This is a genomic window from Shewanella waksmanii ATCC BAA-643 (assembly GCF_000518805.1).
Taxonomy (GTDB): domain Bacteria; phylum Pseudomonadota; class Gammaproteobacteria; order Enterobacterales; family Shewanellaceae; genus Shewanella; species Shewanella waksmanii.
Genome location: NZ_JAEH01000026.1, coordinates 1 through 57671 on the forward strand (window position 1 = coordinate 1; position 57671 = coordinate 57671).

A 57671-nucleotide genomic window follows, 5' to 3' on the forward strand; every position below is an offset into this window, starting at 1 on the left:
GCGGCACTAGCAGCCTATGGAATGACCCCATCAATGACAGATGGATATGACTGCTACCAAAATGCACAAGCAGAGCGTGTGAATGGTATTTTGAAGCAAGAGTTTTTGCTTAATCGCTGCAGAACGATGAAAGAGCTTGGCGTTTTAATCAAGGAATCGATAGAGATTTATAATCAATTACGGCCGCACCTTAGTTTAGGAATGAAAACCCCAAATGAGGTGCATGAAAAAGCCAGTTGGGAATACCAACTGGCTTAATAAAAACCGTCAACCTATTTTAGGACTAGACATTTTTAACAGTTTAGTCTACAGCAACCATTACGTTGCTTGCTTTGATAATAGCATAAGCGCTACCACCAACTTCTAGTCCTAGTTGCTCACATGATGCTTTGGTTACTACAGAAGTGATTTCTACACCAGGTGCTAGCTCAATAACGACTTCGTTATTTACTGAACCAACTTCAATAGATTTAATTTTGCCAACTAGATTGTTACGTGCACTGATTTTCATTGTGATTCCTATTCATAGTTAATTGATCGCAGTTATTGTAGTTGCTTAGGAGTGAAACACGAGTGATTAGTCAAAAAAAGCGCCACTTTTTGAAGTGGCGCTCAAAATTAAAATATCTTTCAATTACAGCTGGTTAATTAATAACTGTAATGGCTATTTTATAGCTGTTCTACGTCGAAGTTCACTTCCGGATTAACATCTGCTTCATAATCGACGCCATCTACACCAAACCCAAACAGTTTCAAGAACTCTTGTTTGTATTCACGGTAGTCGGTCAGCTCAGCTAAGTTTTCGGTGGTAACCGAAGGCCATAGGTCACGACAGTGCTGCTGGATTTCATCTTTTAGTTCCCAATCATCAAGGCGCAGACGGTTAGCTTCATCAACTGCTGGAGCCTGACCATCGGCACGATAGAGGCGGTCAGTGAACATCCGGTTAATTTGTTCCATACAACCTTCATGGAGACCGGCTTCGCGCATCTTTTTAAATACCATCGCAATGTACAGCGGCATCACTGGGATTGCAGAACTTGCTTGGGTTACAACACTTTTAAGTACTGCAACATTGGCACTACCGCCGTTAGTGGCAAGCTGACTATTTAACGCTTGGGCAGCACGGTCCAAATCCATCTTGGCTTTACCAAGAGCACCATGCCAGTAGATAGGCCAAGTGATTTCTGTGCCAATATAGCTGTAAGCTACAGTTTTGCAGCCATCAGCGAGCACGCCAGCTTCAGCGAGTGCTTGCATCCACAATTCCCAGTCTTGACCGCCCATTACCGTTACGGTGTCTTGAATTTCCTGCTCAGTTGCTGGTTCAACGCTGGTTTCGATTATTAAGTCTTTATTGGTATCTACCGCGGTGGCGGTATAGGTGTCACCGATAGGTTTTAGAGAAGAGCGGATCAGCTCGCCGCTATCGGGTAGCTTACGCACAGGTGAGGCTAATGAGTAGACCACCATATCCACTTGACCCAAATCCTGCTTAATCATCTCAATGACTTTTTGCTTCGTTTCGTGGCTAAAAGCATCACAGTTTAAGCTTTTTGAATATAGGCCTTCTGCTTTAGCAAACTTATCGAATGCCGCTGAGTTATACCAACCTGCAGTACCCGGTTTTTTTTCTGTTCCTGGTTTTTCAAAGAAAACGCCCAAAGTGGCGGCGTTGCTGCCAAATGCTGCGGCGATTCTTGATGACAGTCCGTAACCACTTGAAGAGCCAACAACTAAGACTTTCTTAGGGCCGTTGTGAACTGGGCCATTGGCTTTAGTTATGTTTATTTGTTCAAGTACGTTGGCTTCACAACCAACTGGGTGAGTGGTTGTACAGATAAAGCCGCGTGTTTTAGGTTTGATTATCATGTTTTTCGCTTCTCTTAAAAAAGTGTCATAAGGATAAATAAACAACGCCTAAATGGCACATGTTTTTTAGTATTTGGATCTTATATTCGCAGTGGTTGGAGCAGTTTAGCGCTTGTAAGAGAACATTTCTTGCTCTTGTATTAGCCGCTGGGTGTATTCGTGTTCCGGTGCCGAGAATAGTTTTTTGGTGGTGGCCTTTTCTACCATCTTACCATTGTGTAGCACCATCACTTTATCACTGAACTGACGCACAATATTCATGTTATGCGAGACGAAGATATAAGATAGACCCATCTCTTTTTGCAATTTTAATAGTAAGTTTAATATCTGCGAGCGAACTGACAGGTCTAACGCGGTTAGGGCTTCATCGGCAATAATAATCTTAGGGTTAAGCATCAGCGCGCGTGCTACGGCAACGCGCTGTTTCATCCCTTCTGAAATCATATGCGGATAAAAATCTACGTGTTCAGGCAGTAGACCCACTTTTCTTAAGCGATCAATGACTTGTTTACGTCTTTCAGCTTCATTTAGCTCGGTATTAAACTTCAGCGGCTCATCTAATAGATCGCCGATGGTCAGTTTTGGGTTCAGCGAGGTGTTAGGATCTTGGAAAATCATTCTAATCAACTTACAGCGTTGCTTTAGGTTGCGACTTTCTAATGCTTCACCTTCAAATAGAATTTCACCACTGGTGCGCACCTCAGCGCCAACTAGCACCCTAGCTAAGGTACTTTTACCAGAGCCAGCTTCACCCACAATCGCTAAGGTCTCACCTTTATTGAGCTCAAATGAAATCGGCTCTAGTGCGCGGTTATATTGGCGTTTAAAGCGTTTATATCCGGTAAAGAATGACTTACTCAGCTGATCAACTTTTAGTAGCGGTGTCGTCATAGCAGGGCTCTTCGTGATACGGGAAATGGCAAGCAAACTCACGGTTTTTCTTACGGCAAAGTAGTGGCTGAGCCACGCAGCGTTTTTGTGCCTCTGGACAACGAGGTCCAAGACGACAGCCTATAGGCAGATGTTGCAACGCCGGAGCAGAGCCGGGTAGTGTCTCCATCATCATTTTGTGATATTCAGGATTGCTATGATCTGGAATGTTATCGAGCAAAGCGCGGGTATAGGGGTGATAGGGCGTCTCTATCACTTCGGCGGTAATTCCCGATTCCATAATTTGCCCGCAATACATCACAGATAAGCGGTCGCTCCAGCGTGACAAGGTGTCTAATTCATGACTGATCAGCAAAATAGATACGTTATGCAGTTGATTTAGCTTACTCAGTAGGCGGAAAATCTGCGCTTGAGTGCGCAGCTCCATTGAGTTGGTAGGCTCGTCAGCGATAAGTAATTTCGGTTGGTTTGCGACAGCTATTGCAATCATCACCTTCTGACAAATACCATCGGAGAGTTCCCAAGCAAAGCTTCCCATGACCTTTTTGGGGTTCTTAATCCCCACTTTATGTAGCCACTTCTTTGCATTGAGCTTCTTATCTTGGCCACGACGCCACCATGGGATATCGGGGTTGTCTGGCATAGCTTCAATAATCTGGCTACCGACTGACTTGGCCGGGTCGAGGCTGCTAATAGGATCTTGAAAAATCATCGCGATTTCTGAGCCCATTAAGCTACGACGCTGCTTAGTGCTCATATCCATCAGGTTTTCACCATTCCACATCATGCGGTCCGCGGTGATTTTCCAGTTATGACCGCCAATGCCCAATATGGCTTTAGCTAACAAGCTGCGCCCAGAGCCAGATTCGCCCATTAAGCCGTGAACTTCGCCAGGGTTTAAAGTTAAACTCACCCGCTCAAGTGCTTTAACACGGCCATGTGGCGTATCGAGTTCAATGGTGAGGTTGCGAATATCAAGTAATGGCATCGTTAAACCTCTAGTGCTTGATAGGAGATAGGGCCGAACGTAGGCCATCTCCCACCAAGTTAATCGCTAATACACTACATAAAATAGCTACACCCGGTATGGTGACGGTCCATGGCGCAGTAAGCAGATTATCCATGCCTTGTGACACCATTGCGCCCCATTCAGGGCTGGGTGCTTGCGCGCCGAGGTTGAGAAAACCCAGTGCGGCGATATCCAAAATAGCGGCTGAGATACCTAAGGTGGTTTGAATAATTACGATATCCCACACATTAGGCATAATGACATACCAAAAAACCTGCAATGGGTTGGCACCATCTAATCGAGCCGCCGTCACGTACTCTTTTTGCAGCTCTTCATGTACCGCTTGATGGATGGCGCGAATGAACTGTGGCGTTAATGCGATACCTACCGCCCAGAATACATTGCTCAAACCGGGCCCCATCACGGCGACCACTAAAATCGCCATTAAAAGTGACGGAATAGACAGTAAAGCATCTAGTAGATGGCTTAAAATACTGGATTTTAAGCCTTTCATCATGCCAGAGATGGCTCCGATGACAAACCCCACAATGAGTGAAGCGAAAACGATTCCCAGCGCCATACCAAAGGTTAAGTGCGCACCATGCAGTAAGCGGCTAAAAATGTCGCGGCCTAAATCGTCGGTGCCAAGAAAGTGATCGACCGTACCAGCAGGATCCCATGACGGAGGCAGCAGCAGGGCGTTAGGGTCTTGTGCTTCAGCGCTATAGGGCGCAATAAAAGGGCCAAACACCGCAAGCAATATAAACGCGCAAACCACCCATAAACCTGCAAATGCGAACGGATTATCGGCAAAAGCATGCCAAATACGCCGCATAGGTGAGGGGATGTCGTCCTCTTGGTAGATGTTAACTTGTGGCATACATCTCCTTGCGACTGATTGGATTGATAGCCGTGTGCATCACTTCGATGAGAATACTTAAAAAGATAATAATTAGCGCTACGCTGAGTATGCCGCCTTGAATAACTGTGTAATCACGCTGATAAATGCCAGAAACCAACCAAGCGCCTACTCCCGGCCAAGCAAAGATCACCTCTACTACCATGGCGTAACTTGAAAAAGCGCCGAGCATGAGGCCCATATTTTTTAGCACTGGGATGAGGGCATTGGGGAGCGCATGGCGGATGACGATTTTAGATGTTTGCAGGCCTCGTGCTGCCGCAGCTTTAATATAGGTTTCTTCCATAATGCTTAACATGGCTGTACGCGTGATACGCACGACAACGGTAAACGGCAAAACAGCCAAGGTAATGGCCGGCAAAATAATATGCAGCACCGCATCAGTGAACGCTGACATTCGATATTGAGAGTCTGACAAAAGGGTATCTATCAGTAAAAAGCCGGTTACGGGTTCGATTTCATAAAGCAGGTTTATTTGCCCCGAAATGGGCAACCAGCCGAGTTCGACCCCAAACCATAAAGACAAGGTTAACCCTAACCAAAAGACCGGAATAGAGTAGCCTGTTAAGGTGATTGCCATGATGCTGTGTTGGGTGATTTTATTTTTACTCAGCGATGCCAGTACGCCCAAAGGGATGCCGCACAGCAAGGCAAGAATCGCCGCGACTCCGGCAAGCTCAAACGATGCTGGTAACACTTGTACAAGCTCATCAAAGACCGGCTGGTTAGAGGTGGCTGATACCCCTAGATTGCCGCTAAGCCTTTGTTGTAGATACGCTGTGAACTGACTTAAATTGCCCTCATCAAGCCGATAGTCAGCGGTGATTTGTGCCACTTGCTCTGGTGTGGGCGAATGAATGCCGGTTAAGGCAAACTTATGCTCAACCGGGAAACGGCTAGTTGCAACAAACAACACCAGAATTAACACCAGTGAGGTGGCGAGAAATAGATTGAGACGGCGTAACAAATAACGGGTCATGGCTGCGTGCTCATGTTGGCCGGTTTTTGGCTGGAATGATTAAAAGAGATCCCACCAAAGGGCGTTAATTTTGAATTGTTGACCTTTTTCTGCTTAAACACCAGTCGTGTGGCATGGGCAAACGGCAGCACCGGGACTTGCTCTGCCAGGTAAAGTTCAGCTTGTTGATACAGCGCGGTTCGTTGCGGTTTATCGGTAATCGACTTGGCTTGCTGTAATAACGCATCAAATTGGCTATCACACCAGCGCGAGCGATTACTATTGTATTCCACTGACTTGCAGCTAAGAATTGGGGTAAAAAAGTTATCGGGGTCACTATTGTCGGCGTTCCAGCCAATCAATACTGAATCATAACTACGACTAGATAGCTTTTGATTAAACACACTCCAATCGTAGCTAACAATATTGGCTTTCACATTAATATTGGCTAAATCGGCTTGAATGAGCTCAGCGGTTTTATGGGCATTGGGGTTATATATCCGCGCAACGGGCATTGCCCAAATGTCGATGCTTAGCTCGGTGATCCCCGCTTGGGCAAGCAGATCTTTAGCTTTTTGTGGATTGTAATCAATCATACTGTCGTTGGCGTTATAAGCCCAAGAAGGTGGCGGTAACATCCCTGTGGCGGCAACGGCGGTCTTTTGGTACACAGCGCGCAAGATATTTTCTCTGTCGACAGCATGAGCCAACGCGCGTCTTACGCGCACATCATTAAACGGAATGCGCTCGGTATTGAATGCCCAGAAAGCCACATTAAACCCGGGTAGTGAATCGACCTCTAACGCTTCTTTATCCAGAATAACCGGGATTTCGCCCGCTTTAGGCAATGCTGAGACATTGCAATCACTGGTGATTAACTTGGCCAGCCGAGAAGTGCTTTTAGGCGTAATATCAAATACTAACCTTTCAGCGTCTGGCTGTGCTTGCCAATAGTGTTCGTTGCGGTGGTAACGAATAAAATCATTTTTGACGTATTGCACTAGTTTGAACGGACCGGTACCAATGGCGAGTCTATCAAGCTCATCTTGTTGATCTTGCTGGCTGAGTTGTTGGGCATATTCTGCCGACAATATTACCGCAAATCCGGTGGCCAGATTGGCAAGAAACGAGGCATCAGGGCGACTGAGATGAAATGCAACTTGATGGTCACTGACTTTTTCAATGTCATCAATTAACTGTGAAAAACCGATACTTTGGAAAAATGGATAACCTGTTTTCGATACAAAGTGGTACGGGTGGCCTTCATCAATAATGCGATTAAATGAAAACAATACATCATCGGCATTAAACTGGCGGCTTGGGGTAAAGTTATCAGAATGGTGAAAGTTGACGTTGGTACGAAGGTCGAAGGTATAGGTCAGGCCATCGTCACTGATATTCCAGCGAGTTGCTAACGCCGGTTCAACCACACCTGAAGCGGCATTATAGTTGACTAAACCATCATAAATCTGCTGCGAGGTGGCATCAACTGTGGTTCCGGAGGTGACCAGTTGTGGATTAAATGACTCAGGGTTTCCTTCTGAGCAATAAACAATTCCACTGGGAAGTTTCTGTTGATCACAGCCAAGCAGCTGCAAGGTGCTAATACACAGAGCCAGACCAAGAGGTAAACGCTTTTGCAGCACTTTCATCAATTGATGCACATTGTTTGAATTTATTAAAACATTTTAACAGTGTGTTCGTGCTAGTAGCAAACCTCTTGTTCCCTGTCGTTTAGCTTTTGTCCAATAAATTGTACTTCTTTAGAATACCGCGCAGCTGGTGATAACTTAATCCGAGCAACTCTGCTGTTTTCTTTTGGTTGAATTGCCCGGCTTCTAATGCTTGCTGTATTAGCTCAACCTCTTTGCTTTCGCAATGCTCTTTAAAATCAAGGGGGAAGCTGATTTTGGCACTTGGCTGTGGTGTGCTTTCAGGTACCGATTCGATTGGCGACTCATTGTTGCTATCACTAGGGGCCTGTCGTGATAGGGTTTTAACTCGCTTTGTTGGCCTAAACGGTGAGGCAAAGGGGTCAATGACGATGTCATCAATGGCGGCATCTAAATCGGTATTACGGTAGACACTGCGCTCGATGACATTTTTAAGTTCACGAATATTGCCCGGCCAAGCGTAATCCATTAACTGCTCAATGGCGGCCGGTGAGAACCCTTCAAAATACTCATGCTTTAATTGGCGAGCCATGCCAACGGCGAAATATTCAGCCAACGGCATGATATCTTCTTTACGATGACGAAGTGGTGGCAGGGTGATCACATCAAATGCAAGGCGGTCGAGTAAATCGGCTCTAAACTCGCCAGCTTCGGCCAATGACGGTAAATCTTCATTAGCTGCGCATACTAAGCGCACATCAGTTTGTACTGTTTTGCTGCCACCGACTCGCTCAAACTCACCATATTCAATAACACGTAGTAACTTTTCTTGAATAAGGCCTGAGGTATTAGCAAGCTCATCTAAAAACAGCGTACCGCCATCTGCTCGTTCAAACCGACCTTCGTGCTTCTTGCTCGCCCCAGTAAAGGCGCCAGCGTCATGGCCAAATAATTCACTTTCAAGTAAATTTTCGCTTAAGGAAGAGCAATTAAGCTTAATAAAGCTTTGATCCCAGCGCTTAGAAAGATAGTGTAGTCGCTCAGCGATTAGCTCTTTACCTGTGCCGCGCTCACCAATGATGAGCACCGGCTTAGAAAGCGGCGCGATTTTCGAAACATGTTCAAGGACTTCGAGTAACGCGTTCGATTGTCCGATGAGATTGTCTTGCTGAAATTGATTAGCCACTTTATTTTTTAGTCTTTCACACTAATAATTGGTGAAAATAATAATAAATGGCTCTGTTAATAAAATAAAGAAAAAGTTAAAATCTAGGTTTAACCGTTGATAATAAAGGATTTGTAAAAGTTGGCACGGAAGATGTATTAATTACTTTCGAAACCAACATTATAAATTGAGGACAACATTATGGGAATTTTCTCTCGTTTCGCAGATATCATTAACTCAAATATCAGCGCACTGCTAGATAAAGCAGAAGATCCAGAAAAAATGGTACGTCTTATCATTCAAGAAATGGAAGACACGTTAGTTGAAGTTCGTTCAACGTCGGCCAAAGTACTGGCTGAGAAAAAAGAGATTCTTCGTCGCATTGGTAAAGTGCAAGAACAAGTTCAAGATTGGCAAGATAAAGCTGAACTTGCGCTATCGAAAAGTCGCGAAGATTTAGCCAAGGCGGCATTAGTTGAAAAGCAAAAAGCTAGCGAATTGGCTGCAACACTAGAACAAGAGCTAGTCGTGGTTGAAGAGCAGATTGCGCGCCTTAAAGAGGAAGTTAACTTGCTACAAGAGAAGTTAGCTGACGCTAAAGCTCGCCAAAAGACCATTATCATGCGCAAGCAAACTGCAAGCTCTCGTTTAGATGTTAAACGTCAGTTAGATTCAAGCAAGATTGATAATGCCATGAGCAAGTTTGAACAATACGAGCGTCGTGTTGAAGGTCTTGAATCACAAGTTGAAGCTTATGACCTTGGTAACAAGAAAACACTGCAAGATGAGTTTGCCGCTTTAGAAGCTGAAGATTCTGTTAATGCTGAACTAGAAGCATTGAAAGCGAAGGTTAAGGGTAGCCAAGCTAAGCCAAAAGCGAAAACTAAATAACAACGATTCAGAGGTGAGTTATGGATATGGATTTACTGATAGCCCCGATTATTATTTTCATGATTATCGTGGCACCGATTTGGCTCATATTGCATTATCGCAGTAAGCGCCAAGTGAGCCAGGGACTCACTGATGAAGAGTATACCCAGCTCAATGAGTTAATTGCTAAAGCCGATAAAATGGCCCAACGCATCGATACATTGGAAGCGATTTTAGACAGCGAAGCACCACAATGGAGGAGCCGAGATGACGGAAGATAATCGAAGAACCTTATACCGCATTCCTCAGCAAGGTAAAATTGCCGGAGTATGTGCAGGGATTGCAGATTACTTCAATTTTGAAACTTGGCTAGTTAGAGTGGTAGCGGTATCGATATTCTTACTTGGTGGCTCAGGGATAGTACTGATTTTATACATAGCATTATGGATGATCTTGGATATTAAACCACTCAGTAATAGCACTAAGTCTGAATACAAAGAGATAGAAGTTAAGAAGAAAGTTTGGCAAGCAGGGGAGCCCGCCAGAGCAGCGCTTAGAGATGTCAGTAGTCAGTTTCGTGCAATAGAAATTCGACTTCAAAATATTGAAAGGCATGTTACATCGGATAACTTCGATCTTAAAAGAGAAATTAATAATCTATAAATCCTTTCAATGGGCGGTGTAAACCGCCCTTAATCGTTTCGGTAAGCCAATGAGCAATTTCAAGCAGTCATTCAAAAAGCTCTCACAGCAAACTCAATCCATTGTGCATCGCTCCTCGGATCGCCATCTTCGGCTAGCCGTGACCGGATTATCAGGTGCGGGCAAAACCGCTTTTATTACCGGGCTGGTCAATCAACTACTTAATAGCGGTCATACTGGCGAGGCAAATAACCTCCCGCTATGGCATGTTGCACGAGAAGGACGCTTACTCGGAGTACAGCGTTGTTTGCAGCCGGATCTCACCATTGCCAGCTTTGATTATCAACAGGCGATGGCATCGTTGACTCAAAGCCCCGCTGCGTGGCCAGCTTCGACACGCAATATAAGTGAACTGCGCTTAGCGATTAAATACCAACCAGCGCGGGGCCTGCTTGCCAAGCTTACCGACAGTGCCACCTTGTATCTTGATATTGTTGATTACCCGGGTGAATGGCTATTGGATTTACCGTTACTGAAACTCGATTATGTGCAGTGGTCATTAAAGCAGTCAGAACAAATCAGTACATTTTCAGTGAGTACTCACTATGGCGAATTTAAAGCGCTACTTGATAAGCTATCTTTGACCGCTAGTGCCGATGAGCAGGCGCTGCAACAGATAGCGGATGCTTACCAACAAGTGCTAAAAGATGTGGTTGAACAGCACGGTTTCTATCATGCACAACCAGGCAGAATGTTGCTGCCTGGCGAATATGCTGGCACACCGGTACTGGCCTTTTTTCCGTTATTGGGCCTGAGTCCCATTGCGCTAACAGAATTAGAAGCGTCGGATAAAGGCTCCACGTATCACGTGCTGAAACAACGCTATGAAGCCTACACCAAACAAGTGGTAAAGCCTTTTTATCGTGACTATTTTGCTAAGTTTGACCGACAAGTTTTACTGGTTGATTGCTTTACACCGCTAAATAATGGCAAGGCACAGTTTGATGATATGACCCAAGCGTTAGAGCAAATTATGGAGAGCTTTAAGTTTGGCCAATCAAATCTGCTGAAACGTTTGTTTTCCCCTCGCATTGATAAGCTGCTATTTGCCGCCAGTAAAGTAGACCATGTCACCCGCGACCAGCAAGGTAATGTATTGGCGCTATTAACCCAGTTGGTCAAGCAAAGTCAGCAAAAAGCCAAGTTTGATGGCTGTGAAGTTGAGACCATGGCTATCAGTGCTATCAAAGCCACCACATCAGGTATGGTGCGCCAAGATGGACAACAAATTGAGGTGGTGACAGGGACGGAGCTTGGGTCGAACAAGCCATTAACTCTGTACCCAGGTGATGTGCCAAAACAATTGCCTGATAGCCATTTTTGGCAACAACAAGGATTTGATTTTAGGCAATTTGCTCCGCCCAGTGATATTGACGAGCAAACAATGCTACAGCATGTCCGTCTAGATCATTTATTACAGTATCTAACTGGCGATAAGCTGGTGTAACAAGGCTATCTCTTATGAGTGATGAACCGATTAAGGCCGCTAAAGTATTTGAGCATCAACCTCAGCAAGAGGTAACCCTAAAAGCGGCAAGCCATTTTGACAATGATGAGCTGCTCGATGACAGCAGCATAGAAGCCATTGTCGCTGATGTAGAACAACCTATTGCCACTTTAAAACCGCAAAAGCGTAAGTGGTCACTGTTGGCAAAACTGTCGCTGCTTTCAGTGACGAGTTTGATTTTTGTTGAGCTATTTTTATCTTTGTACGGCGCTTGGCAACAAAGTGGCCTGCTATTTGGCTTTTACGCAACGGTCGTCACTATTGTTGTGAGTTGGGCCTCAACAATTGCTGTGAAAGAGTGGCGACAACTCAAACAGCTCAAGCAAGTTGAAGATAATCAGCTGATTAGTCAGCGGTTATCCCAAAGCATGCAAATGGGCGAGGCAGAACCATTTATTGATGCTTTATTACAACGTCAAGCCGTTGATAATCGTATGGCCTATGCCCAAAACGTGCGAGAAGAACACAATGATGCCGAGCGGATCATGTTGTTTGAGCGTACTGTGATAGAGCCTTGCGATTTGGTCGCCAAGAAACTTGTTCACAAGTACGCCACCGAATCAGCACTCCTTTTAGCCGCGAGTCCTGTGGCGATGTTAGATATGGCGATTATTTTGTGGCGCAATCAAACCATGATATATGACATTGCGCGCAGCTATGGCATTACGCTGGGTTATTGGAGCCGGATTAAACTCATCCGCGCTGTGATCGTTAATATTATCTACGCCGGAACCAGTGAAATTGTCACCGATATTGGCACTCAGCTATTGTCAGTTGAAATGACGGGCAAACTTTCTGCAAGACTTGCTCAAGGTATGGGTGGCGGCATCTTAACGGCTCGCTTAGGATATCAAGCCATGGCGTTATGTCGGCCCGTGGCATTTAGCGAAGCTAAGCGGCCTAAGCTTACCCAAATTCATCGTGAATTACTCAGTGAGCTGCGAGATTTCTCAGCGGTAGTGCTTAGCAAGAGCACCGAACGTAACAAAGATTTTACAAACTCCTAGTTGAAAAATGTGCAGGTTAGGTTTACTCATATCATTACACAGTCCAAGTTAGTCTTCACTCGCCACCATCACAATAAACAATAGGCGAGCAACAAGACCTTGGAGAAAACCTATGCAAGATCGCTGGAAACAAGCGACTCAGCTTGTGCACGCCGGGCATGAAAAGGACCCGTCGGGTGCCCTTGTCAGTCCGCTATACCAAAGTGCCACTTTTACCTTCACCAGCGCAGAGCAGGGCGGTCGCCGCTTTGCTGGTGATGAGCCTGGATATATCTATACTCGGCTTGGGAATCCCACCACGAGTGAACTAGAGCGTAAGGTAGCCGTGCTTGAAGGCGCTCAAGCGGCAGCGGCAACAGCTTCTGGAATGGCAGCAGTCTCAACGGCGCTACTAAGCTATCTAAGCCAAGGGGACCATTTGGTGGCTTCCAACGCTGTATATGGTTGTACTTACTCGTTTATGACCGAACATTTACCGCGCTATGGCGTCAAGGTAAGCTTGGTTGATTGCAAAGATATTGCGGCGGTGAGCGCAGCGATAACACCGCAGACCAAAGTGCTGTTCTTTGAAACGCCTGTGAATCCTCACTTGGATGTTTTTGACATCGCTGCGCTGACTGCTTTAGCCAGGGAGCATGGTGTAGCTACTGTCGTTGATAACACATTTATGACGCCGCTATTGCAGCAACCACTTAAGTTGGGCGCTGATATGGTGATACACAGTGCGACTAAATACCTCAATGGCCACGGTGATGTGATTGCCGGTATGGTATGTGGCAGCCAGGAGATGATTGACAAGGCCAAATATGAAGTTTTAAAAGACTTTGGCGGGGTACTCTCCCCCCGTGACGCTTGGCTAATTTTGCGCGGCATGAAAACCTTAGATGTACGCTTAAGTCGCCATTGCAGTAGCGCAGGCCAAATCGCTGAATATTTGGATAACCACCCATTGGTCGACAAAGTTTATTATCCAGGCTTAAAAACCCATAAAGGCCATGCATTGCTCGGCAAACAGATGAAACAAGCTGGCGGCGTTATCGCATTTGAATTGAAACAAGATTTAGCAGGTTCTATTGCGTTTGTTAATCGACTTAAATTGTGGACTATTGCTGTAAGTTTAGGCGATGCGGAGTCTCTGATTCAGCATCCAGCTTCGATGACGCATTCACCTTACAGCCCCGAGGAGCGCCAAGCGGCTGGGATCACTGATAATTTATTAAGGCTGTCGGTCGGTCTTGAAGATTGTGAGGACTTGATAGCGGATTTAGCCCAAGCATTTTAAATAAAAAAAGCGCCGTAAGGCGCTTTTTAGTTTTGATTGCGAGATTTATCTAGATAGCCGAGGCGAGCTCTATGATCTAGAAGCTCCAGAAAGTATGAGAGATAACATAAAGCACCAGCATACTGATGAAGTTAATAATCACACCGGCACGCATCATCTCAGATTGCTTAATATAACCGGAGCCATAAACAATCGCATTAGGCGGTGTGGCGACAGGTAACATAAAGGCACAAGACGCGGCAATACCAATCAGTACAGACAACATGATGGGTGATAAGCCTAGTGCTTCTGCAATAGCGGCGAATACCGGAACAAGCAGCGCAGCACTGGCAGTGTTACTGGCAAACTCAGTAAGCATAACCACAAAGAAAATCACTGCCAGGGTAAATAGTGCCATATGGGTGTTACCAAATATATCGGTAACCCAATGGGCTAAGAATACGCTGGTACCGGTCGCTTTTAGCACAGCGCTTAAGGTTAGACCACCACCGAACAGGATTAGCACGCCCCAATCAGTAGTCTTCTCAATCTTTTTCCATTCAACCAAGCCTAGGCCGGCCAATACCACAACGGCGCTTAACGCCACTACGGTATCAAACTGAGCGATCCCGCCTAATGCCGCTGAGATAGGCTTGCTGAAAATCCAGCAACAAACTGTGGTCAAAAAGACCAGCAAAGTGAGTTTGCCAGATAAAGTCATCTTTTCGTTCTGGCTTTCAATCTTACAGGTAATACTTAAATTGGGTCTAAAAAATAGATAGAGCGCTAATAGCATCGCCGGCAACATGAGTGCGACGGTAATTAAGCCAAACTCTAACCAATCACTGAAGCTTAGACCTGCTTGTGCAGCCGCAATTGCGTTTGGTGGACTACCGACTAAGGTACCGATGCCACCTATGTTGGCGGAGTAAGCGATACCCAATAACATGAATAGGTAAGTGCTCTTATGCTCTTTAAAATCAAGTTGCTGCAAAATACCCAGTGCTAGCGGTAACATCATAGCTGCTGTGGCGGTATTACTGATCCACATCGACAGTAGCGCCGTGATACCGAACAGAAACATACAAGCTAGGCTCAACTTACCTTTTGATGCGATAAGCACTTGCTGTGCTATTAGCTTGTCGATCCCTTGATGATTCAAGGCTGCCGCGAGCACAAAACCACCAAAAAATAGATAGATAATGGGGTTGGCGAAATTGCCCATTGCGGTTTTAGTTTCAAATACGCCTAGTAGCACGGCGAGTACAGGAATCATTATCGCCGTAATACTGAGATGGATTGCTTCAGTTAACCAAAGAATCGCAGCAAAAATAAGAATCGATAGCCCTGTGTTTACTCCAGGTTCGAATGGCAGGAAGTTATATAGCAATACAAATAAAGCAATATCAGCGAATAAGATGATTAGCTTTTTCTGCTGTGTTGTCACACTGCTATTGGCAGTTTCTTGTGCGGCATCCAACGACATGTAGGGCTCCTTTTTATTATTTGACGGCCAACATTATCCCAGCCTCTACGATTAGCAAAACGATTTATTTTGTAGTTTTTATTTCATATAAACAAAAGCTTAATAAGATACTTGTCACTCTTTTGGGTTGGTGCGTGACCCGTGTCACCTTCTTGCGGTGATCGTCGATCAGCTTTGGTTTCAAATTGGTAATTTAGCGCTAGTGAGAGGTCAGGTTTTGGAATTTTTACACAACACGATAGTGTGATCTTGGTCTGGTTTTTTGCGGATGTAATATGTTTGCAATCAAAAACTGGCGCTTTGTTTGAGCTTGATCTACCTTATTAATGTGGCCAAGGAGAAGGATCGCCGGCCACATGACTATGAAAGGAATATAAAGGAGATACTATGAAAAGCTTGCTTTTGTTAGCGGCGATAGCTGCCGCGTCTGTTATTTCACCTAGTGTGGTGGCTAAGGAAAGCCTTGAGTCCACACAACATGCCGCTGTAGCCCAAACCGTTAATATTAATACTGCCACGTTATCACAACTTGCAGCCCTCAAAGGGGTAGGTGAGGTGAAAGCGCAGGCCATTATTGATTATCGTCGTCAAAACGGGCAGTTCACTGATATTAATCAGCTGGCAAATGTGAAAGGGATTGGCAGTAAATTTATTGAGACTAATCGCGCCAATATTAAACTGTAGCAGACTGCTACACCTAAAAAGCCCTTTTGATAGGGCTTTTGTTTATAGATTCAGCAAACAACACCTGAATTGTTTGTTCGCTGTGATAATCACTTGATTGCTTGGCGACCTTAGTAGATAATGCTCGCCGTCTTAAGCAGTAATCTGTTTAAGAATCTATGGTGACCCTAGGGTCCCCCCGCAATGATAACTTGTGAACTCGGCCAGGCCCGGAAGGGAGCAACCGCAGCAGGCGACTCATGTGCCGGGGTGTGGCTCTAGGGGAACCTCCAAAACTCCAAGTACAAATTCGATTTAGTTCATTTTTGAAGTAGTTAAAGGGGCTTACTCGTCCTGCAATGATAACTTGTGAACTCGGCCAGGCCCGGAAGGGAGCAACCGCAGCAGGCGACTCATGTGGCTTACATAGTCAATGTGTGACTCTAGGGGAGCCTCCAAATTTCGACTCCCCATATTTCTATTATCTTATAGTCATCTTTATGACATGTAAGCGTTAAATTGATTCCTGTTCCTTTTTTATATTTGCTTTTAGGAATGCGCGCGAACGTTCCAGCGCTGTTTGGATCTCTTCTTTCATCTGCTTGAGTTCGTTATAGTCTTCAAAGAAGTAGGTATCAACCAAGTGACGAATATAGCGTACAGGTAGCTGGTTGAGTGTCACACAACATAAATCGGCAAGGTAATCTTCTGGTAACTCATCTAACAGTCCTTCATCAGACAATAACTCCATCAGTAGCACTTCATAATAGTTTCGGATCTCTAATTGCATAATCACTCCATGAGGTCTAGTTATTGGGCTGGTTAACTCTCAGTTTGCAGCCATATTTGATTGGCGGCAATAAAAAGTTGACTGTGCCTTACAGATAATTCTAGCGGGTCTTTGCTATATCCGCCTCCAATCACACAGGCAATGGGTATTTGCTGTTTTTTCGCTATGTTGAGTACTGCTATATCTCTGGCAAGAATACCCGCTGTTGAAACAGACAAGCGACCTAAGTCATCCTGTTGGTGAATATCGACTCCGGCATCGTAAATCACCATATCTGGCCTATGTAGTTGCACCAGATAACGAAAAACCGCATCGATAGTCTGCACGTAGGCATCATCCCCTAAGCCATCTTCAAGTCCGATATCATGATCTGATACTTGCTTACGGGCTGGGAAATTACTTTGACAATGCACCGAGCAGGTAATGATTTGCTCATTGTCTTGGGCCATGGCAGCAGTACCATCACCTTGGTGCACATCACAGTCGAAAATCAGCACTTTATAATCATACTGCTGGTTGATCTCTTTGGCGGCAACAATGAGGTCATTAAAAATACAGTAGCCGCTACCAAAGTCATAATGCGCATGGTGATAACCGCCGCTGAGTTGAATCGCGATCCCGTGTTGCAATGCCTGTTGGGTAGCCAAGATAGTGCCGGCTACCGAATAGCAGCTGCGATCGACAATGGCTTTAGTCTGTGGGAAGCCGATCCGCTTAGTGAGACTGTTGGCGAGTTGCAGGGTTAATACCTGTTCAACATAGTCTGGCGCATGGTACTGAGATAGGACCTGTGGGTCGAGTGCTTTTGGTGCTAAAAATTGATGGGGCTCGGCAATGCCTTGGGACAACAAATATTGCTGTAAATATTGGTACTTGGTTTGCGGAAATCGGTGCTGTTTGGGTAACGCCAGCTGAGAGTAGCTGGCGTGGTATACCAAAGGGATCATACTACAGCTGTTTAATTGCCCAGCTCATGAACTCTTTACGGGTTGCTTCATCTGCTTGTAACCACCAATATTGCAGCATCTGCTCTGCATGAGTGGCATCACCACTTGCTTTAGGACTGGTGGCAGCTGGCGTTGTAGCAACCGCCGCTGTTGTTGCAGTGGCAGCAACCGTTGCGCTTTGTGGCTTAGGCTTACTAACCGGTGCGGTTGGTTGACCCGCCACTGCAGCGCCTGTGGCTGCAGCCGCAACGGTATCGATATCTTGGTTATTATTGCTGCTAGAGAATAAGCTGTCGAAGAAGCTCTCTTCTGTGTAGTCAGTTTGGGTTATTTTATAATTCACATTCCCTTTATCTTCACGGGTAATCACCACTTGTGGTGCCTTGGCGAATGACTTCGGACGTTTCACAACCCCTTCAGCTGGGGATAATGTGTAGTTGTAGTCGCCATCGACATCAATGGTAACGATGAAAGGTGAAGATTTGATAAAGCTTTCGCTATCACTAAAGTCATCTTGCACCATATCATGGTAACGAATGGCAATTTTATGCGAGCCTTCGCTAAGGTCGAGATCTGACTGATGACTGAATAGGCTAGTGTCTATTTTTTTACCATCAACGGCCAAATATTCAAAAGACATTGGAATAGATAAATTGGCTGCCATAGCCGATGATGCACCAAGCAATGCGAGGATAGCGGTGATTGGTAATAGAGATTTCATTGTTGCTCCTTAACGATTGTAACTCTTATATGGACGTTCGAATGCTTGAATGCGATCTTCGATATAGCTAATCGCTTGACGACATTTTCCTAAGCGGCGATGAACTAAAAGTATTTCATTTTGCAACGCAATTTTGTCAGCACTATGACAGCTTTCTAATTGACTTTGCAAACTTTCAATTTTCTGTTCGAACTTTGATACCCAGTTATGATGTTTTTTCAATTCATCATACATTTGATGGCTATTATGCATGACTCCAGCAGCAATCCAATTGAAGCCGCTTTCAGAGTGTGACTGCTGTCGCCTTTTTTTTGCCCTAGCAATTCGCGATGCCTTAGTTTGTTGCGCTGCTTTTACGTCAATATCGGTGGTATTCATCGCGCGCTTAACGGCGGTAAAGCGATCTTGTATCTGCTCGCAGGCTAATAAGATGGTATTGTTTGATATCTTACCTTTGAGCATTTTCTCAAGGTGTGCAATATTCTTGCTAATCTGCATAATGCACGGGCCCAATTGGGCGCCTGACTGATAAAATAACTGGTCGTTAAATCGTTCAGTATCTTGCATTAGTTTACTTTGGCTAGCGGGCAGGTGACTGTCATGTTGCAGCACTTCTTGTTCAAGTTGCTGGAGTTGAACCCTTAAACGTCTGACTAAGTCGGCATTGTTCATACCCACGCGCTCCATGCCAAATTGGCGGCCATTAACACCACCACGGTAATAAATAGTGGTTTGATAAAGGGTATGCCAAATTTAATGGCGGTACGTGCGCCAACAAATGAACCTATCATCATACAAATACCCATACTTAAGCCAATCATGATGTTCACTTGACCAAGAATAATAAATACGACTAAAGACGTGAGATTGCTAACGAGTGTCATCGCTCTGGCTAATCCGCAGCTATGTAGTATCGGTAACTGATGTATTGAAGTGCTGCTAATGGTCCAAAAGGCGCCAACGCCCGGTCCGGCAAAGCCATCGTAGAAACCCAGGGGGAAAGCCTGCAGCCACTGCTTATTTTTTTGGGGGGCTTTAGTCGGTGGAGAACAGTTTTTGCATCCCATGGCATTGGGGTTGAGTAAGGTGTAAAGCGCAATGGCAATAATGAGTATTGGCAATAATTTCTCAAGCCACTGAGTATTAATTAAATAGACTGCAAAAGTGCCGACAATGGCGCCAAAAAACGTGGCGATGGTAGCGTGATACCAAAATTTGGGATTAAATAAATGCTGACGATAATAGGTCAATGCCGCCATTGACGAGCCAAAACTGGCGGCCAACTTGTTAGTACCCAACGCTAAATGCGGCGGGATGCCAAGAGACAAAAGGGCTGGAATAGATAGCAGTCCACCGCCGCCAGCGACAGCATCAATAAATCCAGCGAAAAAACCCACAGCAACCAAGATAGCCCAGCTGCTAGGTTCTAATAAAAGCTCCAAATATTTTCCTACTCTATTACGCGGCGAAAGGGTGGTAAGCCATCTAACAATGACTTGCCATACCGTTTGGTCACTAGCCGGCGGTCCAAAATGGTGATGCGCCCGTAATCTTGCTCTTTACGTAGCAATCTACCACAACTCTGAATTAGTTTACGCGATGCATCAGGAATTGTAAGTTGTAAAAATGGATTTCCACCTTTTATCTTTATGTATTCGGCATGAGCTTGTTCAACTGGTGAAGTTGGCACTGCAAAAGGTAGCTTGGTTATAATTAAATTGGTCAAATAGTCACCGGGTAAGTCAAGTCCTTCAGAAAAGCTACCCGTTCCAAAGACTATGCTGACCTTATCAGCGTCTATTTTTTGTTTATGTTGCTGCAGGATCTCCTGTCGAGATAACTCACCTTGGATTAATATTTGGCTATCGACTTTAGGTCTGACAATGTCTGCTACTTTTTCCATTTGCCAATACGAGGCAAAGAGCACCAAAGTGGCTTGCTCGCCTTCTATGTGCATTAAGATCTGCTCGGCTAACTCATCGGTATAGCGATCGTCTGTCGGCTCAGTGCGCATTTTTGGGATAAACAAGGTGGCGTTTTGTTCAAAGTCAAAGGGAGAATCCATGGCTAAGTAGCGGCTACCATCATTAATAGATAGACCTACTTGGTGGGTAAAGTGATTAAAGTTATTGAGTGCCCGTAAGGTGGCACTGCAAAGCACTACGCCAGCGGCTTTTTCCCACAACAGGTTTTCCAGCATAAAGCCAACTTCAATGGGTGATGCACTAAACAGGTAGTCCGATTGTTTGCCGGTTAGCTGTTCGACCCAGCGAGCCATGGGGGCACCTTTGCTGTTGTCTTCTTTGGCCATCATCTTCCACAGCTTGGTTAAGTTCTCTAGCCGTTGGAGCATAAAGCCGGTTTCACTTAATAGTTGCTCCGATTGATGCTTGGGGAGTTCACCGTCTTTAATCGCTTCATTGAGTAGCACTAACATTTTGTTAAATTGCTTCAGTGCCTGATTTGAGCTGGTGGCAAGGTTTTCTGCCGAGCGCAGTAACACTTCTGGCAATTTTCCGTGTTCGAAACGTATGCGGTTTTCTGGATTGTCGAAACGGCTTTGTTGGCTATCGCAGTACTGCGCGACCTGATTAAGCTGAGTGGTTAAATCACCAACATGGTCTTGCATGGCTTGTGATGGCGCAATGATATGGGTACTTTTAAGCTGGTTTTGCAACTTGGCACTGGTCTTATTAATTTTCTCCAGCCAGTCAATTGCACCGTGCAAAGTCGACTGTGCACTTGAGAAATCCCGTGCGACAATTGGTAAATGATGTGCTTCGTCAATTATGTAGTAGAGATCTTCGGGCTCAGGCAGAATCACTCCGCCACCTAACTCTAAGTCGGCAAATAACAAGCTATGGTTAGCAATCAGTACATCCCAATTATCAATATCCTCTCGGGCTTTATGAAATGGGCATTGACGATGACTTGCTAACTGGCGGTGGCAGCTGTGTTTGTCACAGGCGATTTGTTGCCAAAGGTGATCGGCGATGGGTGTGGTCAATGTATCCCGCTCCCCATTCCAGCGGCCTTCGTGAAAGTCTTTTTTCAGTTGCTGTAACTCTTCCACTTGACTCGTGTCAGGTTTCGTTTGCCACATGGCCATCTGGGTGCCGTCATCGCCACCAATGAGCATATCTAATTTGGCTAGACACACATATCGTTGTCTGCCTTTCACTAACCCAAAACTGAAGTCTAACCCCGAATGCTGCAGAAAAAATGGTAAATCTTTATTTAGCAGTTGTTCTTGCAATGCAACGGTAGCAGTGGCGATGCAGATTTTTTTCTTACTGGCTAAGCCAAGCGGAATAGAACCCAATATGTAAGCAAGAGATTTACCGATACCAGTGCCAGCTTCGACGACTATGATGCGTCGGTGTTTGTCGTACTCACCCGCGAGAGTTTTAGATATTTCTGCGACGATATAGTTTTGCTCTCGGCGTGAACGGAAATTCGGCAAGGCGCTGGCGATGTCTTTATATATGGTACGAATTTGAGTTTTAACGTTAGCCGTTAGCATTTAAGAATACAAAGCAGATAAATAGAGCTGTACATAATAACAGTGATTACTTAGCCTAAGAAGTGAAATCTCGGATTTGGCGATTTATTTACCCAATCGTTCGTAATTGTTAGCCACACCACCTAGTAGGAATCGACTCATTTGAGTGACACATTAATTGCAACCGCCGCTGAAGTTGTTCAAGTTCAAGGTCGTATTCTTTCTCGACATATTGTGCAGCAGCCCAACGGCAGTAGTGATTTGCATTTTTATATCAATACTAAGGATGGACCACTGCGCGCCGAGTTAGCGAATGTGGATTTAGTGTGTTTTTGTCGTCAAGAGCAGGCTCATCAGGTCAGTCAATTACCCGGTTGCCATCACGTAAGCATCAAACCCGTGGCACTTAAGAGTTTTGCCTCGCAGCCTGTTTGTGCCATTTATAGTAAGAATGCGGCGATGCATCGAGCGGTGATCCGCGGTGCAACGGATATAGGAATAGAGTTATTTGAAAGTGATATTCGCGCAGAGCATCGTTTTTTAATTGAACGCTTTATTGCTTTAGATATAGAAATTGTCGGCGCAAGGTTAGCGCCAATGTCGGCTTTACCGAGATTGCAGATTGAGCGAGCAAGGAAAACAGATATTACGCTTGCGATGAGCATCGTATCACTAGATTTTGAATGTGCGATGTCGGGTGAATTGTACAGTGTGGCACTTTTTGGTCAAGCAAGTAACGGTGATGAACTCAAACATATCATTATGGTGGATCCACAGCGTTCGATGGCGTTGGAAAAACCAGCTGATAACGGCCAGTATCAGCAACTACATGAACATGTTGAATTAGTGGATGGCGAGCGCCAGTTAATTCTGGCTTTGCTGCGTTGGTTCCAAGCCCATGATCCTGATGTGATTATTGGCTGGGCTGTGGTCACTTTTGACCTAGCGCTACTTTATCGCCGAGCTCTTAAGTTAGATATCCCACTCACTTTGGGTCGCGGTGGTACAAGGCTAAGCTGGAAAGTGGCTGATAAGTTTAGACCGGAAACGTTGGTGTTACCCGGGCGAGTCGTACTTGATGGTATCGATTGGTTGAAAGCCGCTTTTTATCAGTTTGACAGTTTCTCGCTTGAGAATGTGTCGCAGCAACTGTTAGGCGAGGGCAAAGCCATTCACAATGTCAGCAATCGTGCTGGCGAAATCAGCCATATGTTTGCCCACGATAAATGGTCGCTGGCTTACTACAATTTAACGGATTGTCGCTTGGTATGGGATATATTTAAAACCACCGACTTACTTGAGTTTGCATTAGAGCGCGCCCGAATGACAGGGCTAGAGCTTGGGCGGGTTGGGGCTTCCGTTGCAGCCTTTAACAACCTATACCTTCCCCATTTACATCGCTCCGGCTATGTGGCTCCCAGTGCACCTGCAAGTGATGGCATTGAAAGTCCGGGCGGTTATGTGATGGACTCTATCCCTGGTTTGTATCGCAATATTATTGTGCTGGACTTTAAAAGTCTCTATCCATCCATTATTCGAACTTTTTTGATTGACCCCAAAGGGTTGGTTGAAGGCCTAGGTTGCGACAACGATACCGCTGTTGAGGGGTTCTTAGGCGCGAAATTTAGTCGCAAATCCCCGATTTTGCCTGGGTTAATCACCGAGCTTACCTATAAGCGAGAACAAGCAAAACGTGACCACAATAGCCCTCTGTCCCAGGCCATAAAGATCATAATGAACTCGCTTTATGGTGTGCTGGGGTCAAGAGGTTGTGTGTTTCATGACGCAAAGTTAGCGAGCTCAATTACCCTTCGCGGCCATCAAATAATGCAGCAGACTAAAGCTTGGATTGAATCACTAGGCTATAAGGTTATATATGGCGATACAGATTCAACCTTTGTGTGGATTGAAGATGAAACCGATAAACGTAAGATTGCGCAATTAGCTAACGAGCTGGTCGAAGAAATCAATCGACGTTGGAGTTTAGTCCTTAACGATGATTTTCAATTGCCCAGTTTCTTGGAACTAGAGTTTGAGCAGCACTACGAGCAATTTCTAATGCCAACTTTGCGGGGCAGCGAGCTAGGCTCTAAGAAGCGTTATGTAGGTGCCTATCACGATGATAACGATGAGTTGCAGTTGACCTTTAAGGGGATGGAGCAGGTTAGGAGTGACTGGAGTCCGTTAGCTAAAGAGGTACAACTTGCACTTTATCAGCGCTTGTTTACTCAACAAGATCCCGTTGACTACCTGAAATCGGTTGCTAAAGCACTGGTCAATGGCGAGCTAGATAGCAAATTGGTTTTTAGCAAGCGCTTAAGGCGCAATGCAGAAGACTATACTGCAAAGGCAGTGCCCCATGTAAAAGCGGCTACTATCGCCAGCGAAGTCAGTGGTGATGATAGTTATTTGCGAAAAGGGGCAAAAATTACTTACGTGATGACGTTGAACGGTGCTGAACCAGTCGATTATCGGCGCACTGCATTGGACTATGAATATTACTTACAGAAACAAATACGCCCTATTGCTGATCCTGTGCTCTCAATTTTGAAACTAAATTTCAGTGAATTGACCTCCAATCAAATGTCGTTAATTTAGCTGGCTAAAGTTTGCACCCGTCTTGATCAAATGTTAAAAAACGGTACAAGTGTTGGTGTATAAGGTATTTGGCAGTTAATTTGATGATAAAGCATGCACTTTTTGTGACATTCGTCTTTGAGGACTTGCTAATCTTTTGCTAACCTCAGTTTCAGTTAGGAGTGAAACGAAACAACGGAATGCACATAAGTATAATTACGCAAACTGAAAACAAACAAGGTTAGGCATCACATGAAAAAGAGTTTAATAGCGACAGCACTTTCCGCTGTCATTTTTGTTCCAACGGCTTCTGCAATTGAAATCTATAAAGATGACAAAAATGCTGTAGAAATCGGCGGATTTGTTGATGCGCGTATTATCAACACCCAAGGCGACACTGAAGTAGTAAATGGTGCTTCTCGAATTAACTTTGGCTTTACTCGCGAAATGAGTGATGGCTGGAAGGCATTTACTAAACTTGAGTGGGGTGTAAACCCATTTGGTAATTCAGAAATCGTATATAGCAGTGAGAGTAACTTTGAATCTCAAAGCAGCGATTTCTTGAACAATCGTTTAGGTTGTGTTGGTCTTTCACACGACGTATACGGTAGCTTAACCATTGGTAAGCAATGGGGTGCTTGGTACGATGTCGTTTATAACACCAACATGGGTTATGTATGGGATGGTAATGCATCTGGTACTTACACTTATAACAAAGCAGATGGTGCTATCAACGGTACAGGCCGTGGTGACAAAACTGTACAATACCGTAATGCGTTCGGTGACTTCAGTTTTGCTCTGCAAGCGCAGCTAAAGCAAAATGCTTTTACTATCATCGAAGATGACGCAAATGGCCAAAATCCATTCCCGCAAAAAGATTACAATGTTACTAACGCACTAGCTGCATCAACAACTGGTGAAGCTGTTACAGAAGTTGAGTACAACTACACTTACGGTGGTTCTGCAACTTATGTTGTGACTGACAAGCTTACACTTACTGCTGGTTTTAACTTCGGTGAGTTTGACGCTGTGACTTCTAAAGGTGAGCGTTTCACAGAAACCGATTATATCTATGGTGCCGGTATCACTTGGGGTACTTGGGATGGTGAAGGTCTATACGCCGCAGCTAACGTGAACAAAAACGAATTCCACGACACAGATAACTTAGGTCGCATGATCCCTGAGTCAATCGGTATCGAAACCATCGCTTCTTATAAGTTTGAAAACGGCCTTAAGCCATTTGTTTCTTATAACATGCTAGAAGCCGGTGATGAGTACCAAGCACAGTACGGCGGTGATGTGTTCAAGCGTCAGTTTGTTGTAGCGGGTTTGCACTTCAACTGGGACAACAACACTGTACTTTATCTTGAAGGCCGTAAAGACTTCAGTGACTTTAGCGGCTCAGAAGAAGCGGCTATGTCTATTACCGAAGATGACGGTGTAGCAATCGGTATCCGTTACTACATGTAAATTAGTTACTAAACTACTTTGCCCTCAGTACCTAGTACTGAGGGCTTTTTATTATCGATAATGTTTTTGTTCATTTTTCCATTCCCCCATAAGTGAACCAAATCTGTAGATATTAGTTTACACTTTTGTTGCACTTAACGAATTTGTTACCTTCGCATAAGCTTTGTACTGTATCGGGATATCAACTCTCTCTGACTTCTTTCCAATTTAGACGAATAAATCTTGTCGCCACGCCTGTTGGCTAACCATTAATCACTGTTTTTATTGGTTAAATTAGGTTTGCCTATACCGTAAGATGGTTGGGTTTCTTTTTGTTTTTAACCTACACAACTCAATTTTTGAGCGTTTATATAGCCCTCCACAATATGTTAACCCCTTATGTTAAAACGATTTGTGTACAAAAAATGCACTTACGATCGTAACCATTGTGAATTTTTTGGCTTAAATGTTGATAATTTGTATCCATTGTGGTTCTATTTGCTTGCGGAATTCATAGGTGTGACATTTTGTAGTGTTCACTTAATGTAATTTCTATAAAAAAAATAGAGTCCAGGGAGAAGCAACATGTATAAGAATAGTTTTTTGGCTAATTCAGTGCGCTTTGCACTAGTTAGCGGTGTAGCTGCCGCTGCGAGCTTAGCTGCTCCAGTAGCTGTTGCAGAGGAAAATGATGGCGCGAAAAACGTTGAACGAATCGAAGTAACTGGTTCACGTATCCGTCGTGTAGATATCGAAGGCGCTTCTCCAGTAGAAGTCATTAGTGCTCAAGATTTTAAAGATCTTGATCGTTATAGTGTTGCTGACGCACTTCGTGCTTCAACCTTTAACAGCTTTGGTTCTCTAGTACCTTCTTCAGGTAGTAGCGCTCAGTCTTAAGCGAGTGTTAACCTTCTTGGTGTGGGTTCTTCTCGTACTCTAGTATTGATGGACGGTGTGCGCTTAGCTGCATCGCCAACTCTGTCTGGTAGTGCGATCAACATTAACCAAATTCCAATGTCAATTGTTGAGCGTATTGAAATCCTGAAAGATGGTGGTTCAGCGGTTTATGGTTCTGATGCTATTGCTGGTGTTGTAAACATTATTACTAAGAAAGACTACGAAGGACTAAATGTCACTGGTCGTGTTGCTCGACCTGACGATGAAGGCGGTGATGGTCATGACTTCTCAGTTACTACAGGTATCAGCAGTGAAAAAGGTAACATTACTTTCTCATTTGAAAAGCAAGTCCAAGAGCCTGTATTTGACCGTGACCGTCCATACACTGCACCATATATCGCAGACGAAGATGGTAACGGTATTTTAGACTATAACTCGTCTATTGGTGTGAGTACTTATGGTGCGAGTATCAAGAACCCAAATACCGGTCTTTGGGAAGCTTCTCCTAAGTGTCAGGAGCTAGCAAGTACAGTCGATGGTTTTGTTGGTATTATGGAAGGTAGCGCGGGCAACCAGTATTGTGGTTTTGCATACGCAGGAGTTTCTGCCAACCAAGCGTCGACTGACCGTCAATCTGTATTCGTAAACAGTAACTATGAAATCACTGACGATCTGAAATTCAAAGCGCGTGCAATGATCACAAGCAACGAATCTTTTGGCCGTTATGCCCCACCAGCGGCTGGTTGGAATGATATCCCAGCAAACTCAGATCACAACCCATATGACGAAACAACGGATGGGCGTTTCCGTTGGTATCAAATTGGTAACCGTGATGGCAACGTAAGTGATTTAACTCAAGACTACATGGTTGGTCTAGAAGGTAATATTGGTGAGTCAGTGACTTGGGAAGCCTACTATCACCATAGTAACACTGACAATAAAGCCGTTGGTGAATATTACTTGAGCTACGCAGGCCTATATACTAACTTATACTTTGATATCCCGTTAGACCAAGGGATTGAAAACATGAAGTCAACAACGCTTCGTCAAGACAAGTATAAACTTGATCAAATTTTTGCTGGTGTTAGTTTTGATTTAGGTGAACTACCTGGTGGTGATATCGGTCACTACATCGGTGGTGAAACTTCGGCTATTGCTTATTCATCAACTGTAGATGCCCAATCAGAGGCGGGTCTAATTGGTGGCTCAGCTGGTAACAGTTCAGGACGTGACCGTGATATTTGGGCTGTGTTCTATGAAGGTATTTTCCCAATTTGGGAAGGGCTAGAGCTAGGTATTGCTGCGCGTTATGATGATTACTCTGATTTTGGTAGCAAACTATCTCCTAAAGCATCGTTAACATGGCGTCCATTGGATGACCTAATGTTACGTGCTTCATATGGTGAAGGTTTCCGTGCTCCAGCATTAGAAACTTTATCTCAAGCTGATAGCTTTGCAGCAGATTATGCAACTGATTACGTTTACTGTCGTTCAGTAGGTACTTCAGATGCAGACTGCCCTGAGCAGCAATATGATACTACACGTCAAGCAAACCCTAACCTAGATGCTGAAACATCTAAAACTATTAACTTCGGTGTAGTTTGGAATGGTGTAGAAAACCTAAGCATCACTGCTGATTTCTATAACCTGCAGATAGAAAATGCAATTCGTTTCGTACCTATTCAAGATATCGTAATGATGGAGTTACTTGGCTCAGCTAATCCTGATCCATCAAAAATTACTGTTGACCGTGTAACTGATGGTCCAAGTCAGCCAATCTTCAAGACTTCAACTGTAAACGGTCCAGGTCTAGAAGTAACTGGTACAAACTTCAACATCACTTACTTAATTGAGACTGGAATCGGTGATTTCCGATTGAACTCAAGCACTAACTACTTCTTCGAGTATGCTCAAGATTCATATGTTGGTGGCCCAGTTCAGGATCAAGCTGGTTTCGAACTTCAACCTGAGTACAAAACACAGTTTACGACTACTTGGTCTTTCGATCAGCACCAGATTGCTTGGAACATGGATTATGTACCTGAGACAGGTGGATATGAAACTCCAGCTTCTGATGCAAACGGCAACCTTAACGGTACGCTTGTAACGAATGGTAAGAATGATAGCTTCTTAATTCACAACTTAACTTATTCTTTTGATGGCGGTGCATGGGGTAAATATACTCTAGGTGCTCGTAACTTAACTGATGAAGATCCGGTTTTGAATACTAATGGTGAATACGCTAACGGTTATGATTCACTGTATAGTACTGGTCACATTGGCCGTACTTACACATTAGCTGGTGAGTGGAACTTCTAAAGTTAGTCTTAAATAGTCATAGAGCCCCGTATTTATACGGGGCTTTTTTTTGCCCTATTAGGTTTAAATCGATGTATACCGCTATTGGGGAAGCGTATTAACCAGCAGCTTCATAATCAATATAACTAAAAGAGATGACATATGTCCGTAATGGTTGCCATAACTCATTCAGTTCTACGTGAATAAATCATAAGATAACAATATATTTCCGATAACGACGTTGTTAATTTTTTGTTAAATAGCATGGGTTTGCTATTAAGCTTAAGTGCTTGTTTAAATGACTAATTATGTTGGTGCTGGGCGTTTGCTTATCAAAATTTTAACTAAATACACCTGTCATTTTGTCGAAAAAACTAGCTCTTAGTTAGTTTTAGTGATGAAAGGGGGTTTTTTGCCACTTTTACTGCTTCTCAAATGTTGACACAGGTCAACATTTTGTGAAATGATGCCTGCGGGTCTACATCTTAGAGGGTGTAGGAAAGGGAAGATAATAATTAACAATCACAAGAGAAATACACACTTATGACCGTGGCATTCTTGCAACAATAAGCAGAAACCACTGGTTAATTATAAGTTAAACCTTTTATTTTCACTTCAAATTGGTTGGGAACTATGTCCAAGGTAAGCAATAGAACTAAAATCGCTACAGCGCTCGTTGGAGCTCTGGCCTTAGCAGGCAGTAACTTAGTGGTTGCCGATCCACTTTCTGATGTTCAGAAGGCGGATACAAAAATTCATCAAGATGCAGCAGCATCTCAAAAGAAAGTCGATAATTATTTTGACCAAGCGCAAGACATGGCGTTTGAGTATGCTCAAGTAGCGGATACACGTGAGTCAGTTAAATCTTATAACGATTACGTAGCTGGATTAGTTGCAGACCAAGAAGCAACAATGAAACTAATCCAAGACGACATTGATGGTGTTGATAAACTGCGTCAGGGTGTTGTGCCGCTAATGTTCAAAATGGTTGATGCATTAGAGCAATTCATTGCGCTTGATCTGCCGTTTAACCTAGAGGTTCGTCAAGAACGTGTTCAACGTCTTCGCGATATTCTAAACACTGCAGAGGTAACGCTCGCAGAAAAGTATCGTCTAATTCTTGATGCATACAATATTGAGCGTGAATACGGTACTAAGCTAAATGCACAAACTGGTCAGCTTCAATTAGAAGGCAAAGAAATCTTAGTTGATTTCTTAAACTTTGGCCGTGTTGCACTTTACGCTCAAAGCCAGGACCAAAAGCAAGCTTGGATGTACAACGCAGATACAAAAGCATGGGACAAGTTAGAAGCCACTTATCTTCGTAACTTGAACAAAGCTATCAAACAAGCAAGGGGTCAAGGCGCTCCTGATATGTTTGCACTACCAATCCCTGCTGCGGAGGCTGCGCAATAATGAAAAAGTTTATCTCTACAGCAATCGTTGCTGCCACACTTTCTCTAACATCTGGCATGGTTAGCGCTGCTGATGCACCTAAAACTATTGACCAACTGTTAAAGCAAGTTCAAACGGATCGTGCAAACGCTGCTAAAACTAACAAAAATCGTGAAGCTGAATTCCGCGCTGAACGTGGTGATAAAGCCGCATTACTTAAGCGTGAAAAAGCAGCGTTAGCTGCTGAAGAACAGCGTGGTAAAGATCTTGCTCAGGCATTTACTGATAACGAGCGTAAAATTGCGCAGTTAGAAGAAGACCGTAAGATTGCTCAAGGTGACTTGGGCGAAATGTTCGGTGTTGTTAAAGGTGAAGCCGGTGATTTTGCTGGTAAACTAGTTGGCTCAAACGTAACTGCACAGTTTCCTGGCCGTGATCAATTCATCGCTGAGCTTGGCGCACGTAAAGAACTGCCAAAAATTGACGAGTTAGAAAAGTTCTGGGAAGCTCAGCTTTTCGAAATGGCTGAGTCAGGTAAAGTGGTATCTTTTGATGCTTCTGTAACTGGTCTTGATGGAGGTGTTAAAAACACAACTGTTACGCGTGTAGGTGCTTATAACCTACTTGCTGATGGTGAGTATGTTGTTTATAACGCTGATCTTGGTCTTATTCAGCAGCTATCTCAACAACCTGGTAGCGAGCAAGTGGCAAGTGTAAAGTCATTTGACCAAGCGACTTCAGGTTATGAAAAATTATTCGTTGACCCTGCACGCGGTGTACTGCTAAGTGTATTCACACAAAAAGCTACCATTGAAGAGCGTATCGAAGCGGGTGGACCAATCGGTTACATCATTATCGGTCTACTTATTCTTGGTGCGCTGATTTCTATCGAGCGTCTAATTACTCTGTACCTAGTTGGTGCTAAAGTGAATGCGCAACGTAAGAATATCGATAACCCAGGTAATAACCCACTTGGTCGTATCCTTAAGACTTACCAAGAAAACAAAGACGTTGATGTTGAAACGCTTGAGCTTAAGCTTGATGAAGCTATCCTTAAGGAAACTCCAGCACTTGAGACTCGCATCTCTATCATTAAAGTACTTGCAGCTATCGCCCCAATGATGGGTCTACTAGGTACTGTAACGGGTATGATTGCAACCTTCCAAACGATTCAGTTGTTCGGTACAGGTGACCCACGCTTGATGGCTGGTGGTATTTCTATGGCACTTATGACTACTGTACAGGGTCTAGTTGCTGCACTACCACTAATGTTGATGCACGCAATTGTTATTGCGCGTAGCAAGTCTGTAGTACAAGTTCTAGAAGAGCAAAGTGCAGGTATTGTTGCAGCGCACGCTGAGAAGAGGAACGCCTAATGATGCTATACCTGATGGACATCTGGGATTCCGTCAGGGGCTTCATGGCCACCGGGGGCGACGTCCTCTGGTTGGTAGCGGCAGTGCTATTTATCATGTGGGTGTTAATGCTTGAGCGCTATTGGTACTTAAATCTAATTGCACCAAAAGAGCACAACAACATTATCAAAGCATGGAAAGACAGAGAGGATTCAACCTCTTGGTATGCACACCGTATCCGTGAAGCTTGGGTATCCCAAGCGAAACAAGATATGAATGCTCGTATGCTGATTATCAAAACTCTAGTAGCTACCTGTCCTATGATTGGTCTACTAGGTACCGTAACCGGTATGATACAGGTATTCGATGTGATGGCAGTTCATGGTACGAGTAATGCTCGTATGATGGCAGCTGGTATTTCAATGGCGACCATGCCTACTATGGCAGGAATGGTTGCGGCACTATCGGGCGTATTTTTTAGCACTCGATTAGATGCAAAAATGAAAATCAGTTTAGAAAAGCTAAAAGATAGCTTGCCACACCACTAGAGAGAGTATTTAAAATGGCACGTAAAAAGCATTCAAGTGTAGAAGAAGAAGCACAAGTAGATATGACGCCGATGCTCGACATCGTGTTTATCATGCTTATCTTCTTTATCGTAACAACGTCGTTCATTAAGCCTTCTGGTCTTGATTATAAAAAACCAGAAGCATCAACAGCGACACAAAAGAAATCTGCTAACATCTTTATTGGTGTGAGTAAGACAGGCGTAATTAAGATGGAAAACCGTCAGGTTGACATCGAGCGTGTTACAGCAAACGTTGAACGTATGCTAGCTGAAGCACCAGAAGCGGCTGTATTAATCGAAGCAGACCAAGAAGCTGAACATGGCCTTGTTGTTAAGGTGATGGACAACGTTAAGAAAGCGGGTATCGATAAGATCTCGATCTCTGCGGGGAAAGACTAATATGCTGAGAGCAATAGTATCACTCATCATTGGTGCTGCTGTTACTTTCGCCCTGTTTGTCTTTATGGCCTTCTTGGTCGGTGGCGGCGCTAAACGCGCCGACACCAAAACTGATTCTCCTATTATTGAGATCAGTATGGATAAGCAGGATACGAAAGTTCAGGATAAGCCTAGGGTAAAACCTAAGCCACCAACTCCACCTGAGCAACCACCTCTGCCGGATACACCTCCGCCAGATAGTTCATCTGACATTGATACTAATATGTCATTTAACATGGGTGGTGTAGCTGCTGGTACAGCTAACACAGGCTTCAAGCTTGGCAATATGATGACGCGTGACGGTGACGCAACGCCTATCGTTCGTATTGAACCACAGTATCCTATTGCCGCCGCACGTGATGGCAAAGAAGGCTGGGTACAGCTAAGCTTTACTATTAACGAACTTGGTGGTGTTGAAGATGTGAAAATCATCAAAGCTGAACCAAAGCGTTTGTTTAATAAAGAAGCACGCCGAGCGCTTAAGAAGTGGAAATACAAGCCAAAGATTGTAGATGGCAAAGCCATTAAGCAACCAGGCATGACAGTTCAACTAGACTTTAGCTTAGACAAGGGAGGCAAATAACAATGCGTAAAGTTAATACTATCGCTGCGGCTATATTGCTTTCTGTTGGCGGAAGCGTAGTGACACTTCCTACAGCAATGGCTGCGGAAAAGTGTCCTATCGAAAAACGTCAGTCTAAGGCTGTTGGCCAAAGCGCTGCAAAGAAAGTACAACGCTCTTTTGAAGCATACCAAGAAGGTAATGTGGATGAAGCGATAGCGATATTGCTTGAGGCTAATGCTAAGAATGACTTCGACAAAGCGTATATTGCGCGTATGTTGGGTAATTTCTACGCTGAAAAAGGCCAAATGAGTACGGCTATCAAGTACCTTAAGACCGCAGTCGATGCAGATATATTGGGTGGTGTAGACCACGGCGCTACTGTACGTCTTTATGCTGATCTCTTAATTCAAGAGAAAAAGTTTAAAGAGTCGATTCCAGTTTATTTTGATTGGATGGCATTTACTTGTAAGGAAGATGCACAAGTCTACCGCCGTATTGGTATTGCCTACTCAGAGCTTAAGCAATGGGATAAGGTTCTTGAAGTCGCGGATAAGGGTATAGCTATCACTGATAAGCCGGATAAAGGCTTATATCAGATGAAGCTAACCGCTTATTTCAACCAGAAAGACTATAAAAATGCTATCAATGTATTAGAGACTATGGTGCCACTGTTCCAAGACGATAAACGTCTTTGGGTTCAGTTAGCACAGTTTTATCTGATGACTGAAGATTACACTAATTCATTAGCAACTTATGACTTAGCGTATCGAAATGGCTTTTTAGAAACTGCAGGTAATATTACTCGTTATACTCAGTTGTTAGCTCAGAATGGTTCACCATACCGAGCTGCAAAAGTTTATGAAAAACACCTAAACTCTGGATTAATCGAGAAGAAAGAAAAGTCACTTTCTATTCTTGCTGGTTTTTTCCACAATGCTAAAGAGCTAAGTAAAGGTGCCGAGTATTATGGTAAAGCAGCAGAGCTAGAGAACAGTGGTACTCTTTATTTGCGTCAGGCGCGTTTGCTGACATTACAGGAAAAGCATAAACAAGCTATTCCTGTCTTGAAGAAAGCGCTTGCTGCGGGTGGTGTGAGTGATGGCGAGGTTCAATTTGAACTTGCGTTAGCTTATTTAGGCACTAAACAATACAAGGCTGCTTATCAGCGTTGTAAGTTGGCTGCTAAAGATAAGAAAACCGCTAGAACAGCAAAAAGCTACCTGGCTTATATCGAAGAAAAAGCGCGTATTTATAACGTTGCCCTATAATTGATATGAGTAATAAAAGCCCCTTTAAAGGGGCTTTTTTTTGGGTCTAATTAATTTAACTTTCTCAGTGCCATATGCTGATCTTTCTCTAACTCTAGTTCGTGGGTCAGTGCTTCAACATCCTTAAATAGTGATTCAATGCGGATGTTTTGTTCTGGCTGACACACATAAGCTGCCAGTTCATAGTCGACATGGCTTGTGTGTTTACGTCGATATTCCTGATTAAATTCTGCTATTTTTTCCTCAATTCTAGATATCACGACTTCTGTACCTGGTTGATCAATATTGAAAAGCCCTAAAGCAAAGTTATTGTGATTGAGTCGGGCAACCAAATCAGTATTACGTAGAATCGCTTCCTGAACTTGTTTCATGAAAAATTCTAGTAAATGAGGTTGCTTTACTGTTTCATGAATGTGTGGGCACAGATACAATAGAGCCAAACTTTGATGCTCCCGTATATGACGGTGCCACTCACGGTTAAACACTTCCATAAAGTAGGTTTGGTTGTAGACGCCAGTTTCTGGATCTCGAAAACCTGAGTTACGAAATGAGTAGATCATTGACTAGCTCCTTTATTGGTCCTGATGTTAAGTATAGAAAATTAAACGCGATCGCACAGAATAAGAGGGATAAAATAACAATGAAGAAAGGTATACTGACGCTTGCTATCGCATCAGCGCTGACACTATCAGCCTGTTCGCAAGAGAAAAACTCCCAAGTAACCGCTAATTCAGATGTAAAACAAACTACTGAAACTGCAGCTAAGCAGTCAGCAGAGCAAGCGTACCTGGCGCTGGTAGATCAATATTTTAAAGATGTGCTGCAACTTAACCCTATTTATGCCACGTATGTAGGAGTTAATGATTATAACGACCAGTTTGGTGATTCATTGACTGAAGGGTATCTGAAGGCCCGTCATGAGCTTAATACTCGATATCTTAAGCAAGTCAAAGCGATTGACAGAAACAGCCTGCCAGCAAACTTGCAGCTAAGTTACGACATGTTTAACTATGATCGTAATGTGGCGCTAGCCTCAGAAACCTTTCCTGAGCATTTTATTCCGATGAACCAGTTTTATAGCACTGTTATCAGTATGGTGCAGCTGGGCAGTGCAGAGAGCGCTCAGCCTTTTAAAACGGTAGAAGATTACCATAACTGGTTATCGCGCTTAGATGGCTTTATCAATTGGACTAAGCTTGCTCAACAGCGCATGGATGAAGGGATTGCAAGCAAGGTGGTATTGCCTCGCGTTCTGGTTGAACGCATCGTGCCGCAGTTGCAAGCTCAAATAGTAGAGGGTGCTGAAAACAGCCTGTTTTATGCGCCAATTAATAAGCTGCCAGAAGGCTTTAGCGACGCAGAGCGCACCGAGCTCACTAATGCTTATAAAGCAAAGATTGAACTCAAACTCATCCCAGCACTTGAAAGCCTTAAAAACTATTTTGCTAACACCTATCTGCCTGCAGCGCGAGCCAGTGATGGGTGGTGGGGATTGCCTAATGGTAAAGTTTGGTATCAGCATCTTGCTAATCAGCACACTACGACGACCATGCCGGTTGACGAGATTCATCAAGTTGGGCTCTCTGAAGTGGCGCGCATTTTATCTGAGATGGATGGTGTTAGAGAGAAAGTGGGTTTCCAAGGTGACTTGAGCGCATTTTTCGATTCACTGGGATCTGAGCCGCAATATTTCTTTACCGAACGACAAGATCTTGTCGATGGCTACATGGCATTAAAAGACAGTATTAATGCCGAGCTACCTAAGTACTTCAATGTGATGCCTAAAGCTGACTATGTAGTGAAACCGGTGGAGAGTTTCCGCGAGCAATCTGCCGCCGGAGCGTCATATCAGTCGCCGGCGGTTGATGGTTCACGACCTGGGGTGTTCTATATCAATACCTACAATTTAAAAGCGCAGCCCAAATGGGGCATGACAACCCTATCGCTGCATGAGGCAGCACCTGGTCATCACTTCCAAATCGCTATCAAGCAAGAGCTAACCGGTGTGCCTGAGTTCCAGCGTTTTGGCGGCTATACCGCTTTTGAAGAGGGCTGGGCGCTATATGCAGAGTACTTAGGGATTGAAATGGGCTTATTCAGCGACCCTTATCAGTATTTTGGTAAGCTGTCTGATGAAATGCTGCGTGCTATGCGTCTGGTTGTCGATACCGGTTTGCATGCCAAAGGCTGGAGCCGTGAGCAGGCAATCCAATATATGAAAGATAATTCGCCAATGGCAGAATCTGATATTGTTGCGGAAGTGGAGCGCTACATGGCGATTCCGGGGCAAGCCCTGTCTTATAAAGTCGGCCAGTTGAAAATATTGTCACTACGTGAAAAAGCTGAGACAGCGCTGGGTGATAAGTTTGACTTGAAAGGCTTCCATGACCAAATCATCACTACCGGTTCGCTGCCAATGGCTGTTATGGAGCGCAAAATCGACAACTGGATAGCGACGGTAAAAGCTAGCTAATATTTGAAAATTCACTAGGTAATCCCAGCTGTTGTGGCATACTGGCTGGGATTATTTTTACCCAAAGAGAGGACATAACATGGTTCAAGCAACAGCGCGTCACTTACTAGTAAGCTCAGAAGAGCAATGTGAAACCTTAAAGCAACAAATTTTGGATGGTGCTGAGTTTGCTGATTTGGCTAAAGCTCATTCATCTTGCCCATCAGGTGCTCAAGGTGGCGATCTGGGATCGTTTGGTCCAGGCATGATGGTACGTGAGTTTGACGAGGTGGTATTCAGCGCGCCATTGAATGAAGTTCAAGGACCTGTGAAAACCCAATTTGGTTATCACTTGCTTGAAGTAACCAGTCGCGGTTAATCGAGCCTATCGATGATTGAGCTCTATACCGATAGACTTAAAATTCGCTCGCTTGATGCACAAGACTGGGATGATTTCCTGCTTGTGCATCAAGACCCTGTGGTGAATAAGTTTGTCAGGCGCCCCGATAGCTTACCCGAGTTGCAAGATAAGTTTTGCCAACGTCTTGCCCCATGGGAGTTTGACTCTGGTAACTGGCTAATGCTTGTTATTGAAGAGGTCCACAGTGGCAATTTTGTCGGGTTTACTGGCTTTTATGCCAATAAACCTGAGCTTGGACATGTCGAAGTTGGTTATATGCTTTCGCCACGCATGCAAGGTAAAGGCTATGCCAGTGAAAGTTTAGAAGCTGTGGTGGATTGGGCTTGTTTGCAGTTCGCAGTGCATAAATTTGTTGGCGTTTGTGCCAAAGATAACCTTGCCTCATCCAAGGTGTTGGAGAAGTGCGGATTTCAACTTGAGGGCGTACTTCGAGACAATATTCGCCTAGATGATGCTTGGGTCGACGATTGCTATTATGGTTTGTTGGCATCAGAGCGTGCACAATAACCAGCAAATGATATAATCGCGTCGATAAGCATTAATTAAGGGTTTAAGTGTGACTGCACAAATAGAAACATTGGCATTATTGCCGGGTGATGAATATATCGAACTGTACAAAATCTTAAAAGTTCAGTCGATGACCAGTGGTGGCGGCGAAGCAAAGTTTGTTATCAGTGAAGGTCAAGTCACAGTAAACGGTGAAGTTGAAACGCGTAAACGCAAGAAAGTAGTGGCCGGTGAAGTCGTTACTTATAACGGTGAGTCAGTACAAATCGTTGCTTCACAAAGCTAGCAACACAGTCAGGAGTAGATAATGCAATTTCCAGATGACGACAATGGCAAAATGCTAGCGGCAATGCAAGAAGCGGGCATAGACTTAACTCAGGCCCTAGATGTTGATTATTTTTTAGTATTTGAAGATCAACGTGACGCAGAATCTGCTGTTGAAGAGCTAAGTCAATCAGATTTAAAAGGTGAAATTGAATTGCACCTAAATGATGAGCTCGGTAAATGGGAGCTGATTGTGTGTTTAAATATGGTGCCCGAATACGACGCGATTGTTGCTCAAGAAGTGGCGCTTAATGAGTTTGCAGCCGAGTTTGGCGGCGCAACCGACGGCTGGGGCGTAATGCAGCACCAAGAAGGTGATGATGAGTTTGCTGATGACGATCATCAGTGCTCAGACAGCTGTAACCACTAGCCTTACTACTAAGCCACTCTTGCAGTGGCTTTTTTATGCCTAAAAAATAATGACACACCTGTCTGCATTCAAACACTTCGACAGGTCAAATGCCACTAAAGGAGATAAGAATGGCAAAGTTAATTAGTTTTGGTACTCCTGTAAATGATGCCGAACGCTGGGCGTTTTCTTTGCTTGCAGATGAACTGCCAGAAAACTACATCTTGCTCACTAATGTGGAAATTCCGACTAAATCTGGTCAAGCGATGGAAGTCGATGCACTTGTGATTGGTGAGTGGGGCGTCTACGTCGTCGATGTAAAAGGCTATATCGGTCGACTTGATGCCGGACTGCACGCGTGGTCACTTGACGGCCGTCAAGTCGACAATAGCCTAGCGAAAGCCAACTATGTTGCGCGCGTTTTAGCGGGTAACGTCAAGCATAAAATCCCCGTAGGTGTATATGCACCTTGGTGCCAAGGCATGGTGTTTGTTACTGGGCGTAAGGGCGAAGAGATTGAGCTGGAAAAGCAGCAAGGCTCGTTGAGTATCTACACGCCTAAACAGATCGTAGCGGCGTTGACTAAAGAGTGGGGGTTAACCGCTCCGCATAAACATCAAGTCACCGACAAGCAAAAAGAGATGGTGCTGGAAACCATCGGTCAGGTGGCATTAGTTGAGCAGCGCAATAACAAGATTCAAGATTTCATTAAACTAAAGTGTTTGTTTATTCAAAGCGGGTTAGAGGTTTGGCAATCTGAGTATAATCCAGGTGATTGGACTGCCCCTTGGTTGTTGAAAATCTTGGTGCCAACGCAATTTGAAAGCGCTGAGGAGTCAACACGTTATGAACTCAGATTGAGGGATGAATTTAAGCGAATGCAAGGCCTGGCTGGCTGCAGTGGTGTGCCGCAATGTGCACCGCTTATCCAAGATGGCGAACAGTTGGTGCTGCCTATTCGTATGCCACGAGGCGTACCGCTCAATGTACTTGAGCACGAAGCACTAACAACTTATCAATTGCTCGAAATTTTGCGCCGCTCAGTGACTGGCCTGCAACAAATACATCGCCGCGGTTATACCGTTGGTGGCTGGACTAGCAATTGTATTTTCATCTCTGATATTGGTGATGTTGAGTTTATTGATATCAAAGATAATTTGAACAATAGCCAAGATATTCAAGCCTATGCCAAAGGCTTTTTGACTTTAGCAGAGCAAACCAAGCAGCCACGTATTTATCAATGGTTTAGATTAGCTGCTGCGGGCGGAACCATCGACTTGGATGCGCTACGCTGCGATCTCTCGGCGCTTATTGATAACGGTGTTTGTGACACTTTACCTGAAAAGGTTGAAATCGCGACTGGGGCGATAATCGATCATCACTACCGACTTGACCAGTTTATCGCCGCGACTGAAAGCAGTCAGTTTTGGCGTGCTAAACACCTGCAAGGTCAATACAACACCGGTGTATCGATTTATCATAAGGTTGAGGCTAAATGGCCGCAACTGAGTAATCTGTATCGCAGTTTGTCGAAGTTGTACCATCCCCATGTTGAAAAGGTGTTGGCTTTTGGGCAGTTGCCACAAAGCGAAACCTTGTTTATTGCCAGAGCGTGGGAATACGGCGTGTCACTTGATGATGTCTCAGAAGTTCAGCTTGGTCAGCCTATCATGTGGTTTACCCAGTTACTGTCCGGGTTGCAGTTTATGCATCAAATGGACATTCACCATGGGGCTATTTGTCCTAAAAATATCATCTGCAACCGAGAGAAAGCCATTTTGGTGAATTTTGGTATTGGGCTCGATATTGCGACAAGTCATTATGCTAGTCGTTATGCCGATCCAGACCTTTGGGCCGCAGAAGGTGATGCTGAGAAAGATCTTTACGGATTGGTAGCAAGCTTTATTGCGACATTGACGCCGCTAAACTTACAAGGCGAGGGGGATCAGCAGGGCATCATCAATGCACTGCATGCTTTTGATAAGTCATGGTTTGGTGAAAAGACATTTGATACGTGTTTAAAGGTGCTTAATTTTGAGTTTGATGCTCAACCTGGAGTTAACTACCTTGAAGCATTTGATGTTGTTGAAGAGCTAATCTAGCTGAAAGTGCCACAGCGCCCGACTTTGTCACTTTGTTTGCAAAGCTGGGCGCTAATGTCGATAGGGGGCGAATATCTCTAGTAACCAATCGATGAAGGCTTGCGCCTTAGCAGGAAGGCGCTGCGCTTGCGGCGACAGTACATAATAGCTGTAAGGACTGGTAAAGTGATTATCAAATGGGATCACTAAGCTGCCATCGCTGAGTTGCTGTTCGATAAAAAAGCGCGGGATTAGAGCGATGCCCATACCGCTGACTGCCGCCTGGCTAAGCATATAAAAATGCTCCATACCAAACTTCTTATCATTATTAAGCGTAACCCCCACCTGTTTTGACCAAAGCGGCCACAATTCTGGTCGTGTTGTGTGCTTAAGTAGCGTTAATGAATTGATATCATTGAGGCTGTGCAATGTGGTTGCGAGTTGCGGACTACAGACTAGACAGAGATCTTCATCCATAAGCTTGACGTACTGACAGCCTTGGGGCGCGCTAGTGACACTGCGAATAGCGATATCGTAGCGATGCTGATTGAAATCGACATTAAAATCACCGATAGACAAGTCCACGTACAAATGCGGGTAGCGTTGTTTAAATTCTTCCATCCGGGGGATAAGCCAGTTAATGGTAAGACTAGGTAACACATTTATTGACAGCGATTGATTGTCAGTACCAGCGGTGCGAATGTCAGTCGTGGCACGGCTTATTGTCGCCAAAGCAGCTTGAATCTGTAATAAGTAGCGTTGCCCAGCTGTGGTAAGGCTCACCTGTCGGTGTTGGCGAGTAAAAAGCGCACAGCCTAAATCACTTTCTAACTGTTTTATCTGCTTACTAATTGCACCATGGGTGAGAAATAACTCCTTGGCAGCCAAACTAAAGCTCTGGTGCCGAGCAGCTGCTTCAAATACCCGTAGAGTGGTCATTGGCGGTAAGGTGTAAGACACAGTTTTTCCTGTATGGTGACATAATTAGTGTGAGAATATCTCACACAAGTGGATAATAACTCCTTTGAAATTGGCAAGCAAACCGCGTCTAATAGCAAGCTGTTATATTGTCATCGTTTACGGATCACTAAATGGCCATCGAGCTCTCATACCAATTAATCGCACTACTGTTTTTTGTGGCCATTTTAGCCGGCTTTATTGATGCCATTGCTGGCGGAGGAGGATTGTTAACGATTCCGGCATTGATGTGGGCAGGCTTACCACCGACCGCAGCATTAGCGACCAACAAATTGCAGGCTTGTGGCGGCAGTTTTTTCGCCAGTTTATATTTCGTGCGCAAAGGGATGGTTAAATTATCGCAGATGAAATTGGCCATTGCGTGCGCCTTTATCGGTTCGGCGTTGGGGACCGTGGCAGTGCAAATGGTAGACACCTCGGTGTTAGAGTTATTACTGCCATTTCTCATTTTGGCTATCGGCGGCTATTTTCTATTTTCAAAGAAAATTAGTGAGCAAGATCGACATCAAGTATTAACGCCGAGTATGTTCGGTTTCACTGCAGCCCTTGGTGTTGGTTTCTATGATGGTTTCTTTGGCCCAGGTACCGGCAGTTTCTTTGCTTTAGCTTTTGTTTCGTTAGCCGGATATGGCTTGGCTAAGGCCACAGCACATGCAAAAATACTCAATTTTTCTACCAATATTGCGTCGCTCATCTTCTTTGCTATCGGCGGGAAAGTGTTTTGGTTGCTCGGATTTATCATGCTAATAGGTCAGGCTATTGGGGCCACATTGGGATCTAGACTGGTGATCACTAAGGGTACTAAAATCATTAAGCCATTGGTGGTAACCATGTCCATCGCGATGAGTATTAAGCTGCTATCTAGTCAGTATGATCTGTTTGGGTGGATTTAAAGCCAGTGCCTTGTTCTGATGAGCAAGGCATTGCTGCAGATAGACTCGTTAAAAGTTGTAGTCGAGCTTTAGCCACGCGGTTCGCCCCGGCTCGTTAACTTGGAACAGGGGTTCACTGCCGGGAATATCGTTGCCAGCACCAGAGCGACTGATGTGTTCGGCATAGGTAATGTCAAATAGGTTCTCAACCCCAAAACTGATAAGAATATCATCGTGCTTCCAAGCACCATTGATGGCCAAGGTACCAAAGCCGCTACTTTCCGCTAAATCTTGCCCAGAGATGTTGCCCTGTCCAATTGCCACCCTATCTTGTGCGGCGACCATGCGCCACAATAACCCCGCAGTCCAGTTTCCGCGCTCATAGTTAAGTGCGATTCGTCCTTCTAGGGGAGATATTTGTCCTAATGGGGTGTTGTCTGTGTCATTGTCACCATGACTGTAGTTGACCGAACTTATGGTCGACCAATGTTCATTAAACTCATAGGTTAAGCTCAATTCCGCTCCCCAAATCGTGGCGTCAACGTTGTAGGCGGAGGTTTTGTCTGTGTTGGCGTCGATTAAAATGTAATCTTTAACTTTGCCATAGTAGAACGAAGATGATATCTCGACTTCAGCCTGATAAATCCAGCCAACGTCTAATTGGGTGGTTTTTTCCGGTGCTAAGTTAAAGGATTTCTGTGCCGGGTCATCGATATCTGCTTTCATTAACTCCCAGTAATCAGGAATGCGGGTGGCGTGGCCGCCACCGATATAGTACTGGCTATTGCCAACTAAGTATTCATACCGAATAAAACCACTGACTAAATCATCTTCTCGCAGCCCTTGTTGGGCGACAAATAGTTCCGTTTGCCATTGATCAAGCCGCGCCCCGGCGAGTACTTTTCCTTGACCAATTTGGTAACTAGACTCGACAAATACGCCTATGTTTTTGTGACGCATATTATCGTTAAATGGCTTGTTTAGAAGGTCGTCAAGGCCACTATCTATTGCCGGGTTGATGCTGCGGCCTTCATGTAAGCTGTCCATGTAATCGACACCTAGCGTGGTTTGCCAGTTGTCTGTTGAGGCCAGTTCCAGCCATAAGTGGCCACCGAAAGTAGTGCGGCGAACATTGGTGCCAGCGTTATTGCCCTGGTCAAACTGGTCCATAATGTGATCGTTTTCGTTGCTGTATAGTTGTAGCTCTACATGCTCGAACCAGTGACTATCCAAATCAATTTGCGTCAATAGACTTAGGTTTTCATTGCTGATTTCTCGGGCTTTATTGGCGCGGTCGGCGTATTCGGCCTCACCACTAGAGCGCCCGTACGCCAGCTCGATCACGGTATCGTCATCGGGCGTCCAACCTAGGGCAAAGTTGTAGTTGTTGCGATCATAACTTGACTGTATGGTATTGCCGTCACCATCTTGGTAGTGATCACTTTTTGATTGATTGATGTCCATATCGATATAGTGCATGTCGGTACCCGCTTTTAGTTCAACCAGATAATCTTGGCGACCAAAGCTGCCACCGGTAACACTGGCTCGTCCTTCCATATCTTTTTCGCTAAAGCTATGACGATCTTTTTCAAACAGCACGGTGCCAGCGGAACCGACCGGGCCATATTTTACCGTTTGGGGTCCTTTAATTACGGTGATGTTGTCATAGGATTCTGGGTAAATATAAGCCGTAGGTGGATCCATTCTACCGCCACAGGTGCCGGCCACATGTTGACCATCGTCAACGATACTGACCCGTGAACCGCCCATTCCACGCAGGGTGGGATCGCCACCAGCGCCGCCTTTTCTACCTACGCTAAAACCTGGTATCGTTTTCAAAAAACCTGCACCGTCATAGGCCGGCAAAGGTAGTCTCGGCTTTTTAGGATCGCTACTGACTTTGGTTGGTTCACGCATCACCTCACCCGTCACAACTATATAGTCATCACACACTTTGTCATCGCAATGTGCCGGCGCGTCGGCATAAGCGCCAGTCAGTGGCAGGGCAGCGGCGGTCGCTATCACCAAGTAGTTCACTTTACAGCTCATGTGAATGGCCTTTTTTATTATCGGTTGTTGATGCCTTTGTCGCAGATTGACCCGCAGCGAACAATCTAAATGGTGCAAGCTGCGACACTGTGTCACACCCAGAAGTGATCTGATTCACACAATTGATTTTATTACGCTTTACTTAAAAATTATCGGTGAGTGAAACGTTAGGTTTGAGACAGTAAACACTTCGTGTTACCGTTGGCCAATCTATTCGATAAATCAGCGCTTATGGCAGCGCGACAACCCCTAGGTCAGCGTTCACGGTCAATGGAGCATGAGGTGGAGTTAGCAGGACTATTAGTTGCGGGAATTAGTGCGTTAGGGACTTTAGTTCAAGCTTACTATGCCGCTAAAAGCAATGACAAACAGGTACCGCAGAAGGCGATTCGCAGTGCCAATAAACGCGCCAAAGCACCACTGAAAATTGGTACAAAAACCGTTGATGCAGTGATAGACGATCAATTATTACTGCAGCTATGCAAAGATATCGAATCTCATCATGCACAGCTTGTGGCTGCCTTTCGTCAACCGGGCTTAAGCGATGCGGAAAAATCTCAACAAGTGGAACAGGCGAGACAACAAATTTGTCAGGTCTTGCTAGAAATAAAAAGGTTTAACCAGCAAGTTCTACCGACCAAGCGGTTACAAAATTTGTGGTTGTCTAATGGCTGCAAAGAATCAACACCGTAAGCTAGGTCAGCAAGTTTAATCAAACGATGAGAATTCATGAAATTTATCCATACCTCTGATTGGCATATTGGTCGTCAGTTACACAATCAAAGTCTGCTTGAAGATCAACGCTATATTCTGGCGCAGATAGTCGATTTGGCTCGCAGCCATCAAGTTGACGCTGTGATCATCGCCGGTGATATCTATGACCGCTCAGTGCCACCAGCCAGTGCCGTCGCCCTGCTCGATGAAGTGGTCAATCAATTGGTCAATGAGTTAGCGATAAAGGTGATCATGATAGCGGGTAACCATGACGGCCATGAACGCTTGGGTTTCGCTGCTCGGCAGTTGCAAGAGGCTGGCCTCTATATTCAAGGGCCGCTAAGCGCGCAAATAGACCCTATTGTGCTGCATAGTGAAAGCGGCGATGCGGTGTTTTACCCGCTACCGTATGCCGAGCCTGCCACAGTGCGTCATCTTTATGATTGTGACGTGAATAGTCATGAACAAGCCATGGCCAAACTGCTCGAGGGCGTCAGCAGCCATGATAGCCAGGGGCTACCCAAAGTGGTGATAGCACATTGTTTTTTAGATGGGGGCAGCGAGTCAGAATCTGAACGTCCTCTGAGCATAGGCGGGGCAGATAAAATCTCACCTAGCCTATTTACAAACTTTGACTATACCGCGTTAGGTCATCTGCATGGGCCGCAATACAAAGGTCTGGCCAATGTTCGATATTCGGGCTCTATCTTGAAATACTCTTTTAGTGAACAAAAGCAAAATAAGTCAGTCACTTTGGTTGAGTTGACGCCTGCTAATGCGCCGCATATTGAGTTGTTGCCGCTGCAGGCTAAGCGAGATGTGCGCATTATTGAAGGGGCATTAGAGGAGCTGTTGGCTAAGGGGCTTAACGATCCATTGCGTGACGACTATATTATGGTACGCCTGAGTGACAAGCAGGCAATACTCGATGCGATGGGCAAGCTGCGTAGTGTTTATCCCAATGTGCTGCATCTAGAGCGAACCGGTTTAATGGCGAGCAGTGATAGCCTGGCAGTGCGGGCCGATCATATTAAAAAAGGTGAGCTAGATATGTTCAGTGATTTCTTTGAACAGGTTTCTGGCGTTGCCTTAACGCGCTCACAACAAGCGTTAATGGTAGAAACCATAGATGCGTTGCATAAGTCAGAGGACAACCAATGAGACCACAAGTATTAACTATGGTGGCGTTTGGTCCCTTTGCGACTAAGCAAGTCATCGACTTTACGTCATTGGGAGAAAACCCGCTATTTCTGATCAACGGCCCTACCGGGGCAGGCAAAACAACCATCCTTGATGCAATTTGTTTTGCTCTATATGGCAAAACAACTGGCGATGAGCGTGAAGGCAGCCAAATGCGCTGTGATCTAGCGGCTGAAGATCTGCTTACTGAGGTGAGTTTTCAATTTCAGTTGGGGACCGATGGATATTTAATTCGGCGGGTACCAGAGCAGCAGCGCCTGAAAAAGAGTGGCGATGGTCATACAGTGCAAAAGAGCGAAGCACAGCTATATCGTATTGAAGCTGATGGTGAACACACGCCCTTGGTCGCGACCAAAGTGTCGGAGGCGACAGCGGAAATTGAATTGCTGACCGGGTTAGATGTAGATCAATTTCGCCAAGTAATGGTGCTGCCACAGGGCAAGTTTCGTGAATTATTAATGGCTGATTCTAAAGCGCGTGAGAAGATTTTTAGCCAACTGTTTCAAACTCATATCTATCGTAAAATAGAAGATAAACTTAAGTTTCAGGCCGCCAATATCAGAAACGCGGTGCGTGAACACCGTAATAAACGTGATGGTATGCTGCTCAATATTGAAGTCAGCTCCGATGACGCGCTACGTGACGAAATTAGTGGCCTAGAGCCGCGCCTGACTCAGGCAAAAGTTGACAATGAACAAGCTAAATCGTCACTGATTTCTGCCAGTAAACAACTTGATGCCGCCAAAGTACTGCTTAATGATTTTAATGAACTGGGCAAACTTGAGCAGGCCCAAGCACAGTTTCAGAGTAATGAGCCACTATTGTTGCAGCGTCAACAGCAACTAGATAATGGCCATAAAGCACAACAACTCAAACCGCTACTTGATGGCAGCGCCGCACGTGATGTCGAGCTTAAGCAAGCTCAAACATTAATGGCAACTGCGCAGCAGGCTAAACAGCAAAGTGAGCAAGCCCTAATTGAGGCTAAAAAGCACTTTGATGCGCTGCCCGAACAAGAACAGCAATTGCAGCAACTGCAGCAACAACTGCAGCAGCTAAGCCAGTTAGTGCCGCAGCTCAGCGGGTTAGATGAACTGTATCAAGCGGCCAAGCAAGCGAGCAGCGCTTTACAGCAAGCTAAACTCAGTGGCAGCAAATCGCGCGAGCAATTTGATGAGTTACAACAGCAAATTGAGCAGCTTAAGTTACAAATTCCGCCACTAGAGGACCTTGCTGCTGAGCAAGTGAGTGCCGGTCAGGCTGTCAGTCACCTTAGTGAGATGATTGAGCGTTATCAAGGGTGGTTGCAAGCAAAGTCATTGGTACAACAAACAGAGCAGCAGTTAGCACAGGCAAAACAGCACGGGCAATTGCTGCGTGATAAGTTTAGCCAAGCCCAGCTTACTCATCGCCAATTGCAGTTAGTGTGGCATCAAGGCCAGGCTGCCAGTTTAGCCATGCAACTCAATGAGGGTCAGCCTTGTCCGGTTTGCGGAAGTGAGCAACATCCGAATTTGGCAACCAGTGATGAGCGTTTGCCCAGTGAGGAGGAGCTCACCCAGGCACAACAAGCAGAAGAGGACGCAAACTCTTCGCTCACTCGGGCGCGATCGGAATACGCGGCGCTGCAAACGCGATTACAAGAGCAACAGAAATTAGCTGATGAATTGCAAAATAAGTTGGCGCAGTACAGTGAACAGTCTGTTGATGAACTGCAGCAGCAATTACTACTCAAGCAGCAACTACTCGCCAAAGCCAATCAAGGGGCTGAGCAGCTTAGTCAACTGCGATCACAAATTAATGAACGAGAAGCCAGTGCACAGCAACAACGCAATGCATTGGAGTTAGAACGCGAGCGATTTCAGGAATTACAGCAGCAAGTTTCTAGTTTGCAGGGCAAAGTTGAGCAAGCAGAAAATCATATTCCGGCTGACTACCGCAGTCTTGATGCTCTGCAATCAGCCATAAAACAATTAACGACTGACGTTGAGCAGCGCCAGCAAACGATTAATGCGACTCGACACTCCTATAGCCATGCCCGTGAGCTTGATGCATCACATAGCGCATCTGTCACTGCGGCCCAGCAAAGCCAGTCACAGTGTATCGAGTTACAACAGCAGGCACTCAATGAGCTTAATACCGCGCTGGCTGAACAAGGCTTTGATAGTCAACAAGCATTGCAACAGGCCTTATTACCGGCTGATGTGTTGCAACAAATAGCCACAGAAATCGCGAATGAGCGACAGCAGCGAATTGAGAACCAGGCCCGTTTGTCACAGCTAAACGAAAAATTGGCGCAGCAAGTTACGCCCAATTTGACTGAGGTGGAACAGCAGGTCCAGCAGGCTCAACTTGCGCAGCAAACTGCTGAAACCGCATGGCAGGCCCTGCAAGGGCGGATGACGCAGCTTGTGCAGACCCAAAAGCAGCTAGAGCAAGCCGATGCTGCGGCTAAACAGCTAGAGGATGAATACGCCGTAGTGGGTACCTTAGCCGATGTTGCCAATGGTCAAACGGGGAATAAAATCAGTTTGCAACGCTTCGTGCTGAGCGTTTTGCTAGGCGATGTGTTGTTAGCCGCGAGTGAGCGACTACAGTTGATGAGCAAAGGCCGCTACCGACTATTGCGCAAAGAGGACAGAGCGAAGGGCAACAAAGCCTCAGGCTTGGAGTTAGAAGTAGAAGATGCCTATACCGCAAAAGTTCGCCCAGTAGCGACTCTTAGCGGTGGTGAGAGCTTTATGGCGGCGCTGTCTATGGCGCTTGGACTTTCGGATGTGGTGCAGACATACGCAGGCGGTATTAAACTTGATACGCTGTTTATTGATGAGGGTTTTGGCAGTCTAGACCAAGACTCTTTGGAACTGGCCATCCGCACCTTGATAGATTTACAGTCAGCGGGTCGTATGGTGGGCGTTATTTCCCATGTTTCAGAAATGAAAGAGCAGATAAGTAGCCGCATAGAGATCACCAAATCTGCCAATGGCAGCATAACTCGTGTTTGTCGCGCATAAGCATTGTCACTAGGTTTGATTGTCAACTGAAAAGTTGGGCGTAGAGCGCGCCGTAGACCGACTAATATTTGAATTCTAGCCCGCAGTTTTTGCGGGCTTTTTATTGGTTGGCGAAGACTAAAATGAGGTCGCTTATTGTCAATAGCCACTATCTTTACGAATATTTATGCAGGTTTTGTTGCATGGATCATTTTGTATCTGCAGCAATCTTTGATATAAAAGGACGTTTAGTTCCGTCTAGCACGGAATTCTGGCTTTATTGATAATAACGATGATGAGAGTTGAGGCGCAGGTTGTTAGCAAGTAAATTTTCTTTTTTTAAAATGTCGCCAAATCGTTTACAGGCATTGCCCAGCCCCCATAAAAAAATCCTCATGGGTGCCGTATTAATGATAGGCGCGGCTATATTGTGGCCGAATCAACAAGAGTATCTACCAACCCGCATACCGGTTGAGCTTGATATTGAGAATATCATTGCCCAAATCGCCCCTAGCGAACAGACCGAAACCTTGGTCAAACAGGCAGACTTCGTTAAAACCATTGCCAAAGGCGATACGCTCAGTGGTTTGTTTGAACAGGCTGGTGTTGATCAGCAGACCATGTACCGTGTTTTAGAAGCTGATTTGAATGTCTTGGCACTTGATACCTTGATGCCCGGCAATAAAATGCAGTTTTGGCTTGATGACCAAGGCAAGCTGCAGCAATTAGAGTTATATTTTAACGCCGCACGTCAGGTCGTGTTTAGCCGTTATGATGACGGTGAGTTTAAAGTTGATGAAATCAATATTGAGGGGATATGGCGCAATCGCAGTGTGATTGGCGATATCCAAGGTTCGTTCTATTTATCAGCCCAACGTATGGGTCTGAACGCCGGCGAGATCCAGCGAATTGAATCACTACTGAAAGAGAAATTGAATTTTGCCCGCGATTTACGTGCGGGTGACAAATTTTCTGTTTTGATTAATGATCAGTTTATCGACGGTGCCGCAACCGGTAACAGTGATATTTTGGGTGTCCACATTCAACGGGGACGCAGCAGTATCAATGCCTACCAAAATAGTGATGGTAACTTTTACGATGACCAAGGTCGCAGCCTAGCACGGGCATTTCAGCGTATTCCGTTGCAGAAAAACTATCGCATCAGTTCACGCTTTAATCGCCATCGCCATCACCCAGTGACGGGCCGCGTGTCACCCCACAACGGCACTGACTTTGCTACACCCATAGGCACTAAGATTGTCGCACCTGGTGACGGCATTGTGTCTTTGGTGACCGAACATCGCTTTGCTGGTAAGTATGTGGTGATTGATCATGATAAAAAGTATCGTACCCGCTATCTGCATTTATCTAAACCATTGGTGCACAAAGGTCAGCGAGTGAGTCGCGGCCAAGTGATCGCGTTGTCGGGTAATACTGGGCGCATTACCGGGCCACATCTACACTATGAGTTTCATGTAAATGGTCGCCCAGTTGATCCGATGAAAGCCAATATCCCCATGGCAAGCCAGTTGACTAAAGCGGAAATGACCGACTTCAAACAACTGGTAAAAGTACGCCAAATGATGATGGGGCAAGATGTATAAATGACATAAATACCAGCGCAAGCTGGTATTTTTTTTGTCTCATCCTTAGGGTTTTCCGCCACAGAATGCAGCAAAAATACAAAGCGTAGCAAATCACTGTGTTATGTAATGCTTTGAATTTAAAGGAGTCAAAAGTTCAATAACCCGTATTCCTGAATTTGAACGTTCAAATTTGGGAAATAAACCTAAGCTTGAACCCACTTTTTATTTAATCTTGCTAATGTGGTGCCTAGTACAAATAACAAGCTGGCAGCCAATAGCGATTTCCATCCTATTTGATGCCGGTAGCGCCTTACTCAAAGTGACAAAAGGGATTGAGATTTGATGAAACGTAATCGGTTATTTTTATCTATGTTGTTGGTGACGGCGGTTGGTTGCCAGAGCGCCAAGCAAGACGAAGCCGCTGGGGGCAGTGATACGCCACAAACAGCCGCTAGTGTTCATGCAGCGCATAAACAGCAACGGCTTGCTGAGGTTGAACAAAACGTAGAGCGCTTGCTCGCACAACTGACACTTGATGAAAAAATCTCTTTAACCCATGCCAATGCCAAGTTCTCCATTGCCGCTATTGAGCGCCTCGGGATCCACGAAATGTGGATGTCTGATGGCCCCCACGGCGTAAGACACGAGATTGAACGATATAGCTGGAACTCTGCTAACTGGCAAGATGATCAATCAACCTATCTACCGCCATTGACGGCTGTCGCGGCCAGTTGGAACCCTGAGATGGCAGCACTGCACGGCAATGTGCTGGGCAGTGAAGCCAGGCAGCGTAACAAAGACGTGATTCTCGGTCCTGGTGTGAACTTGGCAAGGTTGCCACTGTATGGACGTAATTTTGAATATCTAGGTGAAGACCCGTTTTTGGCTGCAAAGCTTGTGGTACCGGCAGTTAAAGCCATTCAGTCAAATGATGTAGCGGCATCAGTTAAGCATTATGCGCTTAATACACAGGAGCTTAATCGTATAGGTGTTGATGCAAAACCTGATGAAAGGACGCTGCGAGAGGTTTACCTTCCGGCATTTGAAGCAGCAGTTAAAGAGGGTAATACCCATACTATTATGGGTGCATACAATCGTTATTACGGTACCAATGCCAATCAAAGTAAGCACTTGGTGATGGACATTCTTAAAGGAGAGTGGGGTTACAAAGGTGTGTTATTGACCGATTGGAATGTCGATATCAATACTTTTGATGCTGCGATGAACGGCCTTGATATTGAAATGGGTACGGCGGTTGATAGCTTTGACGACTATTTTCTAGCGCAGCCACTTAAAGAGATGATAGAGGCGGGCAAAGTCCCCATGTCAGTGCTTGATGATAAAGTGCGCCGTGTTCTGCGAGTACAACTGTCTATCGGCATGATGGACAAGTATCGCCTGTCTGGTCAGCGTAATATCCAAGCGCACCACGAAGCGGCGCGCACAATCATTAGCGAAGGTATTGTGCTGCTGAAAAATGAGCAACAGCTACTACCACTTGAGCAAGCCAAAATTAACAATGTGTTGGTGTTGGGGCCCAATGCGGATGTCCTGCACAGCCAAGGTGGTGGCTCATCTGAGGTGAAGCCTTTGTACGAGATATCGCCGTTGCAAGGTTTGAAAAACAAGCTCGGCGCCGATGTTTATATCACCGTGATGCGGGCACAAAACAGTGCTGGTGTGGCACCAATTGCAACCGACTACATGGCAACGCGTCACTGGACGGGCACGCCACAGTGGGAATTAATTCGCTATCAAGATGACGGTTTCGCTCATATTGAACGTCAAGATGATTGGATTGCTAATTCGACCTACAAAGCGAGTAGTAATAGCCCCGAGTTTATCCGCATGAGCACGGATATTAAACCGCTGGCATCGGGACAGCACACTTTAAAACTAGCCCTAGAAGGCCAGGCGAGTTTGCGTATTAATGGCAAACAAGTGATGAGTCAGCAAGCTGATAAAGCACAAGTATTTGAGCAAGTCATCGAGTTAGACAGTAATCAAACCTACAAATTTGAACTGCAATATGCCGGTAGCGGTCAGGTAACATTGGGTTGGGATGCGCCGGGCGCATTGTTTACGCCAGAAGCGGAATATCTGGCGGCGGCAAAAGCGGCGGACGTGGTGATTTATTACGGTGGTTTATCCCATGCTGACGATCGTGAAGCGATTGATCGTATCGATATGAAGCTACCCAATGGCCAGGATGCGGTGATCAGCAAGCTATTACAAGCTAACCCTAACACTGTGGTGTTCCTCAATGGTGGTTCTGCAGTCGAGATGCCGTGGGCCGATGACGCCAAAGCCATTGTATGGGGCTGGTATGGCGGTATGGAAGCCGGTAATGCCTATGCTGATGTGTTATTTGGTGATGTTAACCCCAGTGGTAAAATGCCAATTACCTTGCCAAAGTTATTGCAAGACACAGCGCCAATTATGCTAGATGACTACAATGCGGTTGATTCATTATACAAAGAGGGCGTGTTTATTGGTTATCGCTGGTTCGAGCAGCAAAAGATTGCGCCGCTGTTTCCATTCGGCCACGGTCTCTCGTATACCCAATTTGAGTACAGTGACATCAAGTTGTCTTCAGCCAGTATGCAAAGTGGCGACACATTAACTGTGACCGCTAAAGTCACAAACACTGGGGCGAGAGCCGGCAGCGAAGTGGTGCAGTTGTACCTACATGACATGCAAGCCAGTGTGCCGCGACCAGAGAAAGAGCTAAAAGGCTTTAGTAAGATTTATCTTGAGCCGGGGCAGTCAGGGACAGTGACAATGACATTGAATCAGCGCGACTTGTCGTTTTGGGATGTGACTCGTTCTGATTGGCTGGCAGAGCCGGGCAAGTATAATGTCATGCTTGGTGCGTCAGTGGCCGATATACGCTTAAACAAGCAGTTTGATTATCGCGATTAAGCTTGCAAATAAAAAAACAAAAAAGGGTAGCCTAAGCTGCCCTTTTTTATGCCTTAACAGCAGAGATTTTAGAGTAATTGCTGTTTTCTGTACTGGCTTGGTGTCTGCCCCAAACGTTTCTTAAATAGTGTATTGAAGGTGGCTTTACTATTGAAGCCAGACTTATCCATGATATCGATGATAGTGGTGTGCTTCAGGCTTGCATCACTGAGTAAACGCTGACTTTCATTAATTCGATACTGATTGATGAATTCAAAAAAGTTCTGCTCAAAATGACGATTGATAATTTGTGACAGTAGCCGCGGCGAAAGCTGCAACTGTGAGGCGAGATTATCTAAAGTGAGTAGCGGGTTTAAGTAAGGTTTCTCCTGCTGCATATAGTCTTTTATTTGAGTAATGTAGGCCGTATCAGGCTGTTTATCTTACTTATTCATCACATCGCTAAGGCGATGTTGCTGCCGAATACCACTCAGGCCTGTTTGAAAACGTAGGCTGAAAAATATCAACACACTGATCAATACCAAAACCGTATAATTGGAAATAAGCCCAAGCAATTCATAATCAATATGATGGTTAAACTCAAATGAAGAGAACAGTGCCAACGAGACTAGAATTGCATCTGCTCTAATGAATAAGAAGCCGACCACTAATATGGTTAACCATTTAAGATCGACGCTTTCTAAATTGGCAAAATTATCTTTTAATTTAGATTGATAGCGTCTCAATTCGACTAAACATAAAATCGCGCAGAATAAGCGGAAGCATTCCCGACCAAGGCCTATAAAGCGCTGTGACAAGGCCTCATTACCTGCATAGTTTTGTTGTAGCTGCAGCACTTTTTCGCTATCTGAGAGCAAATACCAAGTGTCTAGGTGATAAACAAAATATAGCGCCAGCGGCATCAAAAACCATAAATCTTGGCGTTTGAAGCGAAAATCTCGATAAATCAGCGACCGCACATAAAACAATAACAACACCGACTCGAGCCAGTAGGCGTAACCGAAAATATAAAATAGGTTAGCTGATATACCTAAGGTAAAGCTTCGAAATGCTTCGCCGTAATTAATCAGTGTATCGAGTGGGATGGCGGCATAGCTAAATAAAAATAGCGCCAATAACAGATGGCTTAGCTTGTTACCTGCTTTAAAAGTGAGCAGGCACAGCCCAAATAATATGCACTGATACAAAGTGATCAATAGCACGAGATCATGGGTGTTAAATAGCACTGTTTTCATAGGCGAAGAAGGGTTTTTTATTGTTATTTGCCGAGCGTATCAGCATATACTAGCGTGAAAACAGGCACTTGTCAGTGAAGCTTGGCTGCCTTGCTTATTTGGCTAAGGTGATACTAGCGAGACTAATAGGGGTTAGCATCTAAATCCTCAAGCGTCAGCAGTAACCGCAAATCAAACTCAAGCTGGTGATAATCTGCTTCCATATGGCAACAAAGTTGATAAAAAGCTTTGTTGTGATCTTTTTCTTTCAGGTGAGCTAACTCATGTACCACCACCATACGCAGTAAAGGCTCTGGCACCCGTTTTAACTTTGAAGATATACGGATCTCATTTTTAGATTTGGTTTTGCCACCATGATTTTTGGCGATATAACTATGCAGGCCCAAGGCTTGCTTTTTCAAGGTGATTTTGTCATCCCACAGTACCTTATTTAATGGTGACGAGCGCTTTAAATAACGTTGCTTATACGCCATGGTGTAGTCATATAAGGCTTTGTCGCTGCTGAGCTGGTGGACTTCTGGATAACGCTTTTGCAAACTAGAGGCTAACCTATCTTCATTGATAAGTTGTTGTACTTGTTCAATAAGCTGGCTGGGATAACCTTGCAGGTAAGTCAGTGTAGGTGATTGCATTGAAGACCCAATGAAAAAAAGGCGAGCTACGCTCGCCCTTGTTAATTAATCTTCTTTAGTAAAGATCAGTTTATTTTGATAGGCATAAGCCACTTCAAAGGCATTTTTTTGGAAACGTTTAAGGTTCAAGCCTTCAAAATCAACATGTGGTGGATTACGCTTTAACTGCTCTTTCGTTGCCACCGGCGACGCTAATGTCACCGGAATACTGCACAGTTGAATGGCGGTTTCCATCTTAAAGCTGGTGGCACTACCGGCCAGTTTGCCTTTTTGCTCACGCTCAATGACCACAATCTCATCGACTTTATAGTCTTGCATTAGTTTATTGAACGCGAAATGAAACTCACGAATTGACTCTGTTTTCGCTGAGTTTGAAATCGTTAATGACCGTGTTCTGCACTCCGGTACATTAAAGGTTTCACCTTCATAACTTAAAAGACTGATGATGGCTTCGCCACCTTTTAACTCTACGCCACAAACTCTCATGTTGACCCTAATTTAATTGTTACTTGTCGGGTTCAGTGTAACCCGAGATGAACCGAGGCGCAGGTTTCAAACATACGCCATAAAATAATCTTATTGCCAGCGACTAAAACACAGTCGTTGGCCAGTATTCGCTATTCAGGGGTTTCCTGTAATTTTGATTTAGGCTTGCGCAGCATTGGCGCATCACCCACATCAACACCAGTAATAAAGCGCTTATCACGGTTATCTTTGCTCTTGGCTTTAGCGGGTTTATTTGCTGCTGACTTATTGCCGCCTTTGTTTGCCGTTTTTGCTGACTTTTTAGCTTTGTTTGGCTTGTCCTTTAAGCCACTAAACTTGGCGGTTAAACCTTCAATTTCGCTAATGTCGAAGCGCTTTTTAAGAAATATTTGTACCTTCTTAAAGTTATCCCAATCTTTAGGACCTACTAGCGATATTGCATCACCTTTGGCGCCAGCTCGACCAGTACGCCCAATGCGGTGAATATACTCTTCAGCAAATTTTGGCATATCGAAGTTGATGACCAGTGACACGTTTAATAAATCTAAACCACGAGAAGCCACATCGGTAGTCACCAAGATTTGTTGTTGGCCACGGCTAAATTGATCCATGATCTGATTGCGGGCAGCTTGCTTCAAGTTGCCACTGAGTGAGCTGGTGTTAAAGCCCTGCTCTGTCAGCTTAGCCGCCAAACGGTCGGTATCATCACGTGTGGCAGTAAAAATAATCACTTGTTTGTGTTCTTGCTGCTTTAACACATGATTGAGCAGCGCTTCTTTATGATCTAAATGGTCTGCCAGGTAAATCTTCTGGGTAATATCTTGGTTTTCAACATGGGACTGGCCCACAGCAACATGTTCAGGGTCTTTAAGCAACTCTGCAGCAATGTCGTTAATTTCACCATGATCTAGGGTGGCAGAAAACATTAAGGTTTGACGACGACGGTGATCGGCTGCGGCATTAATTGCCTTAAGTTGCTCGGCAAAACCGAGATCGAGCATACGGTCTGCTTCATCTAAAATCAGCAGTTCTAACCCATTAAGGTATAAGTGTTGCTGAGATAAGTGGTCGGCCAATCTGCCCGGGGTCGCGACAACAAAATGTGGGTCTCTCGCTAATCCTTTGGCTTGATCATTAAAGTTCTCACCGCCGAGAATCTTCATCGCTTTATACTGCG

General features: G+C 44.9%; 53 protein-coding genes, 2 other RNA genes and 1 pseudogene (1 of these 56 running past the window's edge). 33 read left to right on the plus strand and 23 right to left on the minus strand.

What is annotated here, in order from left to right:
• Positions 1-258 (plus strand): integrase core domain-containing protein (locus L865_RS0112180; protein ID WP_028773496.1); only part of this gene is annotated, 258 nt, incomplete at its 5' end.
• A 43-nt stretch (positions 259-301) separates the two neighbouring features.
• On the opposite strand, the gene L865_RS0112185 is transcribed toward L865_RS0112180, so the two are convergent.
• The 8 genes from L865_RS0112185 to pspF all read right to left on the minus strand — a co-directional run bounded on the left by L865_RS0112185 (position 302) and on the right by pspF (position 8448).
• A complete protein-coding gene (locus L865_RS0112185) occupies positions 302-511 on the minus strand; it encodes a TOBE domain-containing protein (protein WP_028773497.1) in 210 nt (69 codons plus the stop codon).
• Between the two features lie 158 nt (positions 512-669).
• Positions 670-1872: an enoyl-ACP reductase FabV gene (gene fabV, locus L865_RS0112190; protein ID WP_028773498.1), complete on the minus strand. Its 1203-nt coding sequence runs from the start codon at positions 1870-1872 to the stop codon at positions 670-672.
• A gap of 105 nt (positions 1873-1977) precedes the next feature.
• Positions 1978-2763, minus strand: a complete 786-nt coding sequence (locus L865_RS0112195) for a peptide ABC transporter ATP-binding protein (RefSeq protein ID WP_028773499.1) — start codon at positions 2761-2763, stop codon at positions 1978-1980.
• Entirely contained in the window at positions 2738-3751 is a 1014-nt protein-coding gene (locus L865_RS0112200) for a peptide ABC transporter ATP-binding protein (RefSeq protein WP_028773500.1), read from the minus strand. The genes L865_RS0112195 and L865_RS0112200 overlap by 26 nt, the downstream gene beginning before the upstream one ends.
• A 10-nt stretch (positions 3752-3761) precedes the next feature.
• Positions 3762-4652: an ABC transporter permease subunit gene (locus tag L865_RS0112205; RefSeq protein ID WP_028773501.1), complete on the minus strand. Its 891-nt coding sequence runs from the start codon at positions 4650-4652 to the stop codon at positions 3762-3764.
• Positions 4639-5670 carry an ABC transporter permease gene (locus L865_RS0112210; RefSeq protein WP_028773502.1) on the minus strand — a complete coding sequence of 344 codons (1032 nt, stop codon included), beginning with the start codon at positions 5668-5670 and terminating at the stop codon, positions 4639-4641. Before L865_RS0112210 ends, L865_RS0112205 begins: the two co-directional genes overlap by 14 nt.
• Complete coding sequence (locus tag L865_RS0112215) at positions 5667-7301, minus strand: ABC transporter substrate-binding protein (RefSeq protein ID WP_028773503.1); 1635 nt, start codon at positions 7299-7301, stop codon at positions 5667-5669. Before L865_RS0112215 ends, L865_RS0112210 begins: the two co-directional genes overlap by 4 nt.
• A gap of 82 nt (positions 7302-7383) precedes the next feature.
• Positions 7384-8448, minus strand: a complete 1065-nt coding sequence (gene pspF / locus L865_RS0112220) for a phage shock protein operon transcriptional activator (RefSeq protein ID WP_028773504.1) — start codon at positions 8446-8448, stop codon at positions 7384-7386.
• Between the two features lie 180 nt (positions 8449-8628).
• Between pspF and pspA the strand changes: the two genes are divergently transcribed.
• From pspA to L865_RS0112250, 6 genes are all read left to right on the plus strand, one after another.
• On the plus strand, positions 8629-9318 hold the full coding sequence (gene pspA, locus L865_RS0112225; protein ID WP_028773505.1) for a phage shock protein PspA: 690 nt from the start codon (positions 8629-8631) through the stop codon (positions 9316-9318).
• Positions 9319-9338: 20 nt separating this feature from the next.
• A complete protein-coding gene (pspB, locus tag L865_RS0112230; protein ID WP_028773506.1) occupies positions 9339-9578 on the plus strand; it encodes an envelope stress response membrane protein PspB in 240 nt (79 codons plus the stop codon).
• A complete protein-coding gene (pspC, locus tag L865_RS0112235; protein ID WP_028773507.1) occupies positions 9565-9960 on the plus strand; it encodes an envelope stress response membrane protein PspC in 396 nt (131 codons plus the stop codon). Before pspB ends, pspC begins: the two co-directional genes overlap by 14 nt.
• Before the next feature lie 49 nt (positions 9961-10009).
• The gene (locus tag L865_RS0112240) at positions 10010-11446 is read left to right on the plus strand and encodes a YcjX family GTP-binding protein (RefSeq protein ID WP_028773508.1); all 1437 of its coding nucleotides are present in this window, start codon (positions 10010-10012) and stop codon (positions 11444-11446) included.
• 14 nt (positions 11447-11460) lie between these two features.
• Positions 11461-12513, plus strand: a complete 1053-nt coding sequence (locus L865_RS23670) for a YcjF family protein (RefSeq protein ID WP_037471080.1) — start codon at positions 11461-11463, stop codon at positions 12511-12513.
• Between the two features lie 112 nt (positions 12514-12625).
• Positions 12626-13795: a trans-sulfuration enzyme family protein gene (locus L865_RS0112250; protein WP_028773509.1), complete on the plus strand. Its 1170-nt coding sequence runs from the start codon at positions 12626-12628 to the stop codon at positions 13793-13795.
• A gap of 76 nt (positions 13796-13871) precedes the next feature.
• Here L865_RS0112250 and L865_RS0112255 read toward each other — a convergent pair whose 3' ends face one another.
• A complete protein-coding gene (locus tag L865_RS0112255; protein WP_028773510.1) occupies positions 13872-15260 on the minus strand; it encodes an SLC13 family permease in 1389 nt (462 codons plus the stop codon).
• 387 nt (positions 15261-15647) lie between these two features.
• Between L865_RS0112255 and L865_RS0112260 the strand changes: the two genes are divergently transcribed.
• The 3 genes from L865_RS0112260 (at position 15648) to ffs (L865_RS25090) (ending at position 16363) form a co-directional block, all read left to right on the plus strand.
• A complete protein-coding gene (locus L865_RS0112260; RefSeq protein WP_028773511.1) occupies positions 15648-15944 on the plus strand; it encodes a ComEA family DNA-binding protein in 297 nt (98 codons plus the stop codon).
• Positions 15945-16111: 167 nt separating this feature from the next.
• Positions 16112-16208: signal recognition particle sRNA small type (ffs, locus tag L865_RS25085), an RNA gene on the plus strand.
• 61 nt (positions 16209-16269) lie between these two features.
• Positions 16270-16363, plus strand: an RNA gene (gene ffs, locus L865_RS25090) — signal recognition particle sRNA small type.
• Between the two features lie 74 nt (positions 16364-16437).
• Here the strand turns inward: ffs (L865_RS25090) and L865_RS0112265 are convergent.
• The 6 genes from L865_RS0112265 to dinG are packed head-to-tail and all read right to left on the minus strand — an operon-like array spanning position 16438 to position 21904.
• Entirely contained in the window at positions 16438-16713 is a 276-nt protein-coding gene (locus L865_RS0112265; protein ID WP_028773512.1) for a late competence development ComFB family protein, read from the minus strand.
• Positions 16714-16745: 32 nt separating this feature from the next.
• On the minus strand, positions 16746-17660 hold the full coding sequence (locus L865_RS0112270) for a histone deacetylase family protein (RefSeq protein WP_028773513.1): 915 nt from the start codon (positions 17658-17660) through the stop codon (positions 16746-16748).
• 1 nt (position 17661) lies between these two features.
• Entirely contained in the window at positions 17662-18381 is a 720-nt protein-coding gene (locus tag L865_RS0112275) for a DUF2057 domain-containing protein (protein WP_028773514.1), read from the minus strand.
• A 9-nt stretch (positions 18382-18390) separates the two neighbouring features.
• Positions 18391-19053 (minus strand): primosomal replication protein, encoded by a 663-nt coding sequence (locus L865_RS0112280; RefSeq protein WP_028773515.1) that lies wholly within the window; start codon positions 19051-19053, stop codon positions 18391-18393.
• Positions 19050-19823 (minus strand): sulfite exporter TauE/SafE family protein, encoded by a 774-nt coding sequence (locus L865_RS0112285; RefSeq protein WP_028773516.1) that lies wholly within the window; start codon positions 19821-19823, stop codon positions 19050-19052. The genes L865_RS0112280 and L865_RS0112285 overlap by 4 nt, the downstream gene beginning before the upstream one ends.
• 8 nt (positions 19824-19831) lie before the next feature.
• Positions 19832-21904 (minus strand): ATP-dependent DNA helicase DinG, encoded by a 2073-nt coding sequence (dinG, locus tag L865_RS0112290; protein WP_028773517.1) that lies wholly within the window; start codon positions 21902-21904, stop codon positions 19832-19834.
• Between the two features lie 141 nt (positions 21905-22045).
• On the opposite strand from dinG, the gene L865_RS0112295 reads away from it, so the two are divergent.
• The 11 genes and pseudogenes from L865_RS0112295 to L865_RS0112335 all read left to right on the plus strand — a co-directional run bounded on the left by L865_RS0112295 (position 22046) and on the right by L865_RS0112335 (position 34693).
• A complete protein-coding gene (locus tag L865_RS0112295) occupies positions 22046-24481 on the plus strand; it encodes a DNA polymerase II (protein WP_245608429.1) in 2436 nt (811 codons plus the stop codon).
• Positions 24482-24712: 231 nt separating this feature from the next.
• Entirely contained in the window at positions 24713-25930 is a 1218-nt protein-coding gene (locus tag L865_RS0112300; protein ID WP_028773519.1) for a porin, read from the plus strand.
• Positions 25931-26494: 564 nt separating this feature from the next.
• Positions 26495-26806 (plus strand): hypothetical protein, encoded by a 312-nt coding sequence (locus tag L865_RS24560; RefSeq protein ID WP_051484581.1) that lies wholly within the window; start codon positions 26495-26497, stop codon positions 26804-26806.
• Between the two features lie 15 nt (positions 26807-26821).
• A pseudogene (locus L865_RS26015) lies at positions 26822-26989 on the plus strand (TonB-dependent receptor plug domain-containing protein); the annotation flags it as partial.
• Positions 26990-27499: 510 nt separating this feature from the next.
• Positions 27500-29125 carry a TonB-dependent receptor gene (locus L865_RS23675; protein ID WP_281171119.1) on the plus strand — a complete coding sequence of 542 codons (1626 nt, stop codon included), beginning with the start codon at positions 27500-27502 and terminating at the stop codon, positions 29123-29125.
• A gap of 612 nt (positions 29126-29737) precedes the next feature.
• The gene (locus L865_RS0112310; protein ID WP_028773520.1) at positions 29738-30520 is read left to right on the plus strand and encodes a DUF3450 domain-containing protein; all 783 of its coding nucleotides are present in this window, start codon (positions 29738-29740) and stop codon (positions 30518-30520) included.
• On the plus strand, positions 30520-31875 hold the full coding sequence (locus tag L865_RS0112315) for a MotA/TolQ/ExbB proton channel family protein (protein ID WP_028773521.1): 1356 nt from the start codon (positions 30520-30522) through the stop codon (positions 31873-31875). The genes L865_RS0112310 and L865_RS0112315 overlap by 1 nt, the downstream gene beginning before the upstream one ends.
• Complete coding sequence (locus L865_RS0112320) at positions 31875-32402, plus strand: MotA/TolQ/ExbB proton channel family protein (RefSeq protein WP_084632530.1); 528 nt, start codon at positions 31875-31877, stop codon at positions 32400-32402. The genes L865_RS0112315 and L865_RS0112320 overlap by 1 nt, the downstream gene beginning before the upstream one ends.
• A gap of 14 nt (positions 32403-32416) precedes the next feature.
• Positions 32417-32821 carry an ExbD/TolR family protein gene (locus L865_RS0112325; protein WP_028773523.1) on the plus strand — a complete coding sequence of 135 codons (405 nt, stop codon included), beginning with the start codon at positions 32417-32419 and terminating at the stop codon, positions 32819-32821.
• 1 nt (position 32822) lies between these two features.
• Positions 32823-33443: an energy transducer TonB gene (locus L865_RS0112330; protein ID WP_028773524.1), complete on the plus strand. Its 621-nt coding sequence runs from the start codon at positions 32823-32825 to the stop codon at positions 33441-33443.
• Between the two features lie 2 nt (positions 33444-33445).
• Positions 33446-34693: a tetratricopeptide repeat protein gene (locus L865_RS0112335; protein WP_028773525.1), complete on the plus strand. Its 1248-nt coding sequence runs from the start codon at positions 33446-33448 to the stop codon at positions 34691-34693.
• Positions 34694-34743: 50 nt separating this feature from the next.
• Here the strand turns inward: L865_RS0112335 and L865_RS0112340 are convergent, their stop codons facing one another.
• Complete coding sequence (locus tag L865_RS0112340) at positions 34744-35253, minus strand: diguanylate cyclase domain-containing protein (protein WP_028773526.1); 510 nt, start codon at positions 35251-35253, stop codon at positions 34744-34746.
• An 80-nt stretch (positions 35254-35333) separates the two neighbouring features.
• Between L865_RS0112340 and L865_RS0112345 the strand changes: the two genes are divergently transcribed.
• The 6 genes from L865_RS0112345 to L865_RS0112370 all read left to right on the plus strand — a co-directional run bounded on the left by L865_RS0112345 (position 35334) and on the right by L865_RS0112370 (position 40848).
• The gene (locus tag L865_RS0112345; RefSeq protein WP_028773527.1) at positions 35334-37166 is read left to right on the plus strand and encodes a DUF885 domain-containing protein; all 1833 of its coding nucleotides are present in this window, start codon (positions 35334-35336) and stop codon (positions 37164-37166) included.
• Positions 37167-37245: 79 nt separating this feature from the next.
• Entirely contained in the window at positions 37246-37524 is a 279-nt protein-coding gene (locus L865_RS0112350; protein WP_028773528.1) for a peptidylprolyl isomerase, read from the plus strand.
• Between the two features lie 12 nt (positions 37525-37536).
• On the plus strand, positions 37537-38073 hold the full coding sequence (locus L865_RS0112355) for a GNAT family N-acetyltransferase (RefSeq protein ID WP_028773529.1): 537 nt from the start codon (positions 37537-37539) through the stop codon (positions 38071-38073).
• 49 nt (positions 38074-38122) lie between these two features.
• Positions 38123-38359 (plus strand): RNA-binding S4 domain-containing protein, encoded by a 237-nt coding sequence (locus L865_RS0112360; protein ID WP_028773530.1) that lies wholly within the window; start codon positions 38123-38125, stop codon positions 38357-38359.
• Positions 38360-38380: 21 nt separating this feature from the next.
• Complete coding sequence (locus L865_RS0112365; RefSeq protein WP_028773531.1) at positions 38381-38767, plus strand: ribonuclease E inhibitor RraB; 387 nt, start codon at positions 38381-38383, stop codon at positions 38765-38767.
• 110 nt (positions 38768-38877) lie between these two features.
• Complete coding sequence (locus L865_RS0112370) at positions 38878-40848, plus strand: NERD domain-containing protein kinase family protein (protein ID WP_028773532.1); 1971 nt, start codon at positions 38878-38880, stop codon at positions 40846-40848.
• Positions 40849-40899: 51 nt separating this feature from the next.
• Here L865_RS0112370 and L865_RS0112375 read toward each other — a convergent pair whose 3' ends face one another.
• Positions 40900-41766: a LysR substrate-binding domain-containing protein gene (locus L865_RS0112375; protein WP_037471084.1), complete on the minus strand. Its 867-nt coding sequence runs from the start codon at positions 41764-41766 to the stop codon at positions 40900-40902.
• 152 nt (positions 41767-41918) lie between these two features.
• On the opposite strand from L865_RS0112375, the gene L865_RS0112380 reads away from it, so the two are divergent.
• Positions 41919-42698, plus strand: a complete 780-nt coding sequence (locus tag L865_RS0112380; RefSeq protein ID WP_028773534.1) for a TSUP family transporter — start codon at positions 41919-41921, stop codon at positions 42696-42698.
• A gap of 48 nt (positions 42699-42746) precedes the next feature.
• Here L865_RS0112380 and L865_RS0112385 read toward each other — a convergent pair whose 3' ends face one another.
• Positions 42747-44726 carry a TonB-dependent copper receptor gene (locus tag L865_RS0112385; RefSeq protein ID WP_051484583.1) on the minus strand — a complete coding sequence of 660 codons (1980 nt, stop codon included), beginning with the start codon at positions 44724-44726 and terminating at the stop codon, positions 42747-42749.
• A gap of 282 nt (positions 44727-45008) precedes the next feature.
• Between L865_RS0112385 and L865_RS0112390 the strand changes: the two genes are divergently transcribed.
• From L865_RS0112390 to L865_RS0112410, 5 genes are all read left to right on the plus strand, one after another.
• On the plus strand, positions 45009-45419 hold the full coding sequence (locus L865_RS0112390) for a hypothetical protein (protein WP_157577557.1): 411 nt from the start codon (positions 45009-45011) through the stop codon (positions 45417-45419).
• A 36-nt stretch (positions 45420-45455) separates the two neighbouring features.
• Entirely contained in the window at positions 45456-46601 is a 1146-nt protein-coding gene (locus L865_RS0112395; RefSeq protein WP_028773537.1) for an exonuclease SbcCD subunit D, read from the plus strand.
• Complete coding sequence (locus L865_RS0112400) at positions 46598-49654, plus strand: AAA family ATPase (protein WP_028773538.1); 3057 nt, start codon at positions 46598-46600, stop codon at positions 49652-49654. Before L865_RS0112395 ends, L865_RS0112400 begins: the two co-directional genes overlap by 4 nt.
• A 323-nt stretch (positions 49655-49977) precedes the next feature.
• Positions 49978-51237 carry a peptidoglycan DD-metalloendopeptidase family protein gene (locus L865_RS0112405; RefSeq protein WP_028773539.1) on the plus strand — a complete coding sequence of 420 codons (1260 nt, stop codon included), beginning with the start codon at positions 49978-49980 and terminating at the stop codon, positions 51235-51237.
• Between the two features lie 324 nt (positions 51238-51561).
• Positions 51562-54141, plus strand: a complete 2580-nt coding sequence (locus tag L865_RS0112410) for a glycoside hydrolase family 3 C-terminal domain-containing protein (RefSeq protein WP_028773540.1) — start codon at positions 51562-51564, stop codon at positions 54139-54141.
• A 68-nt stretch (positions 54142-54209) separates the two neighbouring features.
• Here the strand turns inward: L865_RS0112410 and L865_RS25880 are convergent, their stop codons facing one another.
• From L865_RS25880 to L865_RS0112430, 5 genes are all read right to left on the minus strand, one after another.
• The gene (locus tag L865_RS25880; protein WP_245608430.1) at positions 54210-54518 is read right to left on the minus strand and encodes a helix-turn-helix domain-containing protein; all 309 of its coding nucleotides are present in this window, start codon (positions 54516-54518) and stop codon (positions 54210-54212) included.
• A 45-nt stretch (positions 54519-54563) separates the two neighbouring features.
• Positions 54564-55376, minus strand: coding sequence for a hypothetical protein (locus tag L865_RS23680; protein ID WP_245608431.1), 813 nt, complete (start codon positions 55374-55376; stop codon positions 54564-54566).
• 122 nt (positions 55377-55498) lie between these two features.
• Positions 55499-56008, minus strand: coding sequence for a M48 family metallopeptidase (locus L865_RS0112420; protein ID WP_028773541.1), 510 nt, complete (start codon positions 56006-56008; stop codon positions 55499-55501).
• 45 nt (positions 56009-56053) lie between these two features.
• Positions 56054-56494, minus strand: coding sequence for a DUF3010 family protein (locus L865_RS0112425; RefSeq protein ID WP_028773542.1), 441 nt, complete (start codon positions 56492-56494; stop codon positions 56054-56056).
• Between the two features lie 131 nt (positions 56495-56625).
• Positions 56626-57671, minus strand: partial view of a DEAD/DEAH box helicase gene (locus tag L865_RS0112430; RefSeq protein WP_028773543.1) — the 3' portion only. 298 nt of this gene lie beyond the right edge of the window; only the last 1046 of its 1344 coding nucleotides appear in the window; its start codon lies off the right edge, out of view — the gene reads right to left on this strand; it ends in the stop codon at positions 56626-56628.

Excerpts from the sequence above, each read along its gene's own strand:
- L865_RS0112420 (WP_028773541.1), bottom strand. The coding sequence starts at position 56,008 with ATGCAATCACCTACACTGACTTACCTGCAAGGTTATCCCAGCCAGCTT.
- L865_RS0112240 (WP_028773508.1), top strand. The coding sequence starts at position 10,010 with ATGAGCAATTTCAAGCAGTCATTCAAAAAGCTCTCACAGCAAACTCAA.
- L865_RS0112185 (WP_028773497.1), bottom strand. The coding sequence starts at position 511 with ATGAAAATCAGTGCACGTAACAATCTAGTTGGCAAAATTAAATCTATT.
- fabV (WP_028773498.1), bottom strand. The coding sequence starts at position 1,872 with ATGATAATCAAACCTAAAACACGCGGCTTTATCTGTACAACCACTCAC.
- pspA (WP_028773505.1), top strand. The coding sequence starts at position 8,629 with ATGGGAATTTTCTCTCGTTTCGCAGATATCATTAACTCAAATATCAGC.
- L865_RS0112215 (WP_028773503.1), bottom strand. The coding sequence starts at position 7,301 with ATGAAAGTGCTGCAAAAGCGTTTACCTCTTGGTCTGGCTCTGTGTATT.
- L865_RS0112380 (WP_028773534.1), top strand. The coding sequence starts at position 41,919 with ATGGCCATCGAGCTCTCATACCAATTAATCGCACTACTGTTTTTTGTG.
- L865_RS23675 (WP_281171119.1), top strand. The coding sequence starts at position 27,500 with ATGATCACAAGCAACGAATCTTTTGGCCGTTATGCCCCACCAGCGGCT.
- L865_RS23670 (WP_037471080.1), top strand. The coding sequence starts at position 11,461 with ATGAGTGATGAACCGATTAAGGCCGCTAAAGTATTTGAGCATCAACCT.
- L865_RS0112335 (WP_028773525.1), top strand. The coding sequence starts at position 33,446 with ATGCGTAAAGTTAATACTATCGCTGCGGCTATATTGCTTTCTGTTGGC.
- L865_RS0112330 (WP_028773524.1), top strand. The coding sequence starts at position 32,823 with ATGCTGAGAGCAATAGTATCACTCATCATTGGTGCTGCTGTTACTTTC.
- L865_RS0112395 (WP_028773537.1), top strand. The coding sequence starts at position 45,456 with ATGAAATTTATCCATACCTCTGATTGGCATATTGGTCGTCAGTTACAC.
- L865_RS0112205 (WP_028773501.1), bottom strand. The coding sequence starts at position 4,652 with ATGCCACAAGTTAACATCTACCAAGAGGACGACATCCCCTCACCTATG.
- L865_RS0112320 (WP_084632530.1), top strand. The coding sequence starts at position 31,875 with ATGATGCTATACCTGATGGACATCTGGGATTCCGTCAGGGGCTTCATG.
- L865_RS0112350 (WP_028773528.1), top strand. The coding sequence starts at position 37,246 with ATGGTTCAAGCAACAGCGCGTCACTTACTAGTAAGCTCAGAAGAGCAA.
- L865_RS0112375 (WP_037471084.1), bottom strand. The coding sequence starts at position 41,766 with ATGACCACTCTACGGGTATTTGAAGCAGCTGCTCGGCACCAGAGCTTT.
- L865_RS0112265 (WP_028773512.1), bottom strand. The coding sequence starts at position 16,713 with ATGCAATTAGAGATCCGAAACTATTATGAAGTGCTACTGATGGAGTTA.
- L865_RS0112275 (WP_028773514.1), bottom strand. The coding sequence starts at position 18,381 with ATGAAATCTCTATTACCAATCACCGCTATCCTCGCATTGCTTGGTGCA.
- L865_RS0112425 (WP_028773542.1), bottom strand. The coding sequence starts at position 56,494 with ATGAGAGTTTGTGGCGTAGAGTTAAAAGGTGGCGAAGCCATCATCAGT.
- L865_RS0112315 (WP_028773521.1), top strand. The coding sequence starts at position 30,520 with ATGAAAAAGTTTATCTCTACAGCAATCGTTGCTGCCACACTTTCTCTA.
- pspC (WP_028773507.1), top strand. The coding sequence starts at position 9,565 with ATGACGGAAGATAATCGAAGAACCTTATACCGCATTCCTCAGCAAGGT.
- L865_RS24560 (WP_051484581.1), top strand. The coding sequence starts at position 26,495 with ATGTATAAGAATAGTTTTTTGGCTAATTCAGTGCGCTTTGCACTAGTT.
- L865_RS0112345 (WP_028773527.1), top strand. The coding sequence starts at position 35,334 with ATGAAGAAAGGTATACTGACGCTTGCTATCGCATCAGCGCTGACACTA.
- L865_RS0112310 (WP_028773520.1), top strand. The coding sequence starts at position 29,738 with ATGTCCAAGGTAAGCAATAGAACTAAAATCGCTACAGCGCTCGTTGGA.
- L865_RS23680 (WP_245608431.1), bottom strand. The coding sequence starts at position 55,376 with ATGAAAACAGTGCTATTTAACACCCATGATCTCGTGCTATTGATCACT.
- L865_RS0112405 (WP_028773539.1), top strand. The coding sequence starts at position 49,978 with ATGTCGCCAAATCGTTTACAGGCATTGCCCAGCCCCCATAAAAAAATC.
- L865_RS0112210 (WP_028773502.1), bottom strand. The coding sequence starts at position 5,670 with ATGACCCGTTATTTGTTACGCCGTCTCAATCTATTTCTCGCCACCTCA.
- L865_RS0112300 (WP_028773519.1), top strand. The coding sequence starts at position 24,713 with ATGAAAAAGAGTTTAATAGCGACAGCACTTTCCGCTGTCATTTTTGTT.
- L865_RS0112260 (WP_028773511.1), top strand. The coding sequence starts at position 15,648 with ATGAAAAGCTTGCTTTTGTTAGCGGCGATAGCTGCCGCGTCTGTTATT.
- L865_RS0112280 (WP_028773515.1), bottom strand. The coding sequence starts at position 19,053 with ATGAACAATGCCGACTTAGTCAGACGTTTAAGGGTTCAACTCCAGCAA.
- L865_RS0112340 (WP_028773526.1), bottom strand. The coding sequence starts at position 35,253 with ATGATCTACTCATTTCGTAACTCAGGTTTTCGAGATCCAGAAACTGGC.
- L865_RS0112200 (WP_028773500.1), bottom strand. The coding sequence starts at position 3,751 with ATGCCATTACTTGATATTCGCAACCTCACCATTGAACTCGATACGCCA.
- L865_RS25880 (WP_245608430.1), bottom strand. The coding sequence starts at position 54,518 with ATGCAGCAGGAGAAACCTTACTTAAACCCGCTACTCACTTTAGATAAT.
- pspB (WP_028773506.1), top strand. The coding sequence starts at position 9,339 with ATGGATATGGATTTACTGATAGCCCCGATTATTATTTTCATGATTATC.
- L865_RS0112400 (WP_028773538.1), top strand. The coding sequence starts at position 46,598 with ATGAGACCACAAGTATTAACTATGGTGGCGTTTGGTCCCTTTGCGACT.
- L865_RS0112195 (WP_028773499.1), bottom strand. The coding sequence starts at position 2,763 with ATGACGACACCGCTACTAAAAGTTGATCAGCTGAGTAAGTCATTCTTT.
- L865_RS0112325 (WP_028773523.1), top strand. The coding sequence starts at position 32,417 with ATGGCACGTAAAAAGCATTCAAGTGTAGAAGAAGAAGCACAAGTAGAT.
- L865_RS0112385 (WP_051484583.1), bottom strand. The coding sequence starts at position 44,726 with ATGAGCTGTAAAGTGAACTACTTGGTGATAGCGACCGCCGCTGCCCTG.
- L865_RS0112250 (WP_028773509.1), top strand. The coding sequence starts at position 12,626 with ATGCAAGATCGCTGGAAACAAGCGACTCAGCTTGTGCACGCCGGGCAT.
- L865_RS0112355 (WP_028773529.1), top strand. The coding sequence starts at position 37,537 with ATGATTGAGCTCTATACCGATAGACTTAAAATTCGCTCGCTTGATGCA.
- L865_RS0112270 (WP_028773513.1), bottom strand. The coding sequence starts at position 17,660 with ATGATCCCTTTGGTATACCACGCCAGCTACTCTCAGCTGGCGTTACCC.
- L865_RS0112410 (WP_028773540.1), top strand. The coding sequence starts at position 51,562 with ATGAAACGTAATCGGTTATTTTTATCTATGTTGTTGGTGACGGCGGTT.
- L865_RS0112255 (WP_028773510.1), bottom strand. The coding sequence starts at position 15,260 with ATGTCGTTGGATGCCGCACAAGAAACTGCCAATAGCAGTGTGACAACA.
- L865_RS0112365 (WP_028773531.1), top strand. The coding sequence starts at position 38,381 with ATGCAATTTCCAGATGACGACAATGGCAAAATGCTAGCGGCAATGCAA.
- dinG (WP_028773517.1), bottom strand. The coding sequence starts at position 21,904 with ATGCTAACGGCTAACGTTAAAACTCAAATTCGTACCATATATAAAGAC.
- L865_RS0112370 (WP_028773532.1), top strand. The coding sequence starts at position 38,878 with ATGGCAAAGTTAATTAGTTTTGGTACTCCTGTAAATGATGCCGAACGC.